The organism is Microcoleus sp., assembly GCF_041354475.1.
Taxonomy (GTDB): domain Bacteria; phylum Cyanobacteriota; class Cyanobacteriia; order Cyanobacteriales; family Microcoleaceae; genus Microcoleus.
Genome location: NZ_JBGJZU010000003.1, coordinates 1 through 57,671, shown reverse-complemented (window position 1 = coordinate 57,671; position 57,671 = coordinate 1). Strand labels below are relative to the sequence as shown.

Annotated in this window: 36 protein-coding genes and 1 pseudogene (1 of these 37 running past the window's edge); 25 read left to right on the top strand and 12 right to left on the bottom strand. The window is 44.5% G+C overall.

Annotated elements, in window-relative coordinates; translation table 11 throughout:
* On the top strand, positions 1-2 hold a 2-nt sliver of the coding sequence (locus ACBR23_RS01645; RefSeq protein WP_371118440.1) for an alpha/beta hydrolase. 844 nt of this gene lie to the left of the window's left edge; only 2 of the gene's 846 nt are visible here; its start codon lies off the left edge, out of view; only part of the stop codon is in view: it crosses the left edge, with 2 bases visible at positions 1-2.
* 96 nt (positions 3-98) lie between these two features.
* On the opposite strand, the gene gcvT is transcribed toward ACBR23_RS01645, so the two are convergent.
* Entirely contained in the window at positions 99-1,250 is a 1,152-nt protein-coding gene (gene gcvT, locus ACBR23_RS01640; RefSeq protein WP_371118439.1) for a glycine cleavage system aminomethyltransferase GcvT, read from the bottom strand.
* Between the two features lie 286 nt (positions 1,251-1,536).
* Here gcvT and ACBR23_RS01635 point away from each other — a divergent pair.
* Positions 1,537-1,677: pseudogene (locus tag ACBR23_RS01635) on the top strand (IS4 family transposase); the annotation flags it as partial.
* 36 nt (positions 1,678-1,713) lie between these two features.
* Here ACBR23_RS01635 and ACBR23_RS01630 read toward each other — a convergent pair.
* The 3 genes from ACBR23_RS01630 to ACBR23_RS01620 form a co-directional block, all read right to left on the bottom strand.
* The gene (locus tag ACBR23_RS01630) at positions 1,714-3,072 is read right to left on the bottom strand and encodes a serine hydrolase (RefSeq protein WP_371118438.1); all 1,359 of its coding nucleotides are present in this window, start codon (positions 3,070-3,072) and stop codon (positions 1,714-1,716) included.
* 137 nt (positions 3,073-3,209) lie between these two features.
* Positions 3,210-3,557, bottom strand: a complete 348-nt coding sequence (locus ACBR23_RS01625) for a hypothetical protein (RefSeq protein WP_371114881.1) — start codon at positions 3,555-3,557, stop codon at positions 3,210-3,212.
* A gap of 31 nt (positions 3,558-3,588) precedes the next feature.
* Positions 3,589-3,759, bottom strand: coding sequence for a hypothetical protein (locus ACBR23_RS01620; protein WP_341737384.1), 171 nt, complete (start codon positions 3,757-3,759; stop codon positions 3,589-3,591).
* 273 nt (positions 3,760-4,032) lie between these two features.
* On the opposite strand from ACBR23_RS01620, the gene ACBR23_RS01615 reads away from it, so the two are divergent.
* On the top strand, positions 4,033-5,901 hold the full coding sequence (locus tag ACBR23_RS01615; protein WP_371118437.1) for an AAA-like domain-containing protein: 1,869 nt from the start codon (positions 4,033-4,035) through the stop codon (positions 5,899-5,901).
* Positions 5,902-6,171: 270 nt separating this feature from the next.
* Entirely contained in the window at positions 6,172-6,771 is a 600-nt protein-coding gene (locus ACBR23_RS01610; protein ID WP_371118436.1) for a Uma2 family endonuclease, read from the top strand.
* A 69-nt stretch (positions 6,772-6,840) separates the two neighbouring features.
* On the opposite strand, the gene ACBR23_RS01605 is transcribed toward ACBR23_RS01610, so the two are convergent.
* The gene (locus ACBR23_RS01605; protein ID WP_371114879.1) at positions 6,841-7,611 is read right to left on the bottom strand and encodes a 5-formyltetrahydrofolate cyclo-ligase; all 771 of its coding nucleotides are present in this window, start codon (positions 7,609-7,611) and stop codon (positions 6,841-6,843) included.
* 105 nt (positions 7,612-7,716) lie between these two features.
* On the opposite strand from ACBR23_RS01605, the gene ACBR23_RS01600 reads away from it, so the two are divergent.
* Entirely contained in the window at positions 7,717-10,560 is a 2,844-nt protein-coding gene (locus ACBR23_RS01600; protein ID WP_371118435.1) for an AAA-like domain-containing protein, read from the top strand.
* Positions 10,561-10,567: 7 nt separating this feature from the next.
* On the opposite strand, the gene ACBR23_RS01595 is transcribed toward ACBR23_RS01600, so the two are convergent.
* Entirely contained in the window at positions 10,568-11,029 is a 462-nt protein-coding gene (locus ACBR23_RS01595; RefSeq protein WP_341737379.1) for a COP23 domain-containing protein, read from the bottom strand.
* Positions 11,030-11,372: 343 nt separating this feature from the next.
* Between ACBR23_RS01595 and ACBR23_RS01590 the strand changes: the two genes are divergently transcribed.
* Both ACBR23_RS01590 and ACBR23_RS01585 read left to right on the top strand, forming a co-directional pair.
* Positions 11,373-11,870, top strand: coding sequence for an HNH endonuclease (locus ACBR23_RS01590; protein WP_340520766.1), 498 nt, complete (start codon positions 11,373-11,375; stop codon positions 11,868-11,870).
* A 90-nt stretch (positions 11,871-11,960) separates the two neighbouring features.
* Positions 11,961-13,232, top strand: a complete 1,272-nt coding sequence (locus ACBR23_RS01585) for a bifunctional oligoribonuclease/PAP phosphatase NrnA (RefSeq protein ID WP_341737378.1) — start codon at positions 11,961-11,963, stop codon at positions 13,230-13,232.
* A gap of 29 nt (positions 13,233-13,261) precedes the next feature.
* On the opposite strand, the gene ACBR23_RS01580 is transcribed toward ACBR23_RS01585, so the two are convergent.
* Entirely contained in the window at positions 13,262-13,411 is a 150-nt protein-coding gene (locus ACBR23_RS01580) for a hypothetical protein (RefSeq protein ID WP_371118434.1), read from the bottom strand.
* Between ACBR23_RS01580 and sixA the strand changes: the two genes are divergently transcribed.
* From sixA to ACBR23_RS01555, 5 genes are all read left to right on the top strand, one after another.
* A complete protein-coding gene (gene sixA, locus ACBR23_RS01575) occupies positions 13,406-13,900 on the top strand; it encodes a phosphohistidine phosphatase SixA (protein WP_371114877.1) in 495 nt (164 codons plus the stop codon). The two genes, ACBR23_RS01580 and sixA, sit on opposite strands and share 6 nt — an antisense overlap.
* A 305-nt stretch (positions 13,901-14,205) precedes the next feature.
* Complete coding sequence (locus tag ACBR23_RS01570) at positions 14,206-15,351, top strand: citrate synthase (protein ID WP_371118433.1); 1,146 nt, start codon at positions 14,206-14,208, stop codon at positions 15,349-15,351.
* A gap of 343 nt (positions 15,352-15,694) precedes the next feature.
* On the top strand, positions 15,695-16,486 hold the full coding sequence (locus ACBR23_RS01565; RefSeq protein ID WP_341737374.1) for a TIGR04255 family protein: 792 nt from the start codon (positions 15,695-15,697) through the stop codon (positions 16,484-16,486).
* A gap of 4 nt (positions 16,487-16,490) precedes the next feature.
* The gene (locus ACBR23_RS01560) at positions 16,491-17,144 is read left to right on the top strand and encodes a hypothetical protein (RefSeq protein WP_371114876.1); all 654 of its coding nucleotides are present in this window, start codon (positions 16,491-16,493) and stop codon (positions 17,142-17,144) included.
* Positions 17,145-17,151: 7 nt separating this feature from the next.
* Positions 17,152-17,952 carry a hypothetical protein gene (locus ACBR23_RS01555; RefSeq protein ID WP_371118432.1) on the top strand — a complete coding sequence of 267 codons (801 nt, stop codon included), beginning with the start codon at positions 17,152-17,154 and terminating at the stop codon, positions 17,950-17,952.
* 472 nt (positions 17,953-18,424) lie between these two features.
* Here the strand turns inward: ACBR23_RS01555 and ACBR23_RS01550 are convergent, their stop codons facing one another.
* From ACBR23_RS01550 to ACBR23_RS01540, 3 genes are all read right to left on the bottom strand, one after another.
* The gene (locus tag ACBR23_RS01550) at positions 18,425-20,539 is read right to left on the bottom strand and encodes a TIGR00300 family protein (RefSeq protein ID WP_371118431.1); all 2,115 of its coding nucleotides are present in this window, start codon (positions 20,537-20,539) and stop codon (positions 18,425-18,427) included.
* A gap of 236 nt (positions 20,540-20,775) precedes the next feature.
* Positions 20,776-23,913 (bottom strand): PAS domain-containing protein, encoded by a 3,138-nt coding sequence (locus tag ACBR23_RS01545; RefSeq protein WP_371117387.1) that lies wholly within the window; start codon positions 23,911-23,913, stop codon positions 20,776-20,778.
* Between the two features lie 619 nt (positions 23,914-24,532).
* The gene (locus ACBR23_RS01540) at positions 24,533-25,471 is read right to left on the bottom strand and encodes a glycosyltransferase family 2 protein (protein WP_371117388.1); all 939 of its coding nucleotides are present in this window, start codon (positions 25,469-25,471) and stop codon (positions 24,533-24,535) included.
* Positions 25,472-25,777: 306 nt separating this feature from the next.
* Between ACBR23_RS01540 and ACBR23_RS01535 the strand changes: the two genes are divergently transcribed.
* Complete coding sequence (locus tag ACBR23_RS01535) at positions 25,778-26,980, top strand: argininosuccinate synthase (protein ID WP_371117389.1); 1,203 nt, start codon at positions 25,778-25,780, stop codon at positions 26,978-26,980.
* Positions 26,981-27,226: 246 nt separating this feature from the next.
* Here the strand turns inward: ACBR23_RS01535 and ACBR23_RS01530 are convergent, their stop codons facing one another.
* Positions 27,227-32,011, bottom strand: a complete 4,785-nt coding sequence (locus ACBR23_RS01530; protein WP_371118430.1) for a glutamate synthase-related protein — start codon at positions 32,009-32,011, stop codon at positions 27,227-27,229.
* A 498-nt stretch (positions 32,012-32,509) separates the two neighbouring features.
* Between ACBR23_RS01530 and ACBR23_RS01525 the strand changes: the two genes are divergently transcribed.
* Together ACBR23_RS01525 and ACBR23_RS01520 are read left to right on the top strand one after the other, a co-directional pair.
* Entirely contained in the window at positions 32,510-34,789 is a 2,280-nt protein-coding gene (locus tag ACBR23_RS01525) for a phosphodiester glycosidase family protein (RefSeq protein WP_371118429.1), read from the top strand.
* Between the two features lie 601 nt (positions 34,790-35,390).
* Positions 35,391-35,963 (top strand): GUN4 domain-containing protein, encoded by a 573-nt coding sequence (locus tag ACBR23_RS01520; protein ID WP_371117393.1) that lies wholly within the window; start codon positions 35,391-35,393, stop codon positions 35,961-35,963.
* Positions 35,964-36,155: 192 nt separating this feature from the next.
* On the opposite strand, the gene ACBR23_RS01515 is transcribed toward ACBR23_RS01520, so the two are convergent.
* Positions 36,156-37,289, bottom strand: a complete 1,134-nt coding sequence (locus ACBR23_RS01515; protein WP_371118428.1) for a succinylglutamate desuccinylase/aspartoacylase family protein — start codon at positions 37,287-37,289, stop codon at positions 36,156-36,158.
* Between the two features lie 468 nt (positions 37,290-37,757).
* Here ACBR23_RS01515 and ACBR23_RS01510 point away from each other — a divergent pair, with 468 nt between their 5' ends.
* From ACBR23_RS01510 to ACBR23_RS01465, 10 genes are all read left to right on the top strand, one after another.
* Positions 37,758-38,969 carry an RNA-guided endonuclease TnpB family protein gene (locus tag ACBR23_RS01510; RefSeq protein ID WP_341737587.1) on the top strand — a complete coding sequence of 404 codons (1,212 nt, stop codon included), beginning with the start codon at positions 37,758-37,760 and terminating at the stop codon, positions 38,967-38,969.
* Positions 38,970-39,050: 81 nt separating this feature from the next.
* On the top strand, positions 39,051-41,789 hold the full coding sequence (locus ACBR23_RS01505) for a DEAD/DEAH box helicase (RefSeq protein WP_371118427.1): 2,739 nt from the start codon (positions 39,051-39,053) through the stop codon (positions 41,787-41,789).
* A gap of 269 nt (positions 41,790-42,058) precedes the next feature.
* Entirely contained in the window at positions 42,059-44,854 is a 2,796-nt protein-coding gene (locus ACBR23_RS01500) for a family 10 glycosylhydrolase (RefSeq protein ID WP_371118426.1), read from the top strand.
* 528 nt (positions 44,855-45,382) lie between these two features.
* On the top strand, positions 45,383-49,324 hold the full coding sequence (locus tag ACBR23_RS01495) for a PAS domain S-box protein (RefSeq protein ID WP_371117402.1): 3,942 nt from the start codon (positions 45,383-45,385) through the stop codon (positions 49,322-49,324).
* Between the two features lie 7 nt (positions 49,325-49,331).
* Positions 49,332-50,759 carry a response regulator gene (locus ACBR23_RS01490; RefSeq protein ID WP_371118482.1) on the top strand — a complete coding sequence of 476 codons (1,428 nt, stop codon included), beginning with the start codon at positions 49,332-49,334 and terminating at the stop codon, positions 50,757-50,759.
* A 107-nt stretch (positions 50,760-50,866) separates the two neighbouring features.
* Positions 50,867-51,259 carry a response regulator gene (locus ACBR23_RS01485; protein WP_341737582.1) on the top strand — a complete coding sequence of 131 codons (393 nt, stop codon included), beginning with the start codon at positions 50,867-50,869 and terminating at the stop codon, positions 51,257-51,259.
* On the top strand, positions 51,256-53,874 hold the full coding sequence (locus tag ACBR23_RS01480) for a response regulator (RefSeq protein WP_371118425.1): 2,619 nt from the start codon (positions 51,256-51,258) through the stop codon (positions 53,872-53,874). The genes ACBR23_RS01485 and ACBR23_RS01480 overlap by 4 nt, the downstream gene beginning before the upstream one ends.
* Entirely contained in the window at positions 53,855-55,498 is a 1,644-nt protein-coding gene (locus tag ACBR23_RS01475; RefSeq protein ID WP_371118424.1) for an adenylate/guanylate cyclase domain-containing protein, read from the top strand. The genes ACBR23_RS01480 and ACBR23_RS01475 overlap by 20 nt, the downstream gene beginning before the upstream one ends.
* Positions 55,499-55,565: 67 nt before the next feature.
* On the top strand, positions 55,566-56,096 hold the full coding sequence (locus ACBR23_RS01470) for a DUF1499 domain-containing protein (protein ID WP_371118423.1): 531 nt from the start codon (positions 55,566-55,568) through the stop codon (positions 56,094-56,096).
* A 432-nt stretch (positions 56,097-56,528) separates the two neighbouring features.
* Positions 56,529-57,383, top strand: a complete 855-nt coding sequence (locus tag ACBR23_RS01465; protein ID WP_371118422.1) for a DUF2382 domain-containing protein — start codon at positions 56,529-56,531, stop codon at positions 57,381-57,383.
* Positions 57,384-57,671 lie beyond the last annotated feature (288 nt).

Below are 57,671 nucleotides of genomic sequence, written 5' to 3'. Positions count from 1 at the left end.
GAGCAACGGGCTCGCGTGCCCGTTCCCCAAGAAGAAATACATTTTATGGTGGGGTGGGCACGGGAGCCCGCCCCTGAATTAATCCTAACTTACTTAAGTTAACTCTGTCGGTTTGGCGATCGATAAAATGGTTTTTTCACTACCCTAGCTGGATAATTTTTGCCGCGAATTTCCACTTCTAGTTCCTGACCAATTTTAGCTAGTTTTGTGGGAACATAGGCAAGGGCGATCGGTTTATTCAAAGTCGGTGACAAGGTACCGCTAGTAACTTCTCCTACTTTTTCACTTTCAAAGATTACCGGATAACCGTGACGCGCAATGTGCTTCCCTGCCATTTCTAGCCCTACTAACCGCTTGGAAACTCCACTCGCTTTCTGCTGTTCCAAAACCTCGCGGCCAATAAAATCGCCTTTGGTATCGAGGTGAACAACCCAACCTAATCCAGCTTCTAAAGGTGTCGTATTATAGTCGATATCTTGACCGTACAATGCCATTGCTGCTTCTAAACGCAAGGTGTCTCTCGCACCCAAACCGCAGGGTACAACCCCCGCAGTTAATAATTGTTGCCACAGTTCTTTTCCTACTGCTGCATCGACCATAATCTCAAACCCATCTTCACCTGTATAGCCAGTCCTAGCGATAAAACTTGGCTGTCCCAACAGGTTTGTTTCTAAGTGACCGAAGGCTTTAATTGGCGTGAGGTCGTCGGTAACTAAGGGCTGGAGGTAAGTGACAGCTTCCGGCCCTTGAATTGCGATTAAAACTTTGTCTGGTGAAATGTCTGTAAAACTGACACCGCTTAATTCTAAGTGGGCTGCTATCCAAGCTTTGTCTCGGATGCGAGTGGCGGCGTTGACAATGATGACAGCCCGTTCTTCGCTAGTGGTGGCATCGGGTTCTTGGCAGTAGAAAATGATGTCATCTAAGATGCAGCCTTGGGCATTTAACAATACTGTATATTGAGCTTGACCTGGTTGCAATCGACTTAAGTCTGAGGGCACTAAGGGTTGAAATTTAGCCCTTAATTGTTTCCCTCTCAAACCAAATTTTCCCATGTGGGAAATGTCGAACATTCCTACTTGCGATCGCACTGTTTGATGTTCGCTGCTCAGACCGCTGTACTGCACCGCCATCTCCCACCCGGAAAAGGGGACCATCCGAGCTTTGAGTTCTAATGATAGGTCGTACAGAGGTGTGCGGGCAAGTGGGCTCGGATTCTCTGGATTGTTGGATTCAGTTGACTTGGCCACAGGTAGCGCTTTGGTTGCGGTAGAGTATTTTGATTTTACCAAACATGGAGTTGGTATTTCTGGGCGATCGACTGAAGGATAATTCAGTGATGTTGCTTGAGGATGGGTAGAATGTCGGTTTTAGGTTGCTAATAGTTGATTTCCCATTCTGCACCCCTCCCCCAAACCTCAAATTTACCCAAGAGCAAAAGATGGCAATTACCGATCTCTTCAAGGAAGGCAACAAGCCCAACATCGTTATCATCACCCGATCGTATTCGCGATCGAAATGTACCAGATCCAGAAACTGAGACTGTCTTATTTGTGGACTGGTTCTGTGAATGGCATCAAGCTTCAAATTTGGGCAACTTGGCTGTTTTATGCGGTGCTGCTTGATGTGGCTGATGCCGTTGCTGACGAATTGTCACTTTGTACTGAGCAGATTTCTTGAGAAATGCTGTTTCTAGGAACCAGTTAACAAATATCAACGCAAATTATCCGGTACTTTCGCCGATGGTAGATCTAAGTAATTGTAAACAATGCGCGAAATTCGCCGCACAAAATCTCTCACAATCGGGTCATTATAAGGACGTTTGACAAAAATTGCCGCCAAATAACGCTTCCCATTTGGCATATCAATAATTCCAGCATCGCCAACTACAAAGCCAATATCTCCCGTTTTGTCGGCAATTACTGCTCCCGCCCCTAAACCTGAAGGAAGCAGGGTTCTAGTTGTTGTATGTCGCAATAATTCTAAAGCCTGTTCTCGGCTAGATTCCGAAACTAATTTATCGCGAGATAGCATCGATAGCAGCTTCACCATATCTACAGAACTGGTTGTATTTGTTCCTTGAAAATCTCCCAACCAATTGCGAATTATTGTATCAGTTAATCCCCAACTGCGAAAACGTTCGTTGAGCTTCGCAATTCCCCCCAAACGTTTAATAATCATGTTGGTGGCTGTATTGTCGCTGATGGTTATCATTTTATCTACGGTTTCTCTGATGCTAAACCGAGTGCCATCTGGTTCGTCTTGCATAGTTCCAGAGCCGCTGGCCACTAAGTCGGATTTCATAACTAATGTTTCATTCAAGCTAACTTTGCCAGCGTCTACATCTTGATAAAAGGCAATCAGGATTGGTAATTTGATGGTACTGGCGGCGGGAAATACCCGATCGCCCTTGATATCCAAATAGTTGCCTGTATCTAAATCCAGAAAAAACATTCCCGCACTCAGGGATTTATACTGTTCGATCGCCTTTTCAACTTCTGGCTTAATCGCTGTCATTTCCGAACCGATTTGCATCCCCAAATCCCCGGAATAATTTCTAGGATTCGTCGCTTTCAGATTCGGTAAAATTTGAGGCTCTTTTTGTTCAAACCTAGTAATATCTTCTGATTTAAAAGACTCATTCCCTGCTAACAGCTCTGGATTTGGCAACTGAAATGACCACCTATTTGCCGATTCTTTGATAATTCGTACTTGTTGTGGGTCTAACTTATAACCTGGATTTAATTGAATCACTAATCGGGTGGTTTCTGGGTCGAATTGCCCGACTCTTATTTCTTTAATAGCTGAATTATAGCTTTGAGGAGTTTCGGGATATTCGAGGACAATTCCGGGCAGATCGATTACTAAACGGGTGGGATTAGGAATTAATTTAACTGAGGGCTGAACGCTGGTATCTGTGGTTACATTGAGTTGATTTTGATTCGCATCAAAGTGCCATGATGTCAAGGTATCCGCTTTGGCTGGGAGGGCGATCGCCCAAGCACTAATTAACGTAGCCAACAGCCATTGTAGTTTTAAAGTCATGGGTGGAGAGAAAGAGGGAATTGGCATCCACTCGAAAGCGATGGGAACAGTGTTCTGAACCGCTGTCGTGGCGAGTCGTATGATATCATACAGTCAACTCTTGCCCTCTGCCGTATATTTTATTATTTTATTTTAGAATAATCAGTGGACTCAGTTGAGATAATCTAGATAAACTCAAGTTGGGCGATCGCCTGATTTCTCGCATTCTCTATGGCATCAATCATCGCTTTCACAAATACTTTTCCTTGAGCTACAAATCGTCGCTCGCTCAAATGGTCATAAGCTTGCCAATCTCCGCTAACTTCCGCATCTTGCCACAGAAACCAGTCGCGGTAAATTTCACCGTTATCAATATCATCGCACAGAGCTAGCCAATCATCTCCAGTCAGAACATTGGCATCTAATGCTACCAATTCTAGCCAAGCTAGTGCTGTGCAAGCATGGATCGCCTCAGCATCAACTAAGTCACATTTTGTAGTTGTAGGTAGCGGAAATTCAAGGGTAGACTTCATGATTTATACCTAATTTAATCCATGAATGTTACTATTTATTAAACGGACTAAATGCCACGGGAAAAGTTTCCCTCTGATGAATCTCTGAGCGATCGAGCTTGGCAGCGGCTGATGCTTCAGTTAAGTTGTTCAGGGTGTTAATGGTGAATATGGCTGTGGTTGCTAAAGCTGCCATTGCCAGTCTGTGTAAAACATTGTTCATTTTCGTGCCCCTTTTTGCTTGATGTATGTACTATAAAAAGTTAATCAATTAGGCACGGGGGAGATTGGGGAGTTAAGCATTTTTTTAGGTTAAAATATGTTTAAATTTTGAAGTGGTTGACCGGATAGGGTTTGAGGGTGCGATCGCTAATAAAATTTGAATAATTAAAATTAAGTGAGTTGAAGGTGGCGGACTATCTTCCTTAAAATCCCTTAAAATAGGTAGTAGATAGGTTAAACTTCCTAGATTCCTTCTCCTTTAAGTGCAAGCGAAGTGATCAAGTCAAAACGCGATCGCGGTCGAATTCTCACCGCCCCAGGCTTAAAGAAGCTGAATGAGGCGATCCAAGAATGGTCAGACCGATATAACATTAGAGGTACTCTCACCGAAGTCGAGGCTGAGTCTGGCGTTGGTTCCGATACAGTCAGCAAAATTCGGCAGGGTAGAGAAGGTGCAGACGAGAGTAAAATTCGGCAATTGTTTGCTGCTTTTGATTTGACCTTAGCCAATGGCGACCATCGATCGGCTAAACTAGACGATGGGGAAGATGCCGATGGGCCGAGGAATTTGCCACCGACTGAAGAAACAGTCCCTAACAGCCGAAGTGTTAAGATTTTTATCAGCTATCATAGCGTTGAGCCCGATCGCGAATTAGGAAAACAGTTGGAAATAGCCTTAAGTGCGATCGGGCATACAGTCTTTACCATCGAAAACAGCATTAAATTAGGAGATAATTGGTTCGAGCGCATTAACTACTTCCTCAAAGAATGCGATTATTTACTATTGCTATTGCCACCAACTGTCAACCAAAGCGAACTGCTAACTTATCAAGTTCAGCAAGCCAAAGAATTGCAAGATTCTCGCCCTGACAAAAAGCCAGTAATTTTGCCCATTCGCGTCGGTTTTCCCCTGAGCGAGCCTCTAAATCACGACTTGCGAGGCTATCTTTACCGCATCAAACAAAGGGAATGGCAAACAACCGCCGATACTCCTATTCTGATCGAAGAAATTATGAATTTGCTGGCAGAAAATGCCGCACCTATCAAAGATGAACCAGCAGAGTTAATCCCCAATCAAGTATTAGAAACTACTAGCCATAACATTCCTTTGCCCACAGCAGAACCAGAATTGCCAGGAGGACAAGTCGATGTCGCTTCTCAATTTTATGTAGAACGCCCTCCCATCGAAGAAAGGTGTTATCAAACTATTTTGCAGCCCAGCGCCTTAATTAGAATAAAAGCTCCTCGACAGATGGGGAAAACTTCTTTAATGGCAAAAATTTTGCACCGCGCATCCTGTCAAGATTATCGCACTGTACCGCTGACTTTTCAGTTAGTTGATAAAACTGTATTTGCCAATCTCGATAAATTTCTCAAGTGGTTTTGTGCCTATGTAGGGCGAGAGTTACACATACCCAATCAACTAGATGATTATTGGGATGAAATTTTTGGGAGCAAAGTTAACTGCAAAGATTACTTTGAAAAATATCTGTTGCCACAAATCGACACTCCTTTGGTGTTAGGATTAGACGAGATAGATCGCGTTTTTCAATATCCCGACATTGCCGAAGATTTTTTAGGACTGCTGCGGGCTTGGCACGAAGAATCCAAGCGGCGCGATATCTGGAAAAAACTGCGCTTAATTGTAGTTCACTCCACCGAAGTTTACATTCCGATGAATATCAATCAATCGCCTTTCAACGTCGGACTGCCCGTAGATTTGCCAGAATTCAACGCTGGGCAAATCCAAGATTTAGCAGCGCGCCACAACTTGAATTGGTCTGAGGCCGAAGTAGAGAAATTAATGGCAATTGTCGGCGGTCATCCTTATCTAGTGCGAGTTGCATTATATCACATTTCGCGCTCGGATTTGATGCTTGATGAATTAAAAGAAAGTGCGATCGCAGATGCGGGAATTTATAGCGACCATTTGCGCCGCCAATTGTGGAATTTAGAAGAATATCCAGAGTTAGCGCAGGGGATGAGAGAGATTGCTGCGGCGGATTCTCCGGTGCAATTAAAGGCGATGCAGGCGTTTAAATTGGATAGTTTGGGGTTGGTGAAATTGCACGGGAATGAGTGCGTGCCCAGGTGCGAACTGTATCGGCAATATTTTCGATCGCACTTAAGCGCGATCGGGTAAGATTAAATGTGGGTTAAAAATCTGCGCTCGAAATCGGCGGTTGAAACCGCTCCTTGTCAAACAAAGTCCGCCTACGCGGACTAAAGAATCAGGTGAATGATACCCATGAACGATATTTTTTTAATAACTTCCGATAATTGGCTAGATTGGATAACTGTGTTTGGTTATCTAGGCTTTACTGCTTTCATTGCATGGCGCGTATTAACCACAAAGTAGATATGTGTTAAAACTAGGTGAAATCGTAACTAAATCAACTCCTGCATACTAATTATGTCACCTGTTGAAAGTCTCGCAGCAATTCCCAATGATCTGATTTTGCGCTTGAGCATCGAGCAGTATCATGCGATGATTCAATCAGGCATTCTCACGGATGATGACTCTGTAGAATTGCTGGAAGGTTGGCTGGTTTTCAAAATGCCAAAAAATCTACCGCATCGAGTTACAACTCGTCTTGTCAGAACAGCTTTAGAGAATATTTTACCTCCTGGTTGGTATGTCGATTCCCAAGAACCGATAACGCTATTCAACAGCGAACCCGAACCCGATATAGTAGTTGTTAGAGGGGATACACGACAATATCTCGATCGCCATCCTGGTGCTGAAGATATTGCTCTGATTATAGAAGTATCTGATACAACGCTTCAGCGCGACCGAACAATCAAAAAACGGATTTATGCCCGCGCTGGAATTGCCATTTATTGGATTGTGAATCTTGTGGAAGAGCAGGTGGAAGTTTACTCTCAACCGAGTGCGGAAGTTGAGCCACCAGATTACAGTCAAAGGTTGGATTTTGGGCGATCGGCTGTTGTACCGATTATGATTGCAGGAATAGAAATAGGGGCGATCGCTGTCAATTCTCTTTTGCCTTAAGATAAATAATAAGATGGCTATATAAAACTACCTTCTTCTTATTCTTTCTTTCCATCTTCGCGTCCTACCCTAGGGGAACGAACCGCGAAGGCGCCTTCGCGGTTCGTTCAACTTTCGTAAAATCGGAATTTGTTCTAACTGTTCCGATCGCAAACTATCCCAGTTTAACCCGGTTGGACGCGGATAACTTGTATTAGTTTCAATTACTTCCTGGGCAGTCACAATCCAATTCAAAGCCCAATCGTGAGCCTGCATTGGCAAAAGCGAATCTGCAACTACTTGCAAAGGATGCACAGTTGTCACAATCGGCGTATCGATTTCTACTAACCCGAATTCCTGCAACATCGCTAATTCCAAATCAGCAAATCCTGCTCCTTTCCCGGTTCTTCCACCGCCCGGCCCCGCCGCTACGCAGCCGACTATTACTAAATCAATCGGCTCCATTTCTGCAAAACTTACCAATCTGCCACAAGTTAGGGCTTTGCGGGCGATCGCACTTTCGGCAATAGATACATTTTGCCTTTGCAAATCCTCAGCAGTCAACTCAACAAAACAGCGATCGTCTGTCAAGCGCGGTACTGCCATATACAGCCGTTTTCCATCTTGTAAAGCCCGCATCCGCACCGGAATTTGCGCCGAATCAGGATTGCACTTAATTGTTTTTGCCTGTTGCCAAATCGATAAACTTGCCAACTTTTCCGCCGCCAATTCGGCCCCAACAAAGTTGGGAATATGACCAAACGGATCGCCAACAGATGCGGCTTGCTGCTTCAGCAAAGACCAAATTTCATTTCTTAAATTGTCTTTGTCGTGGTGATATCCAGTCCAATCAGTTTTCATGCTGTATTATGGTACAATATATCATACAAAATTCTACTTGAATTCTTCAGTCCGCGCAGGCGGACTTCGTTTGTATAGTCGCGGTTTCAACCGCCGAACTAATTTATGAATTTTACCACCAAACCCAGTTACTATCAAGTAGGCGGGAGTCTCACAAATAACGCTCCCAATTATGTGAAACGGCACGCAGACGACGACTTCTATAACGGATTGAAAGCCGGGGAATTTTGTTATGTTTTAAATTCTCGGCAAATGGGGAAATCTAGCTTGCAGGTGCGGACAATTCAACGGCTTAGAAGTGAGGGAATTGCTTGTGCGGCGATCGACATTTCGGAAATTGGCAACCGTGGCGTGACTCCCGAACAGTGGTATGCTGGTCTTCTCCGCATTCTCGAAAATAATTTTAATCTGTCAGATGTTGTCAACGTGCGGACTTGGTGGCGCGATCGCAATTTTTTAGCCCCAGTTCAAAGATTGAGCGAATTCATAGAAACTGTACTGTTAGCTAATATTGCCAGTAACATTGTCATTTTTATTGATGAAATCGACAGCATTCTCGCCCTAGATTTTTCCGCCGACGATTTTTTAGCGTTAATTCGCTCGTGCTACAATAAACGGGCAAATAATTCAGAATTCGATCGCCTAACTTGGGCGCTTTTAGGAGTAGCATCACCGACGGATTTGTGCCGCGACAAGAATGTCAGCAATAACACCCCATTTAATATTGGCAAGGCGATCGAATTAACTGGTTTTGACGAAACAGAAGCGCAACCGCTAGCAGCGGGGTTGGCTGAGATTACAGATAGTTCTCAAGAAGTTTTGCGAGAGGTTTTGTATTGGACGGGAGGGCAACCTTTTTTGACTCAAAAGCTTTGTAAACTTCTCTTTGAAAATTCACATTTAATCGGGGATTTACCCCCCCCAGCCCCCCCTTACCAAGGGGGGGAGAAAGAGCAAGTCAATAATTTTATCCAGACTGAGAAAGAGCAACTCAAAAATTTGCCCCAGATTGAGAAAGAGCAAGTCAATAATTTTATCCAGGGGCAAAAACAGCAACTCAATAATCCTAAAGAGTGGGTGGAGAAAGTGGTGCGTTTAAAAATTGTGGATAATTGGGAATCTCAAGATGTGCCGGAACATTTATCTACAATTCGCGATCGCCTGTTTAAAGAAAATCAACGCATTGTCAGGAGACTCGGATTATATCAGCACATTTTACTGCAAGTTGAAGTTATCCCTGATAGCAGTGCGGAACAAATGGAATTGCGCTTGACTGGATTAATAGTTAAAATTGGGAATAAACTAAGACTAGCTAATCCTATTTATGAAGCTATCTTTAACAACACTATTGTTCAACAAAAATTAGATGAATTGGCTCCTTACTCCTCGGCTATTAAAGCATGGTTTAATTCTCACTGTCAAGACAATTCACAACTTTTGCAGGGGAAAGATTTACAATCATCGTTGATTTGGGCCGCCGAAAAAAGTTTAAGAAATGAAGACTTTCAGTTTTTAACAGCCAGCCAAAAACTGATGTTTACCGCTCAAAATCAGCTTTTAGAATCTACTAAGCTAGAAATTACACAAGCTGTCAATGATGCCCAAAAAGCCCAGTTAGAAACACAAGCATCTAAACAAAAGGCTAAACAGTGGATCGGTCTTGGTTCGGCGGCGCTTGCTCTATCTTTGGCGGGGGCGATCGGTTTTTCAACTCTCGCTTACCAGCGGTTCAAACTAGCACAAGCTAGTATCGAAATTGAACAAACTGGTAGTGATGCTTTACTTTTAGCTGTGTCTCAGAAGACTGAAAATAGTCAAGCTTTGTCTGAGGCTTTACTGCGGGCGATCGCCTCGGGAAAAGCATTGAAAAATTTGGTAAAAAACCAACCTCATTTAGAACTATATCCTGCCACTAGACCGCTGTTAGCTTTACAAGTGATTCTCGATAAACTTAGTAGTAACAAACAGCAGCTTCAACAATCATCTCTGCCACTCAGAAAGATGAATTGGAAAGCTCACAAGGGTGCTATTACCAGTGTGGCTTTTTCCCCAGATCGCCAAATTATAGCTACCGCAGGAGTAGATGATAGCGTGCGGATTTGGAGCTTATCCGGGCAAAAACTTTCTGAATGGAAAGCTTTACAAAAGTCGATAAATGTGTTAAACTTTAGTCCCGACGGCAAAATTTTAGCAACTGCTGGTAAAGATAGCACAGTTAAGTTATGGGATTTATCGGGGAAAAAAATCTACAAATTTAAAGCCATGTCAGGCTCGGTTACTAGCATTAGTTTTAGCCCGGATAGCAAGTTTTTAGCTGCGGCTGGAATAGAAAGTAATGCTGCTATTTGGCAGATTTCTCCCATTCCAAAAACTAGATTGTTGCCAGTTTTTTTGCCTGGTCATAACGGCTTAGTTAGAAGCGTTAACTTTAGTCAAAACGGGGATTTTTTAACTACTTTAGATGGCAAATCTACGGTGCGTATTTGGAATTCATCTGGTAAGTTAATCCAAAAAATACCCGTTCAGGCGATCGGCATTAGTTTCAGTCTCAACCAACAGCAGCAGCGCTTTGCTACAGTAACATTGAATGGGAAAATAGGGCTGTGGAATTTGTCAAACCAAGAATTAGTGAAGGAATTTCAAACTTTGCATTTAGATGCAAAATCTATTAGTTTTAGCCCCGATGGAGAACGGCTTGCTACCGTGGGAATTGATAAGACAGTGCGGTTGTGGAATTTAGCAGGGCGGCAAGTTGCTCAATTTGAGTTTGCAGAGAATGTTGTTAGTGTCAGTTGGAGTCGAGATGGAAAGCAAATTGCTGTGGCTGGAAGCAATGGTACTGTCTGGTTGAGGAAAGTTGAAAGTTTAAAAGAATTACTGAAGGAAAGTTGCAATTTTTTCACCAATCAACCGGAGTATTTGACAAGAGTTTCCAGTCTTTGTCAGTAACTGATTATCAATTTACCTTAACAGGTGGAATACTTAAATTAGGATTTTTGATTCTTCTTAATAGTTCTTGTCTCGCTTGTTCAGGATTTTGCCCTCTCGGTATCTGATATAATAACCTACAGGAACCGTCTTGAGGATTGGCAGCACAAATAATCGGTTGACCTGTACGGGATGCACCTGCTGTGACAATATTGTCCCAGTTTCCCTGGGATTGGGCATTGTTGAGAATTGCTGAAACTCGCGTACACCGAGTAATCGCATCTTCGCCGGATTCATTGAAATAGTTGTCTGTAACCCACAAAATAACCGGAATATTTTTGCCTTGTTGGTCAGCAATTGTAGCTGGATGGCTACCAGCAGCCCCGCAGAAGAATGAATATGTTTGAGCGAAAGCGGGAAGGTTTGTGAGAATCGGGGCGATCGCTATTATTGACGCGCTAAAAACTGACTTTAAGAGCCAAAATTTCATGGGAATTAATCAGGCTGGCGATCGAAGGTTATTCATAGTCTAAAAAATTAAACTGATGCTTGCCGGGAAGATTAGGGATTTAGGGAAAAAAATCAAAATATGGGCAAACTTTTTCCCCATCCCTGCTACTGGACTCATCAGGTATAAAATCTCGACCGAAATCCTCGCCCACATACTCTCCGGGCCAGAAAATAATTCGCCCCCACAAGCATCTGCTGGACTCTAGAGGCTAAACCTGCTATTTCTTCACTTTTGTGTTGAGACTCAATCATTGCTGGCGTCACCCCCCTAAATGAGAACCTGTGTTACCATCGGTGAAAATATTCTCGCTTAATAATCAACAATGGGCAATGTTCTGGTGCTGAACGTCTCCTACGAACCCCTTAACATCACCAATTGGCGAAGGGCAGTAGTTTTGTTGCTGAAAGGAAAAGCTGAGCAGGTAGAACACAACGGGAAATTTATTGCGCCTAATTTCCCGCTACCGACAGTGATTCGACTGCGGCATTATGTCCGAGTTCCCTACAAGGATATTCCACTCACCCGCCGGAATATCTTGCACCGGGATGCCCACTCTTGTCAATACTGTAGTTACACTGGGGATGATTTAACCCTCGATCATGTGATTCCTCGATCGCGCGGAGGAGGTGAATCTTGGGAAAACCTCGTCACCGCCTGTATGCGCTGCAACGTCAAAAAAGGCAGCCGAACCCCGAAAGAAGCCGGAATGCTCTTGCGATATCCGCCTCGGAAACCTTACAGCGGTCTTTATTTTGAAGTGACTAAACACGTTAAGAGCGGTATGCACCAAGAATGGCAAAAATATGTAATCGGTCTTTAAAGCCCCTGTCAGCGCAAGCGCGGGGGTTTTTTTGTAGGATTGTTGAGTGTTGAGTTTTCAGTTCAAGAGTTCAAAAGTTCAAAAATTTTTATGAAAGACCCCCCTAACTCTTCTGGTACAACCTCGGTAAACAATCAGGTTCAACTAGAATCTAACGATGAAGTTGTAGTATCAAATGTTGCTGGTAAACGGCGCAGCAAAGCTGAAGTTCCAGTCGAAGAGAGTCGCCCCAGGAGATTTTCAGACCCTTCGGCCGATCGCCAAGTAGAACTGTTGCGCCAAATGTTGGAGCGACACCGCGGCCAGCGCCAGTTAATCTTACTGCAAGATTTCCCAGACCCCGACGCACTTTCGAGTGCTTGGACTTACAAATTAATAGCGGAACAGTACGACATTAACTGCGATCTTATCTATGCAGGAGCCCTGAGTCACCAAGAAAATATTGCTTTAGTTAAATTGACTGGTTTACCCTTGCAAAGGTGGACGGTGGAAACTGCAAAAACTAAGGATTTATCTGCCTATAAGGGCTGTGTTTTTATCGATAATCAAGGAACTACTTGTCAGTTAACCGATCTGGTTTTAGGGGCAGGAATTCCGATCGCAGCAGTTATAGACCACCACAGTTTGCAAGGGGAAATGAATGCAGAATTTGCGGATTTACGCCCCCAAATTCGCGCTACAGCCACGATTTTTACCGAATATTTGCAAGCGGGACTCCTAAATCTTGACGGTAGTATCAGCCAGCATATTAAGTGTGCTACGGCTTTGATGCACGGTTTGCGATCGGATACCAACGCCCTCCGACAAGCTGAGGAGGAAGATTTCTTAGCTGCGGCTTATTTGAGTAGGTTTTATGACCCCCAGTTGCTGAATGCGGTGTTGCAGTCCTCTCGCTCTAAATGGGTGATGGATGCGATCGAGCGATCGCTCAAACACCGCATTGTCCAGAACAATTTTTCCATCGCAGGTATCGGCTATCTCCGCTATGACGATCGCGATTCTATTCCCCAAGCAGCGGACTTTTTAGTCACAGAGGAGAACGTACACACAGCCGTTGTCTATGCCATTGTTCACGACAAAGATGAGGAAATTGAAGTAGTAATTGGCTCCCTGCGAACCACTAAACTGACTCTCGATCCTGATGAATTTATTAAAGAAGCTTTTGGTCAAGATTCTCAAGGACGCTTTTTTGGTGGAGGCAGAAGTCAAGCTGGAGGTTTTGAAATTCCCGTAGGATTTCTTTCTGGTGGTAATGACAATAGCGATTATGCAAGACTGAAATGGGAAGTATTTGATGCTCAGATTAAGCAAAAATTACTGAAATTAATTAGTCCTACAGACAATCCTGTTTATCATAATTAAAGCCAGTAATCAATCTCGTCGATCGCCGATCAAGCATGATGATGATGCCAAACCACAGGGGCGCGATCGGATGCAGCTTGCGGTGAACCAATGGACTGGTAAAATAGGCAACAAAGACCGATCGCACCCCATCTGAAAAAAGTGCGATCGGACACCTCAACCAAGAAAAGCCAGTGCATCTATACCTGATCCGTCACGGCATCGCAGCCGAACCCGAAGCCTACGCGACAGACGAAGAACGCCCACTGACTAAAGAGGGCGCGAGCAAAACCCGAAAAGTCGCCCAGCGTCTGTATGAAATCGAAATTCAGTTTGACCTAATTCTCACCAGTCCCCTCTTACGTGCCACCCAAACCGCCCAAATCCTGCAAACAGCAGGTTTGAGTTCCCAAATCGCCGAATCAGCAGTCCTAGCCCCATCAGGAGACATCCACAACTGGCTAGAATGGTACCAACAGTGGCAGGAAACAGGAAGCCGTAGCTTGGCTCTAGTGGGGCACCAACCAGATTTAGGCAACTGGGCAGAAACTTTGCTCTGGGGCAGAACCCAAGATGCCATCATCCTCAAAAAAGCAGGTACGATCGGGTTAATCCTCCCCGAAACAGGCTCACCCGTCGGCCGCAGCCAAATGTTTTGTTTGCTGTCGCCCAAGTTTTTACTGGGATAAAGACAGCCCATAGGTGTCAACTTAAGGTTCATTCCACAGCCCGACAGGGGTTGAAACCGAGTCTCACAAAGCGCAAGTCCTCTCAAAGAGGACTGATGATGATGAGTTCTTGAGTCCTCTTTTAGAGGACTTTAGCTATTAGACAGGGGTTTCAACCCCTGGCGGGCTTTCAGGCGATTGTTGACACCAATGGCAATGCCGTGTCCCTAGGGGGATATTGAGTTTGTTAACGCGGCGACACTATCTTGCTTTCTGCTAATGTACTTTGAATAGATTAGATTCCACTCACACAACACGGTATCGCAATGGTCGTCGGCGAATTCAAGCCAGGTTTAGAAGGTGTTCCTGCTACCTTGTCCAGCATTAGCTTTGTAGATGGACAAAAAGGGGTACTAGAATATCGTGGTATTAGCATCGAGGAACTAGCACTCAAAAGTTCCTTTGTGGAAACTGCATATTTATTAATCTGGGGCGTACTTCCGACAAAGGAAGAACTAGAAGCCTTCGAGCATGAAATTCGGTATCATCGCCGGATCAAATATCGCATCCGGGACATGATGAAATGCTTCCCCGAAAGAGGACATCCCATGGATGCCCTGCAAGCTTCAGCAGCCGCCCTGGGCTTGTTCTACTCCCGCAGAGCTTTGGCAAACCCAGCATACATTCGAGAAGCTGTAGTGCGACTACTAGCCAAAATTCCGACAATGGTAGCAGCATTCCAGCAAATGCGGCGGGGTAATGACCCGGTGCGGCCGAGGGATGACTTGAACTACTCGGCTAACTTTCTGTATATGCTCAACGAGCGAGAACCCGATCCGCTGTTAGCTAATATTTTTGACGTTTGTCTGACTCTGCACGCCGAACATACAATTAATGCCTCTACATTTTCAGCAATGGTAACAGCTTCGACGCTGACAGATCCTTATGGGGTAATTGCTTCGGCAGTTGGCACTTTGGCGGGGCCTTTGCATGGGGGGGCGAATGAAGAAGTGATTGAGATGTTGGAACAAATTGGTTCGGTAGAAAACGTGCGACCTTTTGTCGAGAAGTGCGTTGAAAACAAGGACAAAATCATGGGCTTCGGTCACCGAGTTTACAAGGTGAAAGATCCCAGAGCAACTATTCTCCAAGGGTTAGCAGAACAGTTATTTGAGAACTTCGGTAGCGATGATTATTACGACATTGCTGTCAAGTTGGAAGAAGTGGTGGAAGAAAAACTGGGTCAGAAAGGAATTTATGCCAATGTAGATTTCTATTCTGGTTTGGTTTATCGGAAAATGGGAATTCCTACAGACTTATTTACTCCTGTTTTTGCGATCGCCCGCGTTGCTGGCTGGCTAGCTCACTGGAAGGAACAGCTAGAAGCAAACCGCATTTACCGCCCCACTCAAATATATACAGGTACTCACGGTGAGTCCTATATTCCGATCGGGGAAAGATCCCCATCTTAACCTCAAAGCTGTAGCCGTAGGGTGCGTGGCCTTGCAAAAATCTGTCAATAAAAATCGACTTTTCGAGTAGCGACGCACCTTATCAAAATGTTGGTTTTTTTCCTCATCTCTGGAAAAGAACAGGTGCGTCGCCATGAGATTGTCGCTGTTGATGAAGGATTGTCGATGGCGACACACCCTACGGCTTAACTATCCAAGCCAGTGAATTTTAGGTTGTAGAGATTCCTTTTACAAATGGTGCAGATTCTAAAAAACGTTCGGTACGCAGGAAAAATCTTCGTAAAAGTGTAAAGTGATATGTAAAATAGAGTTGTGGACATCCTATGGACATCCTTTTGATATTATGAAAACAGCAGCGCCAAAAATGAGTCTTGCGCCCGTGTTCTACACACTGGCTCAGGTGCAATTTAACCCAATTGCCCAAATCTCGGATTATGTTGCCCGTTTGCAGGAGCGCCTGCGCCGAAGTGGGTTCCCCGACTTCCAAGCCGAAAATCAATTAGAACTCACAATTCGCCGACTAGATGAATCACAACCTGATGTTCAGCCTCAGCAGCATATGCGCTGGAGCTTCATGAATACTGAGCGTACTGAAGGATACCTATTGCTCTCGAATGCCTTGGTTTTCCACACTACTAAATACCACACCTTCACAGATTTCTTGCAGAAGACCATCTCTGGCTTAAAGCTGGTTCACGAAATTGTTGAGCTGGCTTACGTTGAACGAATTGGACTTCGTTATCTTAATGCTGTTGTATCGATGGATAAGGACACACTGCAACAATACTTGAATCCATCTCTGCTTGGTTTTTCTGCAAATCTAGAGGGTCGTCTAAGCCATAGCTTTACTGAGACGGTAACAGTTGTTGATGACGGCAATTTAGTTGCTAGAGCGGTTATTACGGATGGGGCATTAGCTTTGTCACCTGACTTGATTTCGTTACAGCTCTCACTACAACCCCAATTCACAGGGATTAATAGTCGGAATGCTGTGTTAGATACTGACTATTTTGTTGTTAACCGAAACAGTTTCGATCTCAAAGAAATTGAAGATCAACTTTTGAAGGCGCATGACATCATCACCAATGCTTTCAAAGTTTCGGTGACTGACTACGCTAGAGAAAAATGGGCTTAAGAATATGAATACAATACCTACACCCTATTCCCAGGCTTCTTTTCATCCTACGAAAACCTATACTCCTAATGAGATAGGTGCATTAAGAGTTGAGCTATTTATTTTGACAGCAGGTACTGGTGGTATCATGACTGCACATAGTGCCGCTGAGTTACTAAATCGACTTCACTATCCACGTATACATGTCGAACATTCTAGGGCAAAGCAGGCTGATACGCAATCTGCCGTAGGCAGCAGTGCTACGCTATCGCCTGCTGAACATGTTGCGAATATCCGTGATGTATTTGCTATAAATATGTCTGATCTGGCTTCTGTTCTTGGGGTCACTCGTCCTACGGTCTATGCCTGGCTGGCAGGACAAGAGCCAAAGGGAGAAGCAGTAATACGTATTCAGAAATTGTCCCGCGTCGCCGACCAATTTAATCGAGCAAACATCATTCGTTTAGATAAGCTTGTGCATCGTCCGATTTTAAATGGACGTTCTTTGCTCGATATACTCAAGACAGATGAAGATCCTGTAGCAGATTTAGCCACTCTCAAGGCAATAGCCGATAAAGAAGCACAGACTCGCCGTGAACCTAAAGGCTCTGGCAAAAACCTGAGATCGCTCGACGATGTGTTGAGCGAGTCATCTATAGCTGTCTATGAGAGGAGTTAGTACAAGAATGCCTTGGTCTCGAAACACCACATGGCGACAGGGTAGCGTACTGGCTCAGAAAGACTTTCAGGCAGTGGGCTGGACTGGTGTACCTGATACTGATCTGGCTATAGCAATATCCCACGATTGCGATATCGCCAATGACAATCTGGATGTTGAACCTGCTGTGGAATTCATTTTTGCTCGCATCCTAGAGCAGCACAACGGGAACTCCACTCACGGGAAAAATCCGCGCACTCTACACATAGATTACAAACATGATGGACAAATTGTTTTCTTTGAACTGCTCGCTTCAAAAAGGTTGATATTGCCTAAAAATATGCTTGAGAATCTCCAGCCTGATGAGACTTATAAACTCAATACTCATTTTGGGCAGATTCTTCAGAGTTGGCTGGCTGCTAGATACCGTCGCCATGCTCTACCGAATAGCCTTGTTGATCGGCTTAGAGCCGTTTTTAAACACATTGACGATAAAGGTAAGAAAAATTCTGCTGGAATATTGTCTTTCCGTCTGTCTTATGATCCCGAAGATGAACTTCCTCCCGAAGAACCGTATGAACTCTCGATCAGCATTGTCTACATCCTTGATAAGGCTGAATACGGTGAAATGGCTGTCAATATAGCAAGTAGCCTCAAGAAAGAATTTCCCAATCTTTTAGAAAAGACAAAGGATAGCGGAACAGTGGACTTACGCAAATGCGAAGCGGTCTCTGAAATGGAATTTACAGTTCGTGATATGCGTGACACAGTTGAGTACCATCTAGAACACTTAAGCTATCGTACTGAGCCTTCGGGACCAGTTATTTAAATAACTTCTAGATTTCCTTGAATAAAACCAACATAATTTTATCTGGAATCTACTGAAAAATTAAATGATAATATCCATCCATCATTTACATATTTTTGAATAAGAGAAATAATGTTAGCTTGGTAATTGTTGAGTAACTTATGCGATTGCTTCTAACTTTTGCAAATAATTAGTTAATTTATTCTTGATTTTAATCTCCCCAGCCCAACTTATATATTCTTCGTCTCCTCCTTCCAGGTCTTCTGCTGTCCAATGAGTTAATGTAGGGTGCGTCAGGTAAGATTATTTCCGATGCAAATCAACAATCTCAAAACTGACGCACCTCGCCAAACGGTGCGTCAGAAATATGCTTTCCGTACAACTTGAAAATCTCAAATCTGACGCACCCTACTAGACATCGGAAGAATTGCCTGTCTTGAACAGGCATCCTGCCTGTTCCACAATAATTATGGGAGATGTCTACTAGCTAAATCTACACAGATTGGGTTACATGATGGCGGCTAGTCAATTTATCCAATTGATTCACCAACAAACTCAGGAACAATCCCACATCAGTCACCACACCAGTAGATTCGATCGACCCCCGATCGCTCAATTTAGTCACCACCGCCGGATTAATGTCCACACAGACCATCTTCACACCAGCCGGAGTCATATTTCCCACACCAATCGAGTGCAACATAGAGGACAACATTAACACCATATCTGCACCGCGTAACAGTTCAGTATAATGTTCTTGAGCCTTAATTAAATCCATTTGCGTGTCAGGAAGTGGGCCGTCATCACGAATCGAACCAGCTAAAGAAAACGGTATATTGTTCTTGACGCACTCGTACATCACACCATTAGTAATCAGCCCTGCTTCCACAGCTTTAGCAATACTGCCATAACGCCGCACAGTGTTAATTATTTTCAAGTGGTGCCGGTGTCCACCGCGCACAGCAACACCCCGTTTCATGTCAACCCCCAAAGAAGTTCCCATGTTCGATTGTTCCATGTCATGCACCGCGATCGCATTTCCGCCCAACAACGCTTGCACATAACCTTCGCGAATCAAATGTGCCAAATGTTCGCCGCCACCAGTATGAATGACAACCGGCCCTGCGGTAACAACAACCTTACCACCCCGATCGCGAATTTGGCGCAATTCCCACGCTACCTGTTCCACTACCAACTCTACCCGGCGCTCACTAGAAACGCTCCCAGACATAAAGCTAAATTCCTGAGAATTACGTTGTTCCCGCGACTCTGTTTTGCGAATTGTGCGAATACCAACCACATCAACAACAACTTTTTCTCCTACTTTTAAATCGCGCAGTAATTTACATTTTGCGACTGGACCATCAGCAGTTTCAGTAATTGCTACTGCACCATCCATCCGCTGATTTTGCGCTTTCACCCACTGGTTATTTACCCGCACTTCCGTCGGATAAATCGTACTAACATAAAAGTCGTCCGGTCCAACGCCATCTTGCACTACAGGTTCTAAAATAGCATCGCAAATCTCTTGGGGCGGTGGCACAGCACCCAAATCAATCAGCATTCCCATCATTTCTTCCATCACATCGTGGGAAGGAGCCGAAACTTTAACATCGGCACTCGATGTGCTTTGACGCTGCTCTCCCAGATTGAAATTGAGCACCTGGAAACTGCCACCGAGATCGACAATCAAGTCCAAAGCACGACTAATTAAACCAGCATCCAGCAAGTGGCCTTCCATGCGAATTGTGCGGCTTTCTACCATCACATTTGCCGATCGATCTTCTTGAATCGGTTCCGTTACCCGCAATGTCAAACACTTACAAGCACCGCCAGCTTTCAGAAATTCACTCATCGGGGTTTCAATTACTTTAAACCCAGCTTTAGTGATGCGTGTTTTCAAGCCTTCGCTGACCTTATTCATTACCACAACTTTGTCAATATTGACAGCATTACACGCAAAATTTGCGGCATCCGCTTCTTCAATGGCAATCCGTTTTTCCGGCGCTACCCGCATTTCAATTAAGCGGTTTGAGTAGGAATCAAAGGCTGCTGGGTAGTACAGTAAATAGCCACCCGTGAGGGGACAAAAACAGGTATCTAAGTGATAGAAACGTTCGTCTACTAAACGCAGAGAAAGCACTTCGATATTCAGCCATTTGGCGAGCAATGGGTGAGAATCGAGTTCGGAACGGAAGCCGTATCCGGCCCACAACCAGCGGCCTTCGCGATCGAGCAAAGCATCACCAGCACCCTCAAAGGGCAAGTCTTTCGGTAGTTCGTGAACCGTGAAACCTTTCTCCTCAAACCAGGCTTTGAAATAGGGTTCTTCGCCTTGACGTTCTTTGTGATAGAAACGACTCAGCACAAAGGTATTACCTAAAAGTAAACCCGCGTTGGCGGTGAAAACCATATCAGGCCAGCCTTTTTGAGGCGGTACGAGGTCTACAATGGCATTTTCTTTGAGGACGTGGTACAGTTTTTCCCACTGTTCGACGGCGCGATCGCGCGATGATTTGTGGACATTGCCCTCCATCCACGGATTAATCACGTAGTCCACATCGTAGTGGTCGGGAGCGCACATCAGAAAGCGAATTGAGTCAGTCATAATTCAGTTAAAATGTTGTAGATGCTACAGACTTAAGTTGACAGAGTTTCCTAGAGAAAAACTACTATGTTGGCTCGTCGCAGAAAGAGTGCAACATCTCACGGCGAAAAAAGTAACTTTTAATTATATCACATAAAAACCTATTTAGATTAAAATTTTCAAGGCAGACAAGTAATGAAACCTTGACAAAGCATCCAGGGACTCACCAAATTCTTCCCTCTGCTTTCTTCCTTGCTTCAAACAATTGGGACTGCGATCGCAAATTCCGTACCCTTACCAACTTCGGAATAACATCTCAATTCACCGCAGTGTCTGTCTTTGACAATTTGGTAACTAATCGACAATCCCAAACCAGTACCACTACCCACTGGTTTAGTAGTAAAAAATGGGTCAAATATTCTCGACTGAATTTCCTCACTAATTCCGGGTCCATTGTCAGCAATACGCACGCATACTTGATTTTCCCCACAGACTTCCGTAGTAATGCGAATCTCCATAGATATGTCATCGTTGCTATCAGTTGCTAAGTCTGTCAAAGCATCGATCGCATTTGAAATTATATTCATAAAAACCTGATTGAGTTGAGCTGGATAGCACTGAATTTGGGGCAGTTTTCCGTACTTTTTAATAATTGCAATTTCCCCACGTTTTGGCTGCTCCTTCAATCGGTGCTGCAAAATTACTAAAGTGCTCTCAATCCCTTCATGAATATCTACTAATTTGCGGTCTCTTTCATCAAGTCTCGAAAAATTTCGCAAAGACAACACAATTTCCTTAATTCTGTTAGCACCTTCCTGCATAGAACCCAATATTTTCGGAAAGTCCTCAGCAATAAATTCTGCATCTATTTCTTCTAATTTATCGGTAATTTCTAGAGCGGGTTCAGGATAATATTTCTCATATAATTTTATTAAGCTTAGCAAATCTCCCGCATATCTTGTAGCTGGATTAATATTACCATATATAAAGCTAATTGGGTTATTAATTTCGTGGGCTACTCCCGCCACCATTTGCCCGATACCTGACATTTTTTCTGCTTGAATGAGCTGAGATTGAGTGCCTTTTAATTTTTCTAAAGTTTGTTCTAACTGTTGGGCTTTTTCCCGTTCTCGTTGTTCGCTGCTTCGCAAAGCCACTTCTCCTTGTTTGCGATCGCTAATATCGATATGAGTGCCAGTCATCCGCAGCGGATTCCCCGCATAATCCCGTTCCATTACCTTAGCTTGAGCCAAAATCCACTTCCATTCACCAGATTTGGCCAGCATCCTAACTTCTACTTCGTAAAGTGGACTGTTCCCAGAAATGTGAGATGCCAACGCCTCTTGAGTCAAGGGAAAATCCTCTGGATGTACCAGTTCCTCCCAGGATTTAAGAGTATTTTTAATATCGTCTACTTCATAGCCCAACATAGTCTTCCACTGCTGATTAAAATATACTTCTCCGGTTGCAATATTCCAATCAAACAATCCCATGGCACTAGCTTCAAAGGCTAAATAAAAACGTTCTTCACTAATTTTGAGAGCTAATTCTGCTTGTTTACGTTCAGTAATATCCATTACCGTACCTAAGAGTTCAATCGATTCCCCCGTTTCATTAAAAACACCTTCTCCCCTCACTTCTATATATCGAACTTGACCATCATCATGCAAAATTCGTAACTCGTGTTTGTAGGGTTTTCTGTCTGAAATAGCCCGGTTTACAGTTTCCATAAAACACTCTTTGTCATCGGGATGATACATCTGGTCGATTTGGGCATAGGGGGGTTCAGGTTGAGCGGGATCGAAACCAAAAATGCGGAATACTTCTTCAGACCAACTATATTTCTGGGCTAAGGGATCAAATTTCCAACTCCCTAGCCTCGCAAGTTTTTGGGCTGCTGCTAGACTAGATTCACTTTTTTGAAGTTGAATTCGTTGCTGTTTATCTTGTTGCAAAAGATGAGATTGAGCGATGGCAATTCCCATTTGTGCCGCCACGGACTCAAATAATCTGACTTCATCTTGCGTCCAACTTCGAGGACCATCGTACTGATGTAATGCCATGATTCCATTCGCTTTTCCTTGATAGGAGGTACGAATTGCCATCATAGATTTTAAATTTATTTGTTCGACTAAATGCCTGGTAGATTCTAGCAACGGTTCCGTAAAAACATCCTCAGACACTACAGCTTTATCTTGAGATAATACAAATTCAGCATGAGGATTGTCATAAATGGGAATTTCTACATCCATCAAGGCTAGGGATTCTACTCCTAATTTTTGATACTGAGCAACACAAGGAATACAAGGAGGGTCTACTATGTAAGTGTGAATTAAACAGCAATCAGCGTTAAAAACTCTACCAATTTGGGCGGCGGCTGTCTGAAAGACTTGATCCGGGTTTAAGTTATAGCGAATTTCTAGAGTAATGGTTTCTAGCAAAAATCTTTGCTTAATCAGCCTTTCTAAAGCAGTCAATGCTGTTTTACGTTCCAGTTCTGCTTGTTTGCGACTGCTAATTTCAGTTGCAGTTCCCAAAATTTTACAAGGTTTGCCATCTTCAGTTCTAGCAAATACGGTATCTCGACTGAAAAACCACCAATATTCACCGTTTTTGTGCTGGAGTCGATACTCAAATTCAAAGCTTTCCCCGTCTTTTGCTTGCTCAAGTTGGTCTAGGTGTGCTGACCATGCAGCGGTATCATCAGGGTGGATTAGTTGAGAAATTAAGGCTCCTGGCATCTGCTGTATTTCTTCCAAGGTATAACCTAGCTCGGTAGAAACTTCGCGGTTGAGATAAAGATTTCGGTCTTCTATTAAATCGTAAACGTACAATAAATTAGGATTAGTTTGAATTATTGCAGACAACCACCGCTGGCTTTCTCGCAGTTCGGATTCGGTGCGTTTGCGTTCTTCAATTTCTACTTGAAGTAGCGTATTTTGGACTAATACTTGTTGAGAAAGACGACGGAGATTCAGTTGACTTTCGATGCGAGCTACCACTTCTTCTAGCTGAAACGGTTTGGTAATATAGTCTACAGCCCCCAGGGAAAAAGCTTTGACTTTATCAAATACTTCATTTAAAGCGCTGATAAAAATCACAGGTATATCTTTTGTTTGCTCGCAAGCTTTGAGTTTTTCGCAGACTTCATAGCCATCCATTTCCGGCATCATAATGTCCAGCAATATCAAGTCTGGCGGATTTCTGAGCGCAAATTTTAGAGCCAAATTAGCATCTCGTGTTGGTCGGACTTTGTACCCAAGCTTAGACAATAGTGTGGAAAAAAGATGCAATATTTCTGGGCTATCATCTACCAGTAAAATGTTTGGTTTCAAGGAATTGTTTACTGTGGTAATTTTTTTTATAGCAATTCTTTTTTGATCTATTCTGTTCATTAAATAACCCCTTTTAAGTAGGTTTTTTTAGGTATGTAAATTGTTTAATATTTCCCAATCTTGTGGGGAGTAATTATTTTTGATTTAAGGTCAAATATTTGTAGGATTTGATTGAGGTAGGGCAAGTTAAATGTCCAGATTTCCATCAACTTGGTATCCAGTTTTGTTTGCATAAAAGGAGGTAAATTTAAAACTCTTAAACCCCATAGTGCACCAGCGATAACTGCTTTTATGGCAAGCGAGCGTGTCTTTAGACTTGAGTTACTGACAACTTCGACTTACCTGTGGTTGGAGTCTCTGGGACTATGGGGCAGATGGCAAATAGAGGACACCCATATACACTGATTAATTGTATCAAAAATATTTGCATTTTTCAGTAAGTCATCACAGTCGATCGAGCTTTCTCAAAATTACTTTCCACTAGAATTCTTACTGTTGCTTGTCCCATTCTGATGGTTTGAGGATTTTGAAATACTTTATATCAGTATATTTACTGGTATAAAGCATTTCTTCAGCGAGCAACGGCTAAAATGCACCCTAGGCAGATACCCGTAGCAGATTAAGTGCTGTGGGCATCTAACAGAAGATAATCTGACATTGAATTAGAGCGATTACTTCACTATTTTATACTGGTACTCGCCTCCAGTTCATCGTAAGCAGCATATACCGCTTTCACATTATACCAATTCAGAAAAATCCGAGCTATTTCCAAAGCCAACTGGGAATCACCTCGATCGATTAACCACTGTAACAAAGGCGACATCCTCCGCTCATTCAGCAGCCCACCCAGAGATAAAACTCCCCACAGTATTTTGTGCAACCAAGTCATTTGAATCATCAGCCGCACTTCCCAACTAGGGTGTTTTTGATAAAACAAAACTCCCATTCTTCCCCGCTGAATTTCTCGATCGATCATACCGGGGATTTGGTCTAAACTAAAGGGCGGATGCCAATGATAACCGACGGCGGCCGGACATTTAATCAATTTTAAGCCTAATTTTTTTAACCTGACTCCCAACTCTAAATCTTCCCATCCATACAGTTGAAAGCGAGTATCGAATAATCCAGCATCCATCAACCAGTGACGGGCGATGGCCACATTTCCCGTCGCAAAATAAGCGGCGGAAAAATCTGTGATTTTGTAGGGTTCCGAGGTAGGATTGTCAAAATTGCAGGTATTGATCACGCTGCCGTAAGTAAAAACCCGATCGCTCTCCTTGTATCCTTGTAACAAAGCTTCTGCGTGAGCTTGCAAAAAATGCTCAGTCACAACTAAATCGCTATCAATAAAAATAATCGTATCGCCCTTGGCATCTTCCACCCCCAGATTCCTCGCAGCGGCTGGGCCTTGGTGAGACTGTACGATCGATCGCACATGAGACAACTCATCCCCATGAGCAGCTAACCACTCCAGCGTACCATCTGTGGAGCCGTCGTCTACTACAATGACTTCATACTGTGCGATCGTGTTACCAAACTGCTGGTTTTCCAGAGCTCGTAGACATTTCGCCAAAATTTGTTTACGATTGTACGTCGGAATCACGACACTAAAAAACACGGATTTTCCCCACTGCCACAGCTACCGTCTCCCACCGTAGCAGATTTTTCGCAGCAATTATACTGATAAACAGCCAACTAGATCAAAAAAGAATATCTAAATCTGTACTATTCCTGACAAGAATCGATGTAAATTAGGTGCATAATACAAAGTTGGTTAAATCTGATATCTTGCACCATTTTCCAGAACAGGCAAGATGCTTGTTCCACAAGAATAGATTTTTTTGGGGAGTGGACCTCTGGCGAACCCCGAAAGGCTGATTCAAAATGGTGCAAGATGTGAGTAAAATACAGGATCTACATACCGATGAGTCGCGCTAAAAAAGTTGTGCTAGCATATTCCGGCGGAGTCGATACCTCCGTCTGCATTCCCTACCTCAAAAATGAGTGGGGTGTAGAAGAAGTCATTACTCTGGCTGCGGATTTGGGACAGGGAGACGAATTAGAACCGATCCGCAAAAAAGCGTTAGCATCCGGTGCTTCGGAATCCTTAGTGATTGATGCTACTGAAGAATTTGTCAAAGATTATGCGTTTCCAGCAATTCAAGCCAACGCACTTTACGAAAATCGCTATCCACTTTCGACTGCTCTAGCTCGCCCGCTGATTGCTAAACTGTTAGTGGAAGCTGCCGAAAAATATGGTGCAGATGCGATCGCCCATGGTTGCACAGGTAAAGGAAACGATCAAGTAAGGTTCGATGTGTCGATCGGCGCACTAAATCCCAAGATTAAAATCTTAGCACCGGCGCGGGAATGGAAAATGAGCCGGGAAGAAACCATCGCCTACGGGGAGAGATGTGGAATTCCATCCCCCGTGAAAAAGTCTTCACCTTACAGTATCGATCGCAACTTACTAGGAATGGCAATTGAAGCCGGCATTCTGGAAGATCCTTGGGCGGAACCCCCAGAGGAAGTTTATTTGATGACAAAGGCGATCGAGCAAACTCCCGACAAACCCGAATATATTGAAATCGGTTTTGACAAAGGTAATCCTGTCACTCTCAACGGCGAAACTGTATCACCAGTTGCCTTAATTACCCAACTCAACGAAATAGTTGGAAACCACGGAGTCGGCCGGATTGACATGATTGAAAACCGGGTAGTGGGGATTAAATCGCGGGAAATTTACGAAACTCCAGCGATTTTAGTATTGATGCACGCCCACCGAGACTTAGAAAGTTTGACGCTGACAGCAGATGTGACGCGATACAAACGCGGCATCGAAGAAACCTACAGCCAAATGATTTATAACGGCCTTTGGTACAATCCTTTAAAAACAGCTTTAGACGCATTCATTCTGGACACGCAAAAGCGAGTAACTGGAACTGTGCGGATTAAAATGTTCAAAGGAAACGCCACCATTGTCGGCCGCAAATCCGAAAATTCCTTGTACAGTTTCGACTTAGCAACCTACGGTGCTGAAGACGAATTTGACCACAAGGCCGCGGAAGGATTTGTCTATGTTTGGGGATTGCCAACTCGTATTTGGTCGGACAAGAATCGCGGTTAGAAACTGTTAATTATAGCAACCGCTAATGCGGTTGCTATAAGTCATTAATCTCACAATCCTGGATGCAACGAGCATCAGTAATATCGAATTATATCAATTCCGCTTGGATCGGAATGATTTAACCGCGAAGGCGCGAAGTACGCGAAGGAAGAGAAGAGAGAGTTTAATACAGGACGATGAAGAGAGGTTTTTATATTATATCAATTCCTCTCTTCATCAGAACTATCTAATTAACTAGCTGCAAAATTAGGCTTCCACAGCAATCTTTGGTTCCGAAGCCTCTGGCGATTTCGCTTCACTCGGTGGCACAACTTGCCAGAATTTAGGCAAATATTCGGCCCAATTTGCCAAAATCTTAGCGGCTTTTTTGCTGTTAGTCCGATCGCGCTGAGCCTGAATCAACTCCTTCAATTGCAACTCACCAGCAGCCGTACAAACCCGCTGCATCTTGACAATCTCCCCGTTGACATGAGCTGGGAAAGTCCCATCTTCATCAAGGAAATAACCCAAGCCACCAGTCATACCAGCGCCGACGTTGCGGCCGACTTTTCCTAACACGACAATCACGCCACCAGTCATGTATTCGCAGCAGTGATCTCCGGCACCTTCAATGACAGCTTTCGCCATGGAGTTACGCACTGCAAACCGTTCCCCAGCTTTACCCGCCGCCAACAGAGTTCCCCCCGTTGCGCCGTACAAGCAAGTGTTACCAACGATCGCATTTTCGGAAGCATCATAAGTCGCATCCATGGGCGGTTTGATGACAATTTCACCACCGTGCATTCCTTTACCAACGTAGTCATTGGCTTGGCCATCCAGTACCAAAGTCATCCCCGGTAAATTGAATGCGCCGAAACTTTGACCAGCCGTACCAGTAAAGTTGAGGGTGATTTGTCCAGTAAAACCGGTGTTACCGTATTGCTTGGTGATCGCACCACTGATTCTTGCGCCGACAGTGCGATCGGTATTCACCAATTTTACACTCTTAGTAACACTGGTTTGATTGGCGATCGCGCTTTGAATTTCAGCATCCGCCAACAAATCATCATCTAACACTGGCCCGTTGGTATGTACGTCGCCGTGGATCAAGAAAGAGCGATCGGTCTTAGTATCAGGTAATTTGGTCAAACAATCCAAATTAATCTCTTGAGTTTTGGTCAACTTCACCCCAGCCCGCATTGTCAGCAAATCACCGCGGCCAATAATATCTGCGATCGACTTATAGCCCAATTTTGCCAACAAACTGCGTACTTCTTGGGCCACAAAGTAGAAGAAATTGACTACGTGTTCCGGCGTACCGGGGAAACGCTTCCGCAACTCTTCCTTCTGGGTAGTAACGCCGACGGGACAAGTATTCATGTGGCAAACGCGGGCCATAATGCAGCCTTCAGCAATCATTGCCACGGTGCCAAACCCATACTCTTCGGCGCCCATCAAAGCGCCTACAATCACATCCCAGCCTGTTTTGAAGCCACCATCAACGCGGAGTAAAACCCGATCGCGCAGCTTGTTTTCCATCAGCACCCGATGAACTTCCGTCAATCCGAGTTCCCACGGAGAACCTGCGTGCTTAATCGAACTAAGTGGAGAAGCACCAGTGCCACCATCGTGGCCGGAAATTTGAATCACATCAGCATTGGCTTTGGCAACACCAGCAGCGACAGTACCAATGCCAACTTCCGACACCAACTTGACGGAAACTCCGGCTTTCGGATTGATTTGATGCAAGTCAAAAATCAACTGTGCCAAATCCTCGATCGAATAAATATCGTGGTGAGGAGGGGGGGAAATCAAGGTGACACCAGGTTTCGAGCGGCGCAAAAAGGCAATATACTGGCTCACTTTCGGCCCTGGCAATTGGCCGCCTTCACCCGGTTTCGCACCTTGGGCCACTTTGATTTCGATCTGTTGGGCGCTCATCAGGTACTCTGGAGTCACGCCGAAACGCCCAGAAGCTACCTGTTTGATGGCACTTGAGGCGGTATCTCCATTTTGCAAACCTTTCAAGTGAGGCAGAGTTGCTGACAAGCCAGCCTCGTTGACATCCTTGAGGACATTGTATCGAACAGGGTCTTCGCCACCTTCACCGGAGTTGGATTTGCCACCGATACGGTTCATGGCAATGGCTAAGGTTTCGTGGGCTTCCGGGGACAAAGCACCGAGGGACATTCCGCCAGTGGCGAAACGTTTGACAACATCTGCTACAGATTCTACTTGTTCAATGGGAATCGAAGGGCGATCGCTCGCAAAGTCCAGCAAATCCCGTAAAGCTGTCACCGGGCGAGTTTCAAGCTGTTTCTTGTAAACCTCGTAGTGATCGTAGGCAGTTTCGGCATTTTTGGAACCAATTGGTTCCATTTTTGGTTCAGCCCCATTACCGCTACCATTGCTTCCTTCTTCATTCCCCCCTTGGGGGGGGTAGGGGCGGGTTGACTTAAAGCTAGTCACAGCCTTGTGTAAAGCCTTGGCCATTTCCGGGCTATTCATGTGATATTCGCCACCGCGGCGATATTGAACAAAGCCGTAATTTTCCAGCTTTTTAGCGTTCAATTCCGGGAAAGCCTGGGAGTGGAAAGACATCACCTCGTGGGCTAGTTCCGCCACCGTCAAACCGCCGATGCGAGACACAGTGCCTTTGAAACCCAAATCTAGCAAATCGCCGCCAATGCCGATCGCCTCAAAAATTTGCCCGCCTTGATAGCTAGACAGCAGGGAAATCCCCATTTTCGACATAATCTTCAACAGCCCATTTTCCACCGCTTTGCGGTATTGAGCTTGAGCCGTTGTTACCGTAATATTGGCTACTTTGCCGTGTTTCATCAAGTTTTGAGTCTTGGTGTCAGCCCACCAACCGCGCACGCTTTCGAGTGCTAAATAAGGACAAACAGCAGCCGCACCGTAACCGATCAAACAAGCAAAATGGTGAGTGCTCCAGCACTGGGCGGTATCGACAATTAGGGAAGTTTTCATCCGCAGCCCTTCCTGGATCAAGTGGTGGTGTACCGCACCAATGGCTAGGAAAGGTGGAATATAAGTGCATTCTGCACTCAAACCTCCTTCTTCATTCCCCCCTTGGGGGGGGTTGGGGGGGGTTTGCTTCGATGCTCGATCGCTCAGAATCAAAATTTTAGCTCCCGAACGCACCGACTCAGCAGCTTCTTGACAAAGTTGAGCCACGGCATTTTTCAAACCTTCCGGGCCTGCCACAATGTGGTACAAAGTTGACAACACCTTAGCGGGGAAAGACTTTTGCTCTTGCAACCAAGACAATTCATTTTCGTTGAGTACAGGAGAATCTATTTTCAGCCGTTTGGCGTTTTCCGGCGCTGCTGAGAGTAAATTACCCCGCAATCCCAGATTCATCGTCAGAGACATCACCATCCCCTCGCGCAGGGGGTCAATGGGTGGATTGGTGACTTGAGCAAACCGTTGTTTGAAATAGTTGTACAGCAACTGAGGTTTTTCTGACAACACAGCCAAGGGAATGTCATCTCCCATGCAGAAAGTGGGTTCCTTCCCAGAGCTCGCCATCTCCACGATCACCATATCCAAATCTTCAGCGGTGTAGCCAAAAGCAGTTTGAGTGGCTAATAGCGTTTGGGTGTCGAGGCTTGGGCTTTCGGCAAAAGGTTGTGGTTCCAAGGTTTCTCGGTGTTGTTGCAACCATTCACCGTAGGGATGTCGCTTGGCTATCCGCTGTTTGAGTTCCCAATTTTTAAGAATTTCCTGACTTTGTAAATCGACTGCGATCATTTGTCCTGGCCCTAAACGGCCTTTTTCGACAATATCTGCTTCTGGAATATCGACGACACCTGCTTCGGAGGCGACAATCACCAAACCGTCTTTAGTAATGCAGTAGCGGGCTGGCCGTAAACCGTTGCGATCGAGAGTAGCACCTACTTGTTTCCCGTCGCTAAACACCAGGAGGGCCGGACCATCCCAAGGTTCTTGAATAGCGCTGTAATACTCATAAAAATCGACAATTTCGGGATAGGAAGCCAAATCCGGCTGATTTTTGTATGCTTCCGGCACCAGAATTGTCAGGGATTCCAGGGGAGAACGGCCGGAGTGAACCAGCAGTTCCATCACGTTGTCCAAGTTTGCCGAATCGCTGCTTTCTGAATTGACAATGGGGTTGAATGTGTCGATATCAGCTTCACTCCAATTGGGGTGAGCTAAATTGGCTTGTCGCGCCTTCATCCAGGTAATGTTGCCCAACAGCGTGTTGATTTCGCCGTTGTGTCCCAGCAAGCGCATCGGTTGAGCCAAGTGCCAGCGGGGCATGGTGTTGGTGCTGAAGCGTCGATGATATACTGCAAAGGCGCTTTTGTAGGCGGGATTTTTCAGGTCTAGGTAAAATTCTCCCAATACGGCTGATCGCACCATACCTTTATATACGATCGTGCGGCAGGAAAAAGAGCAAGAGTAAAAGTCTTGGCGAGTGAAGTCCGCGAGATTGGACAGGGTGTGTCCGATGGCGCGACGGGTTAGAAATAACTGGCGATCGAGTTCGTCGCCCTGTAATCTGGGTGAACTAACGATTACTTGTTCGATTTGAGGTTGATTTTCTAGCGCTTGGGGACCCAAAACTTTCGGGTCAACAGGAACTTTTCGCCATCCCAACAGTGTCAGCCCGCGCGCTTGCAGGTTTTCCTCAACTACGTGTCGCGCGATAGTTGCTTGGTGTTCATCTTGAGACAAAAACAGCATTCCCACGCCGCAATTTTCCTGTCTGGGAGGGATTATTCCCTGTTCTGCGAACCAAGCATTCAACAATTCCCAGGGAATTCCGGTCATCAAACCAGCACCGTCACCGGAATCGGAGTCAGCGCTACAACCGCCGCGATGTTCCAGACAAGTTAAGGCTGGTAAAGCTTTTTGAATTAAGGAGTGAGTAGCTTGGCCGCTTTGGTTAGCAATGAAGCCCACACCGCAAGCATCTCTTTCTTCGATTAGCCAGCTTTGACCGGCATAAGGAATTCCTCGATGACCCTGATTTTGATTTTGATTTCGATCGCTCGTGTTGCCCATGTTGATTGAATACTATTTCGGTGATTGTGTGGTTGATTCGTTATAACTTGAAAACAGAAGGCCACCCAGCGCTGGGAGTCGGGAAAACCTTCAAACAGCCAAAGCCAGCAGATTTGATAAAAAATTACATTGATACTGCCAGTACCTAGCTCTGAAACCCTGTTTGCAGTTTCTTAATTATCTCGATCGAATCGCCTCCGAGATGTCTCATAGAATACCCTGCTGTTAAAAAACACAGTTATTCTCTGGAAAATCGCAGCCTTGCAACCAGGTAAATTGCAGGCCATCGAGTTTTGTGTTTTTTTTTACTTAATCCCCTCCATCAGTCTTGCAGTGCGCTGCACCACCAATGAAACCATGTCTTAATATTATGCAGCTAACTACAGCCAACTACACAGCCAAAGAAATTAAGTTTATCAATAAAATCAGAAATTTTCACCATTGTGCTGTATGGCGTGTTTGAGCGTGAATTGTTTTAAGTTATCAGAGGTAAAAAAAATGCACAGTAGAGTCTCGATTGCGCCCATACTGGCGATCGCCCTAGGTTTAGCCTGGAATCTTGCGGGGAAAGCAGAGAATGAGAAGGCTGGGCTGATGGATGCTTCCACAGCCCGCCAGGGAATGAATTCCCTGGCTAATAGGGAAAGTCGGTTAAAACCGACTGAAATACCCCTCAATAGTCCTCTTCAGAGGACTTCAGCTATGAGACAGGGGTTTCAACCCCTGTCGGACTCTCGCTTTGAGTGGGAGAAGGCTGGGCTGATGGATGCTTCCACAGCCCCCCAAGGCATGAATTCCCTGGCTAATAGGGAAAGTCGGTTAAAACCGACTGAAATACCCCTCAATAGTCCTCTTCAGAGGACTTCAGCTATGAGACAGGGGTTTCAACCCCTGTCGGACTCGGACTCTCGCTTTTTGACTCAATCCCCACCACCCGCTGCCACAATCAAACAAGGCCGCCAAATCTCTCTCAACGGGCGCATCCTTCCCCTAGCTTGGACACAACAGCCCGCAAATAGCATATCGCCGAATATCCGAACTTGGATTGCCGACATTGGCTTAATGCAATCTGCCGGAGTCGATTTGCTCAACACCGCCGATAATACTAAACAGCCCGTACAGTGGTTTTCAGTATCTTTAACGGCAGATCAAAGTATAACAGCGCGATCGCAGGGACAATATCGTTACTTAGATATCACAGATTTTGCCAGACTTGCGGGTTGGCGGATATCTGCCGATGGTAATACTTTGAGCATCACATCTCCAGTGGCAAATGTTACAGGAGTGCGGCAAGCAGAGAAAGAATGGGGCGATCGCATCGTGGTAGACCTCGATCGCAGTGCTCCGTGGCAAGTTAACATTGTCGATACCCCAAGCCCATCCCCAACACCCACACCTAGAGACACTCCAGACGACCCCACAAAGCCCACTCTTCCCCAGACTAAAACCCCCCCAGCGCCAAACCTCGAAACACCAGACGACCCCAGCAAACCAGCCCTCCCGCTCCCGGTAGCACCATCTGCGCCAATTATCGGTCAACAATGGTCGATCGACCTCGATGCCAAAATCGCACCCGCCATAATTCAGCGCGCTTTTCAAACCAGCAAACAATTACTAGCACTAAAAATCGAACCAACCGACACTCAAACCAGAGTCAAAGTCACCATACCTTTAGGTTGGCGTCCGCAAGTTTTCAGCCTCGGAAGTCCCCATCGATTAGTGATTGATATCCGGCCAGATTCCCTAGTAGAAAAAGACATTGTTTGGGCGCGGGGAGTCCGGTGGCGACAACAGTATCAAAACTTAGGAAGCGCGCGTTTTCCCGTTGTTTCGTTAGAAGTTAATCCGCGTCAAACAGGCCTCAAAGTTCGACCAATTTTGAGCAATCCCCCCACAGATAAAGGCACTGCACCTCTGAGGGAAACAGCGGAACTTTCGGGAACGGCGGCTGCGATTAATGGGGGATTTTTTAATCGGATCAATCGGTTAGCTTTAGGGGCAATTAGGCGCGACAACAAATGGCTGGCTGGCCCAATTTTGAACCGAGGGGCGATCGCCTGGAACGATGGTGGTGAAATCTCGATCGCCCGTTTGACTTTGCAAGAAACCTTGATTACTCCGACAAACCAACGTTTATCTATTTCTCACCTCAATAGTGCCTACGTGCAAGCTGGAATCGGCCGCTACAATCCCGATTGGGGAACGACTTATACTCCGTTTTCTGACAATGAGATAGTTGTGACTGTGGTTGGCGATCGCGTTGTGGGGCAAGTTCCCTCTGGTGGGACGGGAAAAACAGCGTTTCCAGTACCAGCCAACGGTTATATTTTAGCATTGCGTTCCAATTTGTCGATCGCCTCTCAACTGACACCAGGCACTTTATTACGTCTGGAAACTCAGACAATTCCGTCAGAGTTCAGTGCTTTTCCTTACATTGTAGGTGGCGGGCCATTGTTGGTAAAAAACAGTAGAGTTGTGCTGAATCCGCAGGCGGAAGGGTTTAGCGATGCCTATGTAAGACAGACGGCGATTAGGAGTGCGATCGGACACAATGCAGCGGGTAATTTGCTGATTGTAACCGTGCACAATCGGGCGGGGGGGGCGGGACCAAATTTCGCCGAACTCGCGCAGATATTGCAGCAAATGGGGGCTGTGGAGGCTTTAAATTTGGATGGGGGAAGTTCGACGAGTTTGTATTTGGGAGGGAATTTAGTCGATCGACCTTTGTCTACGGCGGCGAGAGTTCATAATGCGATCGGAATATTCATTCAACCCTAGTTTGGGAGAAAAATATGTCATTAATTTGACACCAATCAGAACCCCCGGAACCTACCCCCAATCATCTCCGTCACAACTCTTGTTCTGGCGATCGCCCAATCTCAAGTAAAAATTTTTTGAGCAAGATTACTTACTGGTTAAAAATGATACTACACCCAATACGATCCTGTTGACAATAAACTGCGAGCGTATAAGATGTGTAGAATATTTTCTCTATGTATCAGTGACTTAGCTTTGCCCAAATTGACTGTGACTTTTATAACTTATGTAGTCATATTTCGTCAGTGTAATAGCGACTTTTAGTAGCCCTGGTTACTGAAAAAGATGTTTTTCTAACAACTAACATCTCATGCTTTAGTCAAGGAACTATCACCAGAATTACCCTAAAAGACTGATGAAATTTAGAGTTACATAAGCTATAGTAGGCACTATCAACAAATTTCTCTTTCACAGACCCAATCAATGCTGAACGCCTAGGGACTAGATCGCTACGCCACAGTAATATTATCGGATTATCCTGGTCAATTAACTGAGGGCTAAGAGGATAGACTTGGGATTGACAAATATCCATAAACAAACACCAAAAACGTAGGAGTTAGTAATGTTTAAACTGCAAATTAATGACGTTAAGTTAGTATCAGCAGTGGGTATCGATTATAGCAAGTTGCGTAATTTGTTAGAAGCTAAAAAGTGGCAAGAGGCAGACGAAGAAACTACTAAATTGATGCTGCGGGCTGCCAAATGCGAAGAAAAAGGATGGCTGGATAGAGAAAGTATTGAAGAATTTCCCTGCGAGGACTTGCATACCATCGACCAACTTTGGGAAGAATATTCCAACGGTCACTTTGGCTTTAGCGTACAAAATCGTATTTATCAAAGTCTGGGGGGAAGTAGTGAATATGATAGCGATGTTTGGGAGACTTTTCGTTACATAGTGGGCTGGCTAAAAAAGGGCGAAAGGCTCTACTACAACGACCTCACTTTTAGTGAAAAAGCACCAGCAGCTCACCTCCCAGTTGTGGGATTGTTTGTGGGCTTTGTGGGAAAGGGAATTAAGGCGGACTCTTTCGATGGACAGTGTGCGCTTATGGCCGGTTTGGGGGGGGTTGTTTTTGATGCTCTCGCATCAAGACTCTTGAACTGTAACCAATCTGTTCCAGTTTTACCAGAGTGATTATTGACTGTTGACAGTGAGTCAAAAAACTGAAATTTTCCCTGAAGTATTGTGGTGGCTTGAATCGATTTTTAGAATTTTATTTTTCAGGGTAGACCGACTTAGGTCAGTAATTATTGCCTAGTATATCACAGCTAAAACCCAGACTTATTCACCAAATAAGTCTGGGTTTTACGATGGTGTTTACACAAATCAATCCGTCATCACAGATAACACATATTCTCCTTGATTTACTGACTGATTGGTCGAAACATCAAAAATAAAAAGATCCGACTCAGCACAAACATCGACTAAAGTGGGAAAATCTCCATGTTTGTGAAAGCACAGAATTTGATAAAGCCGATCGCCCTTTTTGACAAAACTCCCCAATTTCACTCGATTTTGAATCATCCCGCCCGCAGGCGCGTAATATTCTTTTACCAAATTCTTGGGGGTAAAAATGACTTGATGATTCGCAGTTTCGGGAAGCGGAAATCCATCTATTTTCAATAAACCCTTACTGGCTAAGTAATTTTTGATTCCCCGTAACCCCTTCGCCACCGATTCAGGATTGATTTCCATCCCCGAACCCAATTCTAGAGTCCAAGATTCAATATCAAAGGAAATCGGACTCCCCAACTCTGCTAAAATCCTTTCCAAAGCCAGCCAAGGTTTGAGAAATGCCTCATCAAAAGCATCCCCATCATACTCGTTCATCCAGATGGCGCGATCGAGCAAAAAAGCTTTGGCACTCTCCTCGCGAGAACTAAAACAATAAAGGTAATCTAAACTTTGATTTGTGGAACTGTGCAAGTCCAACACATAGTCAGCATCCAAACATAAAGATTGTAGCTGGTATCGGAAAAGTTCCCTGTAGGGGCGACAACTAGGAGCGTTAATTTTTGCCAACTCTTTGGCAAAACTCAAAGCCATTGCTTTTCTGTAATTAACTTTAACCGTATCGGCATCCAGATTCATCTGAGACTGAGCAAAACCCAGAATATCTTCCCCTTGCTTTTCAAAATCCCAGAAAATTCGGTTCCAATTTACCCCATCATAAAGATTGTAGCGACCAGGGGAAAAATGGTGCGATCGCTGGTTGACACCCAAAGGATTACAAACAGGAACTAGCCAAATTTCCCCGATTAACTCAGTGGAGTCCAAACACCTAAAAAACTCAATCAATTGGTAAATAACCGCATTACCGCTAATCTCAGCGCCGTGGAGGTTAGATTGAAGATAAGCCTTTTTGCCGGGAATCGCACCTTGGAACTGATAGACTTGCAGCGAAAGTCGATCGCCCGAAGCAAGCTGCACCACAGGAATAGTCGAAATAATAGGAATCATAGAGGAGGAAAGTGGGAATCGGGAATCGGGAATCGGGAATCGGGAATTGGGAATTGGGAATTGGGCATAGTTTATTCCTGACTTCCTGCTTCCAGAATTTACCGCCATCCTTCATCCCCCCTTGGGGGGCAGGGGGGGGTAGCGTGCAGCGGGGGGCAGGGGTGGGTGACTTCTTCCTTGTTTAAATAGACACTGGAAGCAAGCGCTCTATCGGCTAGCGATGAGCGTCGGGTAGTTTACATAGCCGATTTGCTAGAGAAGGTTTAACTAGACAGACGGGAATTCCCCCGCTATAGGTGTACTCACTGTCTCCGGTGGGACGGGCGGCTCGTGAGAAGACGATTGCGCCGCTCACTATATGTGATGCGCAGCCAGCAGTAGATGAGCGGTGCATGAGGAAGCGAACAAATTCTTTGCATTTTTATATGATCCTTGATACAATCTTACCAGAGAAGCCGATCGCCGATAATGTATCAAGCCTATAAGTTCCGAATCTATCCGACCACCGAGCAGCAGACGTATTTTGCGGGTGCTTTCGGTTGTTGTCGTTGGTTCTGGAATTATAGTTTGAATCTGTGTCAGCAAACCTATAAAGATACGGGCAAAGGGTTAAGCAGAAGTGTAATTCAAGGATTACTCCCAAATCTCAAAAAAGAGTACCCTTGGTTGACAAATGCTTATTCTCAATCACTCCAAGTAGTCGCACTAAACCTGTCTAGTGCTTACAAGAACTTCTTCGACAAACGCGGTGGTTTTCCTAGCTTCAAGTCGAAGCATGGTAGACAGTCTATTAGTTATCCTCAGAATGTCAAAGTAGGTACAAGTTCTATCAAATTACCTATCATTGGCGAGGTGCATTGCATAATCCACAGAACATTAGATGGCACTGTCAAAACCGTTACTATTTCCCAAAATACTGATGGTAAATACTATGCCTCGCTCTTGGTTGATGATGGACGAAAAACACCGGAAAGTGATACTAATGGCAAGGCTATTGGTTTAGATGTTGGTCTGATAGACTTGGTTGTAACCAGTGATGGTAATAAGTATGCGAATCCTAAGCACCTCAAGAAGCATAGCCGCAATCTAAAGCGTAAGCAACAAAAACTAAGTCGTAAACAAAAAGGGAGTAATACAAGATATAAGGCTAAACGATTATTAGCCAGAGTTCATTCAAAAATCCAAAGAGTCCGGGTCGATTTTCTACACAAACTATCCCGCAAGATAGTGGACGAAAACCAAGTCATTGCCGTAGAAAATCTGAATGTCAAAGGCATGGTACGTAATCCTTGTCTAGCTAAAGCGATTAGTGATGCTGGATGGGGGATGTTTGGGACAATGCTCAAGTATAAAGCTGAGAAATTAGGAAAAATCTACATTGAGATAGACCGCTTTTTCCCTAGCTCCAAGACTTGTAATAATTGTCTCTACAAAGTATCGGAAATGCCCTTGAACCTGCGTCATTGGGATTGCCCTGAGTGTCATAGTCGCAATGATAGAGATATCAATGCGGCAAGGAATATCAGGGATGAAGCCTTGCGGATTCTTGCATTAGGAACTAGTGCTGCTGCCAATGGACGGAATGTAAGTCAACCTGGTAAGACTTCGGTCTTGCTAGATGCTATTCCGGTTGAAGTTGGAAGCCCCCGTCATAGCGTACTCGCGCGGGCAGGTGGGTAGTTCACAATCAACATAGTCCTCTGCTGCCTTGCTGTAAGCAAGATTGAAGCACACCTACTCTAAAACCTTATAATAATCCCAGTGCCAGATACCTCCCAGAACCGCCCAGAGCTGGATCTGAAGACCATATTCCCATTCGAGCTAGATAACTTTCAGAGAGAGGCGATCGCCGCCCTCGATGCAGGTAAATCCGTTGTCGTGTGCGCCCCCACAGGCTCCGGGAAAACCTTAATCGGCGAATACGCCATCCACCAAGCACTCGCGCGGGGGCGTCGCGTCTTCTACACCACTCCCCTCAAAGCCCTTTCCAACCAAAAGCTGCGCGACTTCCGCCAGCAATTTGGGACTGAGATGGTGGGCTTACTGACGGGGGACATCTCCGTTAATCGAGATGCTCCAATTTTGGTGATGACTACCGAAATTTTTCGCAATATGCTCTATGGTACGCCGATCGGGGCTGTGGGTACTTCCTTAACCGGAGTCGAAACAGTAGTTCTCGATGAGTGTCACTACATGAACGACAAACAGCGGGGTACTGTTTGGGAAGAGTCGATTATCTACTGTTCCAGCGAAATTCAACTACTCGCCCTCTCAGCCACTGTTGCTAACAGCGCCCAACTGACAGACTGGATTAACAAAGTCCACGGACCAACAGAGTTAGTTTACTCCGACTTTCGCCCCGTGCCGCTGCAATTTCACTTCGCCAATCAAAAAGGGATATTTCCTCTGCTAGATGAGAGCGGCAAAAAACCTAACATCCGTTTAGTCCCCAAAAAGAAACAGCAAAAACTAGAAAGAGGTAGTATCCCCGTTCCCAGTTTGGGGGATGTTTTGTCTCGGTTGGACGATCGCGATATGCTACCAGCAATCTACTTCATCTTCAGTCGCCGTGGGTGCGACCAAGCAGTGGCAGATGTTGGGAATTTCTCCCTAGTCAACGAAGCCGAAACCGCCGAACTCAAACGCATCATTGACGACTTTTTACAACGGAATCCCGAAGCAGAACGCTTTGGCCAAAAAGAAGCACTTTTAAAAGGCATTGCAGCCCACCATGCCGGCATTTTACCCGCTTGGAAAGGCTTAGTAGAAGAACTCTTCGGCAGAGGTTTAATTAAAGTCGTATTTGCCACCGAAACCCTGGCCGCCGGGATTAATATGCCCGCCCGCACCACAGTCATTTCCACCCTTTCCAAGCGCACCGACAAAGGACACCGACTCCTAAATGCTTCCGAATTCCTCCAAATGGCCGGTAGAGCAGGCAGGCGGGGCATGGACGAGCTGGGGCACGTAGTAGCGGTGCAGACGCGGTTTGAAGGGGCAAAGGAAGCCTCCTATTTGGCCACAGCCAAAGCCGACGCCCTCGCCAGTCAGTTTACGCCCAGCTACGGCATGGTGCTGAATTTATTGCAAACTCACACTCTCGAAGAAGCTCAAGAACTGGTAGAGCGTAGTTTTGGTCAATATCTTTCTACCTTGTACTTGCAGCCGCAGCAAGCCGAGGTAGATCTGCTGCAAGCGGAATTGGCGGTGTTGGAGGAGTCTCTGGCTGCTGGTGGCGATGTGGCTAACTTGGAAAAACAACTCGCCCATTATGAAAAGTTGCAGGGCAGACTCAAGGAAGAGAAACGCCTGCTCAAAACTTTGTTGCAGCAAGCTGAAGAAGCTCGGATGAAGGAGATGTCCGTGGCTGTGGCTTTTGCGGTGCTCGGAACTATTGTCAGCCTCAAAGGTAAACACGTTCCTACTGCTAAACGATCGCACACATCTCCCGTACCCGCTGTACTCGTTGCCAAAATTCCAGGTTCGGGCCAAGCTCCAAATTTAGTCTGTTTGGGCAAAGATAACCGCTGGTATGTCGTCGCCATTAGCGATGTCGCTAGCCTCCATGCTCAATTACCCCGTTTGAGCGTTGCCGATACCATGAGCCCGCCCTCGGAAATGCCCCTGAGACTAGGCCAGTGTCGTTTGGGCACTGAGGAAACTCTTCCTATCGCCCAATCAATCCCAGAATTGCCGGCACTGGAACCGACTACCGAGGCTCAAGACCAACTACAAAAAATCGCAGCCATTGAAGCTAAGCTAGAAATTCACCCTGTTTTAGAATGGGGCAATCCGGGTACTTTGCTCAAACGCCAGCGACGCAGGATAGAGTTGCAAAAGGAAATACGCAGAGGGTTGCAGGACTTAGAAAAGCAACGAGCTCGCTACTGGGAAGAATTTATCAACTTAATTGACATTTTGCTCAATTTCGGGTGCTTGGAAAGGGTAGTTTCTCTCAATGTTGAGGGGGCTGATACCTGGGAAAGATTAGTTCCTACAGAATTGGGTCAGGCTTGCGCTGCCATTCGTGGGGATAATGAACTCTGGTTGGGTTTGTCCCTGATGTCGGCGGAATTTGATGAACTAGACCCCCACCACCTAGCGGCTGCTTGTGCAGCTTTGGTGACGGAGGTTTCCAGACCCGATAGTTGGACTCACTATTCGCTATCTCCAGAGGTTTTGGCACCTTTGGATAATCTCCAAAAAGGCTTACGACGCAGGCTGTTTCAAGTGCAGTACCGACATGAAGCTGCGATCCCGATTTGGCTGGAACGAGATATGGTGACTTTGGTTGAGCAGTGGGCCCTGGGCGTGGAATGGCTGGAATTGGTTAGTCATACGAGTTTGGATGAGGGGGATGTGGTGCGGATTTTGCGCCGCACTTTGGATTTCTTGTCTCAGATTCCTCATGTTCCTCACGTATCTGATGCTTTGCGACGGAATGCTTGTCGGGCGATGCAGTTAATCGATCGTTTCCCGGTGAATGAAGCTGCTAATTGAAGAATAGTTGACAGTGGGCTGTCGCTCCTTCGACTTCGCGAGGGGGTAGGCAGTTGGCTGTTGACAGTTGATAGTTGATATCAAATCCGGTAGCATCTGAATTATTGAGATCTCTATTCTCGGACTCTGTGTCAAGAGTGTTCTAGTAAGGTTAAATCATTCCAATACAACCGGAAACGATAGGACAGTTGAACGCAGGTTTTAATCTAAAATCTACAATCTCAAATCTCAAATCGATCGACTGGTGTGGTGGGTAGTTCAGAAGATTAATGCAACAAATCAAAAAGCCAGATCTAATTCCTGTAGCCTGCTCCCAGGCTCAAACAATTCGCTTTTTCACTTTCTTGCAAAGGGTATTAATTGGGACTCTCGCGATTAGTTTATTCAATCTCTCGCTTTGGTTTCCCTCTCCCAGTTTTGCCCAAGTGCTGTTGGGTGTAGTTCGCAGTTCCGAAAATTCCCCGGACTGGCTCAAGATTACCACGCGACTCTGGGACAGTGGTATTGCTTACAAACCAATTAATCTCGAAGAAATCAAAAGTGTCGGAGATTTGGCCGGGGTTAATGTCCTGTTTTTACCCAATATTGAAACGGTGAGTCCAGCCCAACTTAAAGTTTTAGAATCTTGGGCGAAACAAGGTGGTAGATTGATTGCTTCCGGGCCTGTGGGGCGCAGTTCCCAGGCTTTGGTGCGCCAATCTTTACGATCGCTCCTTGGGGCCTATTGGGCTTTTCCGTTAACCCAGCCGGCGGCACCTCAACCCCGCAACCGCTGTCGAGATCTCGCTTGCACTACTTCTAGCAATTGGGTGCCGGTGGAACAAAAAAATATCTTGGTTCAAGGCGGTGTCTTGATTCCGGCTGATGCTAACAGTCAAACTATTGCTACCTGGAAGGATAGTTCTGGTTCTTCGGCCGCGATCGCTACCGATCGCGCTACCTATCTCGGCTGGCGCTGGGGTAGCGACGGTTCGGCAAATGTAGACACGGCTTGGCTGCGGGCCTCGATCGCCCGCTGGGGAGGCACTGTCGGTTCCCCCATACCACCGCAAACGGCGATCGCACCCCCCAGACCCACATCCCCAAATCCCCCCTCCAGAACTCCTAGAAACACCCCTCCAAGTCCGCGCAATACCCCACTGAGTAGACTTTCTCCCTCTCTCCCCCTTCCCGAACCCGTACCTACAACTTTTACTGACCCTTCGGATCAGTCGGCACCGGCGGGCTTGGATGTGCAGATAAATTCCTCAGCGCCGATCGTCAGCATTGAAGCCTACTTAATGCGCCAAGAATTGACTAACCTCCTCGGTAGGTTTGAAAGTGCCTTGACAGCAGCTAATTCAGCGAATACTGCTGTGAATCTGAATGCTGTCAATACTGCTCAACTGGTGGCCGGAAGCAATAGTGGTGGAGTCCAGGCTGCTAGTCGCCCGCCGATGATGCTAGCGGGAACAGCCAGGGCGATCGCCAGTGCACGACAGGTGTTGCAAAGTTTCGATAGACTCCTGGCTGAGCAAAAGTACGCGGAGGCTAGAAAGCAGTGGGTGGAAGCCCGACAGTTGCTGTGGCAAAATTATCCCCAGGAAGGACAGCGGGTGGGTTCGGAAATTCGGGCTGTTTGGCTCGATCGCGGTACGATTGTGGCTGCTCGATCGGAACAAGGTTTAGCAGCAGTGTTCGATCGCCTCGCCGCCGCTGGTATCAATACCGTTTTCTTTGAAACTTTAAATGCCGGATATCCGATTTATCCCAGTCAAGTTGCACCCCAACAAAACCCCCTCACCGTGGGCTGGGACCCCCTGGAATCTGGGGTGAAGTTAGCCCACGAGCGAGGTATGGAATTGCACGCTTGGATTTGGACTTTTGCCACGGGCAATAAACGCCACAATACTCTGATTGGCAAGCCTAGTTCCTATCCCGGTCCGGTGCTTTCTGCTTATCCAAATTGGGCAAATATTGACAACAAAGGACGCATACAACATATTAATGATGGTAAATTTTATCTCGATCCTGCTAATCCAGAAGCCCGTAGTTATTTGCTGCGAATAATTAACGAAATTGCCAGCCGCTACAAAGTTGATGGACTGCAACTTGACTACATTCGCTATCCTTTTCAAGATGATAATGCGGGTTTTACCTATGGTTATGGTGCGGCGGCGAGGCAGCAGTTTCAGCAATTAACAGGGGTAGATCCGATGAGGATTTCGCCTAATGATGGTAATTTATGGCGGCAGTGGGTTGAGTTTAAAACTAATCAAATTAATAGTTTTGTTGGCGAAGTTTCTCAGTTGTTGCGACGCAATTATCCGCGGACAATTTTGTCGGTGGCTGTGTTTCCGCACCCTCCTAGTCAACGGATTTACAAAATTCAGCAGAATTGGGAAGTTTGGGCTCGTCAGGGGATTGTGGATTTGATTGTGCCCATGACTTATGCTTTGGATACTAATCGACTTCAACGCATTACTGAACCTTTGGCTAAGGAACAAATGCTCGGTTCGGCTTTGATTTCTCCGTCGGTTAAGTTGTTGACTCTCCCGGAAGTGGTGGCGATCGACCAAATTCAGGCTTTGCGGGATTTGCCCACTGGGGGTTATGCTATTTTTGCTGCCGAAAGTATTAGCAGCGGGATGCAGGCGTTTTTTAATCGTACTCAAGGGCGGGGAGGGCGATCGTCTACTAGGGCGGCGCTAACGACTTCGGCTGCGGAACCGATTCCTTATCGCCAGCCTTTTGCCGCAGCGGTTTCGCGGTATACTGCGCTCAAACAAGAATGGAGTTTTTTGTTGGCTAACAATCAGTTGCGGGTGTCGGAATCGGAATTGAAAGTGTTGCAAAGTCGATCGACAGAATTAGCCGAAGCTTTGAACAAACTAGCCGCCACTCCCACTCCCGAAAATTTAACGATTGCTAAAAGATTGCTGGCGAGTTTTTCCTCTCAATTTCAATCTTCCATGCGCCTGCATTCTGCCGAAAATAACTATCAAGTTCAAACTTGGCAAAATCGTTTGGATAGTTTGGATATGTTATTGCGTTATGGCGAAAGGGTAGAGTTGAATCGCGGGTAAATCTCAGTGGTTTGGCGAAAGGGTGTGGGCGATCGATCTTAATTTATTCAAAAAATGCCCTATACACATACTTGAGGCGCTAGCATAGGTTGTAGACGCTCAAGTACAGCTTAGCCTTGCTGACTTGACTCTTCTGTTAGAACCCCAGCTTCTTACTTAAAGTGCTGGAGGGATATGGTTATTGGGTTTGTTGTAGGTGGGCTTACTGTCACTCACAAGTTTTTACCGGACTCAGGCAGATTTTACGTAACCATCTATCTCAGTAGTTGCGAAAAGATTATCCGTATAAATACGCTATTGCCCTTAAAGTTGATACCATTTACAATAACCAGTAAGGTGCAATTTTTACCAACCACCCACAGCAAATATAGTAACAGCCAAGATGCTTAGGAGATTTTCGATCGCGGAAACTATGACTATAGCTACTTTTCCATCTTCCATCTTCCTTCAGTTTTTTTCCTGAATGCTTCATGTTTAATCACCTAGTTTATTTTCACTTACTAAATACCAATAAAATTTAGGATGAATATGTTTCCTAAACAACTCAATCGGTTAGTTACTAAAATAATCGGCAAAGCCCCCTTACAAACAGTCCTGGTGGTTCCTTTTTTAGTGCAAATAGTCGGCACTGTTGGAGTTGTCGGTTGGCTGTCATTTCAAAACGGACAGCGCGCCGTTAATGATGTGGCTACTCAGTTGCGACGAGAAATTACCGATCGCATTAAAGACCGCATTGAAAATTATATGTCAATTCCTCATATTGTGAATCACCTCAACGTTCAAGGCATAAAATTAGGCCAGTTGAATCTAGAAGACAAACAAAAACTCGAACTTCATTTTCTAGAACAAATTCAATATTTTGATTCGATTAGCATCATTTATGTAGGCAAAGAAAATGGCGAACACTCAGGAGCCATCCGTACACAAGATCGGACTCTCATCTCCGCCGCTGATAGTTCGACAGGCAATAAATTGTCTCGATACACTGCTGACTCTAAAGGCAACCGTGTCAAGTTAGTGGAAATTTCATCCCAGGTTTATGACCCCCGAATTCGGCCTTGGTACATAGCCGCAGCCGCTGCTAAAAAACCAATTTGGAGTACGATTTATACCGATTTTTTAACTAAAGAATTAGCAATTACCGCGGCTTTACCAATCTACGATAAAAATGACAAGTTATTAGGAGTAGCTGGCAGCGATTTATTATTTTCGAGAATTAAAGAATTTCTGGTCAGCCTGAAAATTGGCAAGTCGGGTCAAACTTTTGTGATGGAACGATCGGGAATGTTAATCGCAACTTCCACAGATACTCCTGAATTTGTCATAGAAAATAAAAAAACCAAGCGGATCAAAGCTGCGGAAAGCGAAAATTTAGTAATTCGCCAAACGGCACAGCATTTAGAAAAATTCTATGGTAATTTAGCTAAAATTCAAAATTCTCAACAGCTTAGTTTTGATGTCGAACACCATCGAAATTTTATTCAAGTAACTCCGTTTAAAGACAATCGAGGTTTGGATTGGCTGATTGTCGTGGTAGTTCCAGAGTCCGACTTTATGGAGCAAATAGATGCCAATACTCACATCACTGTGTTATTGTCGTTAGCAGCTTTGCTCTTGGCTGCCATTCTGGGAATTCTGACTGCTAAATGGGTGGTACGGCCGATTTTTAGGTTGAATGAGGCTGCAAAAGCTTTGGCTAAGAATGAATGGGATGATACAAAATTAATTAACAATAGACAAGATGAATTGGGTGAACTTGCCGATTCTTTTAACAGTATGGCGGAGCAATTGCAACAGTCATTTACATCCCTAGGCGAAAGTGAAAATAGAGTCAAACAATTTTTAGATGCCATACCTTTGGGGGTTTTCATTGTAGACGACCTGGGAAATCCTTATTATATTAACCCGATAGGTAAAAAACTAATAGGTCAAGGAATTATCGCATCCAATGCCGAAAATTTACGTCAATCTTACCGCATTTATTTAGCTGGAACTGAGCAACTTTATCCAGCCGAACGCGATCCGATATTAAATGCTTTGCAGGGCAAAACAGTCACGGTGGATGACATAGAAGTTTCCCTAGGTGACAAAACAGTTCCTTTACAAATGTGGGGAACTCCTATTTACGGAAGTCAATGGAATATCATCTACGGAATTTGCGCTTTTCAAGATATTACGGAACGCAAACAAGCCGAGAAAATTTTAATCAAATACAATCAAAACTTAGAAACAAAAGTTGCCGAACGCACGGCAGAACTTGCTAAAGCCGAAGAAAAGTTTTCTAAAGCTTTTCGTTTAAGTCCTAATGCGATTACCCTCACCAGAATCAGCGATGGTCGCCACATAGAAGTTAATGAAAGTTTTTGTCGGATGATGGGCTACAGTCACGCAGAAATTATTGGCAAAACAGCGGTAGAACTAAACTTTTGGGCGACTTTGGCAGAACGCGATCGCATGATTCAAATGTTAAAAAATAAAACAGCTATACATAATTATGAGTTGAAATTTCGTAATAAAAGCGGTACAGAAAGAGCTGCATTGCTCTCCATAGAAACCATCGATATTGAGGGAGAAGCTTGTTTTTTATCGATTTCTAGCGACATTACCGATCGCCAACAAGCAGAAGCAGCCCTGCGGGAAGCCGAAGAAAAATACCGCAACATTTATGAAAATGCCTTAAGTGGTATTTTTCAGACCACTAGGGATGGAAAATACATTAGCGCCAATCCAGCTTTAGCCCATATCTACGGCTACGAATCCACCGCCGAACTCATAGTAGGCCAGCCTAATTTGCATAATCAGCTTTACGTCAATCCTAAGCGTCACGATGAATTTGTAGAATTGATAAATAAGTATGGCATAATATCAAACTTTGAATCGCAAATTCACAAAAAAGATGGCAGTATTATTTGGATATCAGAAAATTCCCGCGCTGTTTACGATGACCAAAATAATTTACTCTACTATGAAGGTTTTATCAAAGATATTACTGCTAGTAAGCAATCGGAAATCGAAATGCAGCGGGCAAAAGAAGCAGCGGAAGCAGCTAACAAAGCTAAAAGTATTTTCCTCGCAAATATGAGCCACGAATTGCGCTCTCCCCTCAATGCTGTGATCGGCTTTGCTCAAGTCATGATTCGCAGCAAAACCCTGTCTCCAGAAAATCAAGAAGATGTGGGGATTATCCTGCGGAGTGGCGAACATTTACTGAGTTTAATTAACCAAGTTTTAGACTTGTCAAAAATTGAAGCTGGACGCACTACCATCAATGAAAAAAACTTTGACTTGTTCCGCTTGTTAGACGATTTGGAAGATATGTTTGCCCTCAAAGCCGAAGAAAAAAGCTTGCAGTTATTATTCGATCGCGACTCGAAAGTTCCCCACTATATCTGTACCGATGAAGTTAAGTTGCGACAAGTTTTAATTAACTTACTCAACAATGCAATTAAATTCACGTCTCAAGGAGGAGTGTCACTGCAAGTCAAAGGCGGTCAAAAAGCCTATAACAATAGTGAAAAACAGCCTGGTCGGTACTCAATACATTTTGAAGTTCAAGATACTGGTGCTGGTATCGATCCTGACGAAATTAATCAGTTGTTTGAAGCATTTATACAGACAAAAACAGGTAAAGATTCTCAAGAAGGAACAGGTTTGGGTTTAGCTATCAGTCGTCAGTTTGTACAATTGATGGGAGGTGATATTACCGTTAGTAGTGAAGTCGGAAAGGGGGCAGTATTTCAGTTTGATATCCAAGTTCATCTGGTGGAATCTGCTGATATTGAAAGCAAAAAAAACCAACTTCGTGTTGTGGCTCTCGAACCAAATCAGCCCCGCTACCGCTTGCTCATCGTGGACGATAAACCCCTGAATCGTCAATTGTTGATCAAACTTCTCAGCCCTCTGGGGTTTGAATTGAGAGAAGCAAATAATGGTCAAGAAGCGGTGGATATTTGCGCGCTGTGGGAGCCGCACTTGATTTGGATGGATATGAGAATGCCCGTGATGGATGGGTACGAGGCTACAAAACAGATAAAAACTACTACTCAAGGGCAAGCAGCGGCGATTATCGCTCTGACTGCTAGTGTTTTGGAGGAAGAACGGGCTGTGATTCTTTCGGCGGGTTGTGATGATTTTATGCGGAAACCGTTCCGAGAGGAAGATATATTTATGGCAATTAGCAAACACCTAGGAGTACGCTATATTTATGAAGATCCAGCAGCAGCAAGTGTGGTGGGTTCCGGGGACGACCGTCAGGAAGTGATGACATCAGGGGCGATCGCCTCTCTACCCGCCGAATGGGTAGCTGCATTCAAGCAAAATATTTTGAGTGTGGATATGGAGGCGATCGCCTTTTCCATAGAACAAATTCGCACTGTCAACTCCTCTCTAGCTGACAGCCTGCAAGATAGCATTAATAATTTTGAATACGAAAGCATTTTGAGCCTAATTACTAACAGCGAGGATAACTAAAATGGACATGATTGCAAATCCCAAAAAAAACCATCAAGGCAATATTTTAGTAGTTGACGATACCCCAGAAAACCTGCATCTTCTCTCAGGAATTTTAAGCAAAAAAGGCTATCAAGTTCGCCCCGTTCCCAGCGGAAAACTCGCACTTTCGGCCGCTCAGAGAATCCCCCCAGATTTGGTGTTGCTGGATATTATGATGCCAGAGATGGACGGCTATGAAGTGTGTCAGCAACTGAAAGCTGAGGAGGCAACAAAAGACATTCCGGTTATTTTCATCAGTGCGATTAACGACGTGATGGATAAAGTTAAAGCTTTTGCCGTGGGGGGAGTAGATTTCATCACTAAACCCTTTCAACTGGAAGAAGTTTTAGCCCGCATTGAAACTCATTTAAAAATTTGTTCTCTGCAAAACAGTTTGCAAGAAAGAAATGAAGATTTAGCAACTGCGATCCAACAACTGCAAGCAACCCAAGAGCATTTGATTCAATCGGAAAAAATGGCTGCCCTCGGACAACTGATTGCTGGCATTGCCCACGAAATCAATACCCCCCTTGGAATTATCGGTTCTTCTATAGATAACATTGCTAATTTTTGGGAAGCAAATTTAGAACATTTACCAAAATTTTTCCAAGAAATTTCTTCCCAAAGCCAAGTTTATTTTTTAAACCTGCTCTACAGGTCTTCCATAGATAGAGAAACTATATTTACTAGCAAAGAAAAAAGAAAAATTAAGCATAATTTAGTAGTTTATTTGACAGAAAAAGAAGTAGAAAAGCCAGAGGAAATTGCCGACACCTTAGTAGATATGGAAATCTACGATGATATCGAACAGTTATTACCACTTTTTCAACTGCCAGATTGGGAAAGAGTTTTAAACACTGCCTATCAATTTACCACTTTTAAAAAAAGTATTAGTTTAATCCAAAGAGCGACAGCGAAGTCGGGAAAAGTAGTATTTGCGTTGAAAAGTTATGCTCATTTTGATATTAAGCAAGAAAAAATAGAAGCCAATTTACATGAGGGAATTGAAACGGTTTTAACCCTTTATCAAAATCAACTGAAACAGGGGATAGAAGTTGTGAGAAAATATGGCGATTTACCCAAAATCGTTTGCTATCCAGATGAGTTAAATCAAGTCTGGACAAATCTAGTTCACAATGCTCTCCAAGCCATGAATTATAAAGGGACTTTGACTATTGAAACTATGTGTCGAGATGATTGCATTTTGATAAAATTTATTGATAATGGCAAAGGTATTCCCCCAGAAATTATTCCCAAAATTTTTCAGCCTTTTTTTACAACTAAAGCGGCGGGGGAAGGTAGCGGTTTGGGATTAGATATTGTCAGAAAAATTATTCAAAAACATCAGGGAGAGGTTAGTGTAGAGTCCGTACCGGGGGAGACTATATTTACAGTATCGTTACCAATATATTAAAATAAGAGGGACGAGGCCTAGGCTGCTGCCGATGGGGAATGAATCAGGTACATTGAAATTAAGCAGGAATATATCGACTAAAATGAAAGCACAGAGGAGAGAAAAAGATGAGTAAACCTGTAATTGTTTGTGTTGACGATGAGGCTGATATCTTGAATACTCTGAAGATGCAGCTTAAAAATGAATTTAAAGATAATTATTTTTATGAACTCGCTGAAAGTGGTGATGAAGCTTTAGAGGTAATTGAGGCTTGTCAGGGAGAGGATCTCGTGATCGTGGTGGTTTCTGATTGGTTGATGCCGGGAATTAAAGGGGACGAACTTTTAATTAAAATTCACGAAAAACATCCTAAAATTGTGAAGGTGATGTTGACTGGACAAGCAGACCCAGCAGCAGTTCAACGGGCTGTTGAACACGCTGATTTATATTGCTGTTTATACAAACCTTGGAAGGGGGAAGATTTGATAAAAACTATCAAATCAGGGCTGGCTAAGTTATGAAAAAACCTGTGATTGTTTGTATTGATGACGAACCTGATGTTTTGAACAGTTTAAAAATAGAACTGAGAAAGGCGATCGGCGATCGATGTATTATTGAAACGGCGGAAGGGGGTGAAGATGCTTTAGAATTGCTGGCAGATTTGCAAGCAGATGAGTATGAAATAGCTTTAGTGCTTTCTGATTATATCATGCCGGATATTAAGGGAGATGAACTGCTGAAGCGAATTCACGAACGCTCCCCTGATACCCTGACAATTATGCTGACTGGTCAAGCTGATTTGGAAGCTCTTAGCAATGCGATTAAGTATGCTAAATTGTATCGCTATATCCCTAAGCCTTGGCTAAATGAAGATTTGAAGTTGACAGTGGTAGAAGCAGTTCACAGTTACTTGCAAGACCAAAAATTAACTGATGAAATTATCAAGCGGCAAGAAGCAAACATCGAGTTAAAGAGAGTAAATGAGGCTTTATCTGCTAGTGAAAGCCAACTCAATCAATTTTTAGAAGCTTTGCCAGTGGGGGTATCGGTTTACAATTCCGATGGATCGAGTGCCTATTTTAATCGCACGGCGAGGGAATTGCTGGGTGCAGAGGCTATCCCGGAAAGTAGGGCGGAACAATTAGCAGCAACTTATCAACTGTATGTGGCCAATACTGATGAGCTATATCCCCCTGATAATCTCCCAATTTTGCGGGCTCTGGGAGGAGAATTTGTCAGGGTTGATGACGTAGAACTCCGCCAAAATGGCAAGAGTGTGGCGCTGGAAATCAGCACTACGCCAATTTTTGACATCAACGGCAATGTTTCCTATGCGATCGCGACTTTTCAAGATATTAGCGATCGCAAACAAGCAGAAAAAGTCGTAGCAGAGTACCAGCGCACCTTAGAATCACAAATTCAGGAACGAACAGAACAACTACAACAAGCAAAAGAAGCAGCCGAAGCAGCAAACATAGCTAAAAGTACCTTTTTAGCAAACATGAGTCACGAGTTGCGAACTCCCCTCAATGCCATACTTGGATTCGCCCAAATCATGGAACCAAGTCCCAATCTCACCCGCGAAAACCGAGACAATCTCAGAATTATTCACCGCAGTGGCGAACATTTACTGACTCTGATCAACCAAGCCTTAGACTTATCCAAAATTGAAGCCGGGAGGATGTCGATCGAAGCTACAAGTTTTGACCTTTACAGACTCCTAGAAGAGTTGGAAGATATGTTCCAATTCCGAGCAGAAAATCAAGAAGTGAACTTAATTTTTGAACGCTCTTCCCCGGTGCCACAGTACATACAAACCGATCAGATAAAATTGAGGCAAGTCCTGATTAATCTCCTGAGCAATGCAATTAAATTTACCCAAATTGGTCGCGTTGTAGTCAGAGTTAAGCGACTGGAAGAAGGACAACCAAGTCAAATAAAATATGCAAGTGACAGGGTTGGAGAAAATGAAATTATTCCTGAATTAAATTCAATAAATAATGATAGTATATTTCCTCAGAATGCCCCGGATAAAAATCCAAAGCAGACTCTAGCAGCTAGTGAGACTAGAAATAATTCTATTTGTTTTCTTGTGTTTGAGGTAGAAGATACAGGAGTGGGAATTTCTCCCGAAGACTTAGGCAATATTTTTACAGCTTTTGTACAAACCGCATCAGGTCAGAAAACCCAAAAAGGCACCGGCTTAGGATTAACTATTAGCCGCCAATTTGTACGACTTATGGGTGGCGACATTACCGTAGAAAGTGAACTGGAACGAGGTTCTCTTTTTAAATTCGAGATTCCAGTCCATCAAGTTGAAGCCTCAGCGATGCCGGCTGCGAAAATCAACTATGAAATTATTGGCTTGCAGCCCAATCAACCTCAATATCGGATTTTAATTGTGGACGATGGGGAGGACAATCGTCAACTATTAATCAAAATGCTTTCTCCCTTGGGTTTTGCACTGCAAGAAGCCAGTCATGGCATGGAAGCATTAGAAATCTGGGAAACTTGGCAACCACATTTGATTTTCATCGATTTGCGAATGCCGGTGATGGACGGTTATGAAGCTACGAGAGAAATTAGAGCCAGAATCCAGCAAAGAAGAGAAGGACTACCAGGGGCGGTGGAGATAAATGTGGAGAGCAATATTTTGACTCCAGAATTACCCATTCCGAAGATTATTGCCTTAACAGCTAGTACAATAGAAGAAAGACGCTCCTTTGCTTTATTGGTTGGCTGTGATGACTTTATCAACAAACCTTTCCGTAAAGTAGATATATTGGATAGCCTCAACCAACATTTGGGCATAGAGTATATTTATCGCCCCACTGGTTCGAGTCTAAGTGGAAATGATGAAATCGGCGAGGGAAATATTCTTTCTGATTCAGCAGGCAGTTTTGCCCCTGCTTCTGTGCCCAAACTGCCTGCTGAATGGATAGATAATATGAAGCAGGTCATCCGCAGTGCCGACTTGGATTTAATTGCTAGCACCATCGAGGAAATTAGGATGATTCGTCCTGAATTTGCCGATATTCTTCAACATCATCTAGATAATTTTGATTATCAGAAAATATTTAATTTAATTAGTGAGGAAGAGGAATCACAAAATGCCGATGAATCCAGACAAAACTGATCGTTATCAAGCCGATATTTTAGTAGTTGACGATACCCCAGACAACCTACGTTTGTTGATTAGAATTTTGCAAAAACAGGGGTACAAAGTTAGACCTGTAACTAACGGTTTTTCGGCTTTAGAGGCTATTCAATCTAGCCAGCCAGATTTAATTTTGTTAGATATTATGATGCCGGATATTAGCGGTTATGAAATATGTCAACAATTGAAATCTAGCCCGGATTTCAATGAAATTCCTATTATTTTTCTTAGTGCCCTTGAAGATGGATTAAATAAAGCCAAAGCGTTTGAAATTGGTGGTTCCGACTATATCACAAAACCTTTCCAGGTGAAAGAAGTATTGGCGCGAGTTAACAATCAACTGATTGTCCGTTCCTTGCAGATGCAGTTGCAAGCAAAAAATCATAAATTGACCGAACAAAACGACCAATTGCAAGAGGAAATTATCGAACGTAAACGGGTTGAAGCAGAAACTTCTTTGTTATTGAAAGCTACTCAAGCTATTAGCAAAGCCGAGGATTTTGAATCGGCGATTGATGTAATTTTAAGGTTAATTTGCGAAACAATCAACTGGAATTTGGCGGAAGCGTGGATTCCAGACAATGATGGTCAAATTTTAAAATGTGCTAGAGGTATGTATGCTAGTGATTTGAGTTTTGCGGAATTCCGAAAAACGAGTTTTCCTTTAACTTTTGCCCCTGGTGTGGGAATGCCTGGTCGGATTTTCCTATCCCAGCAGCCGGAATGGATTGAGGATGTTTCTCAAGTTGAATCAGAAGTTTTTCTGCGTTTTCAAATTGCAGCAAATGTTGGTTTAAAAGCTGCCTTCGGTTTCCCCATTTTGGCTGACGATCAAGTGTTAGCTGCGATCATTTTTTATTGTGACAAGAGTCTTGAATGTCAGCCGCGATTGTGGGAATTATTTAGTGCGGTTGCGACTCAGCTAGGTGCGTTGATTAAGCGCAAGCAAGCTGAGGAAGCGCTGAGATTGGAGCAAAAACAAACAGAGAGATTGCTGCTGAATATTTTGCCAAAACCCATCGCCCTCCGTTTGCAAAAGGAACAAAAACTGATTGCCGATCATTTTGATGAAGTGAGCGTTTTGTTTGCGGATTTGGTGGGTTTTACGGAGTTTTCTGCCCACAAAAGTCCGACGCAGTTGGTAGAAATTTTGAATGGAATTTTTTGTGAGTTTGATAGGTTGTCTGAGTCACGCGGATTGGAAAAGATTAAGACTATTGGGGATGCTTACATGGTGGTGGGCGGTTTACCAACACCGCGAGAGGATCATGGGGAGGCGATCGCACTTTTAGCCCTAGAGATGCAAGCCACTTTGACTCAGTTTAATCTCAAAACTGGAGAAAATTTTGAATTACGCATCGGCATACACAGCGGTTCGGTGGTAGCAGGAATTATTGGAATTAGCAAGTTTAGCTATGATTTGTGGGGTGACACTGTTAATGTTGCTTCGCGGATGGAGTCCAATGGAATCTCAGGTAAAATTCAAGTGACGGCGGCAACTCATGAGCTTTTGAAAGATAAATTTGTTTTAAAACAAAGGGGGATGACTGACTTTAAAGGCAAAGGGAAAATGTTGACTTACTGGCTGCTAGACAAGTGTTAAAATATAAGTGGTTAATTTTTTTAAGTAAAGATCTATTAATATTAAAATTAGATTGAACTTCCGCTTGATGAGGGCTAATAATTTGCAAACCGTTGAAACCAAATCACCGACAGCATTAAAAAAAGTGCTAGTTATTTTAATGTCATTGCTAGGAGTAGCAATACTGTCGATCGCCCTTTTTATAGCCATTCCCGGAGAAAAAACCATGTTTGCTGGAAAAAGACCTACCAATATCGGTATTCAGTCAGGAAAACTCGCACCTTGTCCCACTTCCCCCAACTGTGTCAGCAGCTTTAGTCAAGATGCGGAACACAAAATTGAGCCTTTGACATACAATTCGACACCCACAGTCGCCATGGCAAATCTCAAAGGGGCGATCGCCTCCTTGGACAAAACTAAAATTATCGAACAAACAGATAATTACCTCTATGCAGAATTTACCAGTTCCTTGATGGGGTTCGTGGATGATGTAGAATTCTTGCTAGATGAATCAGCAAAAGTCATTCATGTGCGATCGGCTTCACGTCTAGGACAATCCGACTTGGGAGTCAATCGCAAACGGATAGAAACCATCAGAAATCAACTAAATCAACTCTGAACTTCCAAGTTTTAATGGGAGATTTTGCATAGGCCAAGCATGACCGCAGGCAATTTATTAGTAATAACCAGAGATTTACAGCCGTCATGCTTCGCCCCTACGAATATATTTGCAAAACTGAGCTGCACCCCAAGTTTTAATATCGTTTCCGGCTGCATCGGAATGATTTAACCGCAGAGAACACAGAGGACACAGAGGGAGAGAATAGAGATCTGAATCATTCAGATGCTACCGGATTTGATATAACTTTTCCCCAGCCCCTCACCTCACCAATGAGGGGTTTTGGATAAAGTTGAGTGCGGTATTTCCCATACCCCACTGTATTCCTATAGTATTAAGTAGCTTAGATTCAACACTTCCGACTTTAGAGAGAGGGAAAATTACTAATAAATTCTTAGGATGAAGGTAATTAAAAGCATAGGAGAAAAAGACATGGCTCTTCAAAGAATAGAAGAATTTTATCCTAACTATAGGGAAGAAATTTTTGCAGGAGACGACATCAAAGGCTTTGATGTTTATGCAGGTGACTCCGATGAAAAAATAGGGAGCATTTACGACGCTTTAGTTGATGAAACTGGTCGTTTTCGTTATTTAGTAATTGACACCGGGATCTGGATTTTTGGCAAAAAAGTCTTGCTGCCGATCGGCTCTGCTCGTTTCGACTACGGAGCCCGTCGTGTTTATGCAACCGGTCTTTTCAGCAAAGAGCAAGCAGAACAATTACCTGCTTATAATGAATTAGAGCCTGTAGATTACGATCGCGAAGAACAGGTAAGAGACGTATACCGTGGCACCACTGCGCCCGAAACCGCATCAGCCCTTTCTACTACTAACTACGATAGCAGCAACTACAACTACGATTTAGACCGTCCTCTGTACGAGACAAACGAACAGAATCATCAAACCCTCAAACTTTATGAAGAACGGTTAATTGCCAACAAAAACCGTGCCAAAACAGGGGAAGTAGCAGTCGGTAAGCGTGTAGAAACCGAAATTGCACGAGCCTCAGTACCCATCGAAAAAGAACGAGTTGTCATCGAGCGAGTAACACCCGTAGAAGCAGGTAGAGTAGTTTCAGTCGGTGCCGTTGACTTCCAATCCGGTGAAGTTGCACGCATGGAAGTTTACGAAGAAACCGCCGACATTCACAAAGAAGCTTACGTGCGCGAAGAAGTCAGCGTTAGAAAAGAAGTAGTTCGCAGCACCGTGGATGGTGAAGAAACTTTGCGCCGTGAAGAACTCGATGTTCAGACAGATGGAACTCCTGTTGTAGATAACAAATTGTAGATAACAAAATCTAAACCGCCCACTGCCTATTTTAGGGGGATAGATTTAGTGCCAAGTTGGTTTTTTTCAGACCAATTTGTCATCCTCTAAAAACCCCTAAAGGGTGTAATGGGGAACCCCCCCCAGCCCCCCCCAAGGGGGGATAGGAGAAGGTAATGGGGCATTGGTGTCAACTTAAGGTCAAAGGTAGCCACAGACTGCTGTTTGACTATTAAATCTAGATCCCCCCTAGCCCCCCTTAAGAAGGGGGGGATAAGAGTCCGATCTTTCGTCCCCCTTCCCCCATCC

Coding starts and splice junctions, on each gene's coding strand:
- ACBR23_RS01595 (WP_341737379.1), bottom strand. CDS start 11,029: ATGAAATTTTGGCTCTTAAAGTCAGTTTTTAGCGCGTCAATAATAGCG.
- ACBR23_RS01525 (WP_371118429.1), top strand. CDS start 32,510: ATGCACAGTAGAGTCTCGATTGCGCCCATACTGGCGATCGCCCTAGGT.
- ACBR23_RS01605 (WP_371114879.1), bottom strand. CDS start 7,611: ATGAAAACTGATTGGACTGGATATCACCACGACAAAGACAATTTAAGA.
- ACBR23_RS01465 (WP_371118422.1), top strand. CDS start 56,529: ATGGCTCTTCAAAGAATAGAAGAATTTTATCCTAACTATAGGGAAGAA.
- ACBR23_RS01495 (WP_371117402.1), top strand. CDS start 45,383: ATGTTTCCTAAACAACTCAATCGGTTAGTTACTAAAATAATCGGCAAA.
- ACBR23_RS01590 (WP_340520766.1), top strand. CDS start 11,373: ATGGGCAATGTTCTGGTGCTGAACGTCTCCTACGAACCCCTTAACATC.
- ACBR23_RS01565 (WP_341737374.1), top strand. CDS start 15,695: ATGAAAACAGCAGCGCCAAAAATGAGTCTTGCGCCCGTGTTCTACACA.
- ACBR23_RS01545 (WP_371117387.1), bottom strand. CDS start 23,913: ATGAACAGAATAGATCAAAAAAGAATTGCTATAAAAAAAATTACCACA.
- ACBR23_RS01625 (WP_371114881.1), bottom strand. CDS start 3,557: ATGAAGTCTACCCTTGAATTTCCGCTACCTACAACTACAAAATGTGAC.
- ACBR23_RS01580 (WP_371118434.1), bottom strand. CDS start 13,411: ATGCACTGGCTTTTCTTGGTTGAGGTGTCCGATCGCACTTTTTTCAGA.
- ACBR23_RS01570 (WP_371118433.1), top strand. CDS start 14,206: ATGGTCGTCGGCGAATTCAAGCCAGGTTTAGAAGGTGTTCCTGCTACC.
- ACBR23_RS01550 (WP_371118431.1), bottom strand. CDS start 20,539: ATGACTGACTCAATTCGCTTTCTGATGTGCGCTCCCGACCACTACGAT.
- ACBR23_RS01480 (WP_371118425.1), top strand. CDS start 51,256: ATGAAAAAACCTGTGATTGTTTGTATTGATGACGAACCTGATGTTTTG.
- ACBR23_RS01610 (WP_371118436.1), top strand. CDS start 6,172: ATGTCACCTGTTGAAAGTCTCGCAGCAATTCCCAATGATCTGATTTTG.
- ACBR23_RS01600 (WP_371118435.1), top strand. CDS start 7,717: ATGAATTTTACCACCAAACCCAGTTACTATCAAGTAGGCGGGAGTCTC.
- ACBR23_RS01535 (WP_371117389.1), top strand. CDS start 25,778: ATGAGTCGCGCTAAAAAAGTTGTGCTAGCATATTCCGGCGGAGTCGAT.
- ACBR23_RS01515 (WP_371118428.1), bottom strand. CDS start 37,289: ATGATTCCTATTATTTCGACTATTCCTGTGGTGCAGCTTGCTTCGGGC.
- ACBR23_RS01470 (WP_371118423.1), top strand. CDS start 55,566: ATGAGGGCTAATAATTTGCAAACCGTTGAAACCAAATCACCGACAGCA.
- ACBR23_RS01555 (WP_371118432.1), top strand. CDS start 17,152: ATGCCTTGGTCTCGAAACACCACATGGCGACAGGGTAGCGTACTGGCT.
- ACBR23_RS01530 (WP_371118430.1), bottom strand. CDS start 32,011: ATGGGCAACACGAGCGATCGAAATCAAAATCAAAATCAGGGTCATCGA.
- ACBR23_RS01485 (WP_341737582.1), top strand. CDS start 50,867: ATGAGTAAACCTGTAATTGTTTGTGTTGACGATGAGGCTGATATCTTG.
- ACBR23_RS01620 (WP_341737384.1), bottom strand. CDS start 3,759: ATGAACAATGTTTTACACAGACTGGCAATGGCAGCTTTAGCAACCACA.
- ACBR23_RS01475 (WP_371118424.1), top strand. CDS start 53,855: ATGAATCCAGACAAAACTGATCGTTATCAAGCCGATATTTTAGTAGTT.
- ACBR23_RS01490 (WP_371118482.1), top strand. CDS start 49,332: ATGATTGCAAATCCCAAAAAAAACCATCAAGGCAATATTTTAGTAGTT.
- ACBR23_RS01500 (WP_371118426.1), top strand. CDS start 42,059: ATGCAACAAATCAAAAAGCCAGATCTAATTCCTGTAGCCTGCTCCCAG.
- ACBR23_RS01585 (WP_341737378.1), top strand. CDS start 11,961: ATGAAAGACCCCCCTAACTCTTCTGGTACAACCTCGGTAAACAATCAG.
- ACBR23_RS01630 (WP_371118438.1), bottom strand. CDS start 3,072: ATGCCAATTCCCTCTTTCTCTCCACCCATGACTTTAAAACTACAATGG.
- ACBR23_RS01560 (WP_371114876.1), top strand. CDS start 16,491: ATGAATACAATACCTACACCCTATTCCCAGGCTTCTTTTCATCCTACG.
- ACBR23_RS01520 (WP_371117393.1), top strand. CDS start 35,391: ATGTTTAAACTGCAAATTAATGACGTTAAGTTAGTATCAGCAGTGGGT.
- ACBR23_RS01510 (WP_341737587.1), top strand. CDS start 37,758: ATGTATCAAGCCTATAAGTTCCGAATCTATCCGACCACCGAGCAGCAG.